At 65.6% G+C, this 49,972-nt stretch carries 44 protein-coding genes and 1 pseudogene; 18 read left to right on the top strand and 27 right to left on the bottom strand.

Going from position 1 to position 49,972, the window contains the following annotated elements:
• Nucleotides 1–81 precede the first annotated feature (81 nt).
• Both WS61_RS17330 and WS61_RS17325 read left to right on the top strand, forming a co-directional pair.
• Nucleotides 82–1,473 (top strand): MFS transporter, encoded by a 1,392-nt coding sequence (locus WS61_RS17330; protein WP_059501802.1) that lies wholly within the window; start codon nt 82–84, stop codon nt 1,471–1,473.
• Between the two features lie 550 nt (nt 1,474–2,023).
• Complete coding sequence (locus WS61_RS17325) at nt 2,024–2,929, top strand: helix-turn-helix transcriptional regulator (protein WP_059501800.1); 906 nt, start codon at nt 2,024–2,026, stop codon at nt 2,927–2,929.
• On the opposite strand, the gene WS61_RS17320 is transcribed toward WS61_RS17325, so the two are convergent.
• The 3 genes from WS61_RS17320 to WS61_RS17310 form a co-directional block, all read right to left on the bottom strand.
• Nucleotides 2,916–3,350, bottom strand: coding sequence for a GNAT family N-acetyltransferase (locus tag WS61_RS17320; protein WP_034205594.1), 435 nt, complete (start codon nt 3,348–3,350; stop codon nt 2,916–2,918). The genes WS61_RS17325 and WS61_RS17320 overlap by 14 nt on opposite strands.
• A 195-nt stretch (nt 3,351–3,545) precedes the next feature.
• Complete coding sequence (locus WS61_RS17315) at nt 3,546–3,746, bottom strand: hypothetical protein (RefSeq protein ID WP_059501798.1); 201 nt, start codon at nt 3,744–3,746, stop codon at nt 3,546–3,548.
• Between the two features lie 32 nt (nt 3,747–3,778).
• On the bottom strand, nt 3,779–5,098 hold the full coding sequence (locus WS61_RS17310; RefSeq protein WP_059501797.1) for a DUF3422 family protein: 1,320 nt from the start codon (nt 5,096–5,098) through the stop codon (nt 3,779–3,781).
• 161 nt (nt 5,099–5,259) lie between these two features.
• Between WS61_RS17310 and WS61_RS17305 the strand changes: the two genes are divergently transcribed.
• A complete protein-coding gene (locus tag WS61_RS17305) occupies nt 5,260–6,135 on the top strand; it encodes a LysR family transcriptional regulator (RefSeq protein WP_034205597.1) in 876 nt (291 codons plus the stop codon).
• Nucleotides 6,136–6,162: 27 nt separating this feature from the next.
• Here the strand turns inward: WS61_RS17305 and WS61_RS17300 are convergent, their stop codons facing one another.
• Entirely contained in the window at nt 6,163–6,729 is a 567-nt protein-coding gene (locus tag WS61_RS17300; RefSeq protein WP_034205598.1) for a hypothetical protein, read from the bottom strand.
• Between the two features lie 378 nt (nt 6,730–7,107).
• Nucleotides 7,108–8,121 carry a LysR family transcriptional regulator gene (locus WS61_RS17295; RefSeq protein ID WP_257127283.1) on the bottom strand — a complete coding sequence of 338 codons (1,014 nt, stop codon included), beginning with the start codon at nt 8,119–8,121 and terminating at the stop codon, nt 7,108–7,110.
• Between the two features lie 326 nt (nt 8,122–8,447).
• On the opposite strand from WS61_RS17295, the gene fae reads away from it, so the two are divergent.
• The 4 genes from fae (at nt 8,448) to WS61_RS17275 (ending at nt 13,003) form a co-directional block, all read left to right on the top strand.
• A complete protein-coding gene (gene fae, locus WS61_RS17290) occupies nt 8,448–8,972 on the top strand; it encodes a formaldehyde-activating enzyme (RefSeq protein WP_059501795.1) in 525 nt (174 codons plus the stop codon).
• A 51-nt stretch (nt 8,973–9,023) separates the two neighbouring features.
• Nucleotides 9,024–10,046, top strand: a complete 1,023-nt coding sequence (locus tag WS61_RS17285; protein WP_059501793.1) for an aldo/keto reductase — start codon at nt 9,024–9,026, stop codon at nt 10,044–10,046.
• A gap of 22 nt (nt 10,047–10,068) precedes the next feature.
• A complete protein-coding gene (locus WS61_RS17280) occupies nt 10,069–11,520 on the top strand; it encodes an NAD-dependent succinate-semialdehyde dehydrogenase (protein ID WP_059501791.1) in 1,452 nt (483 codons plus the stop codon).
• Nucleotides 11,521–11,629: 109 nt separating this feature from the next.
• Complete coding sequence (locus WS61_RS17275) at nt 11,630–13,003, top strand: MFS transporter (protein WP_059501789.1); 1,374 nt, start codon at nt 11,630–11,632, stop codon at nt 13,001–13,003.
• 131 nt (nt 13,004–13,134) lie between these two features.
• Here the strand turns inward: WS61_RS17275 and WS61_RS35680 are convergent, their stop codons facing one another.
• Together WS61_RS35680 and WS61_RS17265 are read right to left on the bottom strand one after the other, a co-directional pair.
• A complete protein-coding gene (locus WS61_RS35680; protein ID WP_257127282.1) occupies nt 13,135–13,341 on the bottom strand; it encodes a hypothetical protein in 207 nt (68 codons plus the stop codon).
• A gap of 58 nt (nt 13,342–13,399) precedes the next feature.
• On the bottom strand, nt 13,400–14,305 hold the full coding sequence (locus WS61_RS17265) for a LysR substrate-binding domain-containing protein (RefSeq protein WP_059501787.1): 906 nt from the start codon (nt 14,303–14,305) through the stop codon (nt 13,400–13,402).
• A 220-nt stretch (nt 14,306–14,525) separates the two neighbouring features.
• On the opposite strand from WS61_RS17265, the gene WS61_RS17260 reads away from it, so the two are divergent.
• The 7 genes from WS61_RS17260 (at nt 14,526) to WS61_RS17235 (ending at nt 22,259) form a co-directional block, all read left to right on the top strand.
• Nucleotides 14,526–15,464: a LysR substrate-binding domain-containing protein gene (locus WS61_RS17260; protein WP_059501785.1), complete on the top strand. Its 939-nt coding sequence runs from the start codon at nt 14,526–14,528 to the stop codon at nt 15,462–15,464.
• Between the two features lie 344 nt (nt 15,465–15,808).
• Entirely contained in the window at nt 15,809–17,233 is a 1,425-nt protein-coding gene (gene aldA, locus WS61_RS17255; protein ID WP_059501783.1) for an aldehyde dehydrogenase, read from the top strand.
• Nucleotides 17,234–17,344: 111 nt separating this feature from the next.
• Nucleotides 17,345–18,670, top strand: coding sequence for an MFS transporter (locus WS61_RS17250; RefSeq protein WP_179949685.1), 1,326 nt, complete (start codon nt 17,345–17,347; stop codon nt 18,668–18,670).
• Nucleotides 18,667–19,884, top strand: coding sequence for a mandelate racemase/muconate lactonizing enzyme family protein (locus WS61_RS17245; RefSeq protein WP_059501781.1), 1,218 nt, complete (start codon nt 18,667–18,669; stop codon nt 19,882–19,884). Before WS61_RS17250 ends, WS61_RS17245 begins: the two co-directional genes overlap by 4 nt.
• A 16-nt stretch (nt 19,885–19,900) precedes the next feature.
• The gene (locus tag WS61_RS17240; RefSeq protein WP_059501779.1) at nt 19,901–21,568 is read left to right on the top strand and encodes a GMC family oxidoreductase; all 1,668 of its coding nucleotides are present in this window, start codon (nt 19,901–19,903) and stop codon (nt 21,566–21,568) included.
• A 104-nt stretch (nt 21,569–21,672) separates the two neighbouring features.
• Nucleotides 21,673–21,900, top strand: coding sequence for a hypothetical protein (locus tag WS61_RS35675; RefSeq protein ID WP_257127286.1), 228 nt, complete (start codon nt 21,673–21,675; stop codon nt 21,898–21,900).
• Nucleotides 21,840–22,259: a class I SAM-dependent methyltransferase gene (locus tag WS61_RS17235; protein ID WP_257127284.1), complete on the top strand. Its 420-nt coding sequence runs from the start codon at nt 21,840–21,842 to the stop codon at nt 22,257–22,259. The genes WS61_RS35675 and WS61_RS17235 overlap by 61 nt, the downstream gene beginning before the upstream one ends.
• Nucleotides 22,260–22,418: 159 nt before the next feature.
• Here WS61_RS17235 and WS61_RS17230 read toward each other — a convergent pair whose 3' ends face one another.
• From WS61_RS17230 to WS61_RS17220, 3 genes are all read right to left on the bottom strand, one after another.
• Nucleotides 22,419–23,240: a glycine betaine/L-proline ABC transporter ATP-binding protein gene (locus WS61_RS17230; RefSeq protein WP_059501775.1), complete on the bottom strand. Its 822-nt coding sequence runs from the start codon at nt 23,238–23,240 to the stop codon at nt 22,419–22,421.
• A 14-nt stretch (nt 23,241–23,254) separates the two neighbouring features.
• The gene (locus WS61_RS17225; protein ID WP_059501772.1) at nt 23,255–24,220 is read right to left on the bottom strand and encodes a proline/glycine betaine ABC transporter permease; all 966 of its coding nucleotides are present in this window, start codon (nt 24,218–24,220) and stop codon (nt 23,255–23,257) included.
• Between the two features lie 70 nt (nt 24,221–24,290).
• Nucleotides 24,291–25,328, bottom strand: coding sequence for an ABC transporter substrate-binding protein (locus WS61_RS17220; protein WP_059501770.1), 1,038 nt, complete (start codon nt 25,326–25,328; stop codon nt 24,291–24,293).
• Between the two features lie 571 nt (nt 25,329–25,899).
• Here WS61_RS17220 and WS61_RS17215 point away from each other — a divergent pair.
• From WS61_RS17215 to WS61_RS17205, 3 genes are all read left to right on the top strand, one after another.
• Nucleotides 25,900–27,051: a porin gene (locus WS61_RS17215; protein WP_059501768.1), complete on the top strand. Its 1,152-nt coding sequence runs from the start codon at nt 25,900–25,902 to the stop codon at nt 27,049–27,051.
• Between the two features lie 334 nt (nt 27,052–27,385).
• A complete protein-coding gene (blaOXA, locus tag WS61_RS17210) occupies nt 27,386–28,192 on the top strand; it encodes an OXA-1043 family class D beta-lactamase (protein WP_095211764.1) in 807 nt (268 codons plus the stop codon).
• Nucleotides 28,189–29,328, top strand: a complete 1,140-nt coding sequence (locus WS61_RS17205) for an acyltransferase (protein ID WP_059501766.1) — start codon at nt 28,189–28,191, stop codon at nt 29,326–29,328. The genes blaOXA and WS61_RS17205 overlap by 4 nt, the downstream gene beginning before the upstream one ends.
• 1,049 nt (nt 29,329–30,377) lie before the next feature.
• Here WS61_RS17205 and WS61_RS35670 read toward each other — a convergent pair.
• The 16 genes and pseudogenes from WS61_RS35670 to WS61_RS17125 form a co-directional block, all read right to left on the bottom strand.
• Nucleotides 30,378–31,496: pseudogene (locus tag WS61_RS35670) on the bottom strand (peptidase S1); the annotation flags it as partial.
• A 177-nt stretch (nt 31,497–31,673) separates the two neighbouring features.
• The gene (locus WS61_RS17195; RefSeq protein WP_157692748.1) at nt 31,674–32,084 is read right to left on the bottom strand and encodes a hypothetical protein; all 411 of its coding nucleotides are present in this window, start codon (nt 32,082–32,084) and stop codon (nt 31,674–31,676) included.
• A gap of 60 nt (nt 32,085–32,144) precedes the next feature.
• Nucleotides 32,145–32,774: a hypothetical protein gene (locus tag WS61_RS17190; protein WP_059501762.1), complete on the bottom strand. Its 630-nt coding sequence runs from the start codon at nt 32,772–32,774 to the stop codon at nt 32,145–32,147.
• A gap of 150 nt (nt 32,775–32,924) precedes the next feature.
• Nucleotides 32,925–33,656, bottom strand: a complete 732-nt coding sequence (locus tag WS61_RS17185; RefSeq protein WP_157692747.1) for a hypothetical protein — start codon at nt 33,654–33,656, stop codon at nt 32,925–32,927.
• Between the two features lie 3 nt (nt 33,657–33,659).
• Entirely contained in the window at nt 33,660–36,059 is a 2,400-nt protein-coding gene (locus WS61_RS17180) for a fimbria/pilus outer membrane usher protein (RefSeq protein ID WP_059501758.1), read from the bottom strand.
• A 23-nt stretch (nt 36,060–36,082) separates the two neighbouring features.
• The gene (locus WS61_RS17175) at nt 36,083–36,844 is read right to left on the bottom strand and encodes a fimbria/pilus chaperone family protein (protein ID WP_157692746.1); all 762 of its coding nucleotides are present in this window, start codon (nt 36,842–36,844) and stop codon (nt 36,083–36,085) included.
• Nucleotides 36,845–36,905: 61 nt separating this feature from the next.
• Nucleotides 36,906–37,625, bottom strand: coding sequence for a DUF1120 domain-containing protein (locus WS61_RS17170; protein ID WP_059501755.1), 720 nt, complete (start codon nt 37,623–37,625; stop codon nt 36,906–36,908).
• A gap of 33 nt (nt 37,626–37,658) precedes the next feature.
• On the bottom strand, nt 37,659–38,429 hold the full coding sequence (locus tag WS61_RS17165) for a DUF1120 domain-containing protein (protein ID WP_059501752.1): 771 nt from the start codon (nt 38,427–38,429) through the stop codon (nt 37,659–37,661).
• Between the two features lie 89 nt (nt 38,430–38,518).
• Complete coding sequence (locus WS61_RS34905; protein ID WP_060354180.1) at nt 38,519–38,749, bottom strand: hypothetical protein; 231 nt, start codon at nt 38,747–38,749, stop codon at nt 38,519–38,521.
• A gap of 196 nt (nt 38,750–38,945) precedes the next feature.
• Complete coding sequence (locus WS61_RS17160; protein ID WP_059501750.1) at nt 38,946–39,227, bottom strand: H-NS histone family protein; 282 nt, start codon at nt 39,225–39,227, stop codon at nt 38,946–38,948.
• 501 nt (nt 39,228–39,728) lie between these two features.
• Complete coding sequence (locus tag WS61_RS17155; RefSeq protein WP_179949684.1) at nt 39,729–41,999, bottom strand: TonB-dependent receptor; 2,271 nt, start codon at nt 41,997–41,999, stop codon at nt 39,729–39,731.
• Nucleotides 42,000–42,216: 217 nt separating this feature from the next.
• Nucleotides 42,217–43,227, bottom strand: coding sequence for a FecR family protein (locus WS61_RS17150; RefSeq protein WP_095211760.1), 1,011 nt, complete (start codon nt 43,225–43,227; stop codon nt 42,217–42,219).
• Between the two features lie 45 nt (nt 43,228–43,272).
• Nucleotides 43,273–43,767 carry an RNA polymerase sigma factor gene (locus tag WS61_RS17140; protein ID WP_059501742.1) on the bottom strand — a complete coding sequence of 165 codons (495 nt, stop codon included), beginning with the start codon at nt 43,765–43,767 and terminating at the stop codon, nt 43,273–43,275.
• Nucleotides 43,768–44,284: 517 nt separating this feature from the next.
• Nucleotides 44,285–44,887, bottom strand: a complete 603-nt coding sequence (locus WS61_RS17135) for a class I SAM-dependent methyltransferase (protein WP_059501740.1) — start codon at nt 44,885–44,887, stop codon at nt 44,285–44,287.
• Between the two features lie 243 nt (nt 44,888–45,130).
• Nucleotides 45,131–46,852 carry a ubiquinone-dependent pyruvate dehydrogenase gene (gene poxB / locus WS61_RS17130; RefSeq protein ID WP_059501738.1) on the bottom strand — a complete coding sequence of 574 codons (1,722 nt, stop codon included), beginning with the start codon at nt 46,850–46,852 and terminating at the stop codon, nt 45,131–45,133.
• A gap of 147 nt (nt 46,853–46,999) precedes the next feature.
• A complete protein-coding gene (locus WS61_RS17125) occupies nt 47,000–47,500 on the bottom strand; it encodes an Lrp/AsnC family transcriptional regulator (RefSeq protein ID WP_059501736.1) in 501 nt (166 codons plus the stop codon).
• 197 nt (nt 47,501–47,697) lie between these two features.
• Here WS61_RS17125 and WS61_RS17120 point away from each other — a divergent pair, with 197 nt between their 5' ends.
• Nucleotides 47,698–48,714, top strand: a complete 1,017-nt coding sequence (locus WS61_RS17120; protein ID WP_059501734.1) for a 1-aminocyclopropane-1-carboxylate deaminase — start codon at nt 47,698–47,700, stop codon at nt 48,712–48,714.
• 197 nt (nt 48,715–48,911) lie between these two features.
• On the opposite strand, the gene WS61_RS17115 is transcribed toward WS61_RS17120, so the two are convergent.
• Entirely contained in the window at nt 48,912–49,928 is a 1,017-nt protein-coding gene (locus tag WS61_RS17115; RefSeq protein WP_059501732.1) for a hypothetical protein, read from the bottom strand.
• Nucleotides 49,929–49,972: the final 44 nt, after the last annotated feature.

Here is a 49,972-nt window from a genome sequence, read left to right as displayed (position 1 = left end):
GCCGCCAACCGGCAAAGCAGCGCGCCAAACGGCGCGCCACCACTGAAGTTTGAAGCAAATCGAAGATATAAGGAGACGACCGTGGCCCAATCCGCGTCACGCACCCATGCCACCCCGAACGCGCGGCCGTCCGCGCACACCGGTTCCTCATCGGAATCCGCCGCCCGCGCGACCGTGGCCGCGGCCCCCGCCGCGCCGCCGAGCCGCAAGCGGCTGCTGATCCTCGCGCTGCTGTTCGTCACCGTCGTGATCAACTATCTCGACCGCAGCAACCTGTCGATCGCGGCGCCCGAGCTGTTCAAGGCGCTGAACATCGATCCGGTCCGCGCGGGCCTCGTGTTCTCCGCGTTCGGCTGGACCTATGCGCTGATGCAGATTCCGGGCGGCTGGCTCGTCGACAAGGTGTCGCCGCGCGTACTGTATGCGGGTGCGCTCGCGCTGTGGTCCGCCGCGACGCTGCTGCTCGGTTTCGCCGGTTCGTTCGTCGGGCTGATCGTGCTGCGTCTTGCGGTCGGCGCGCTGGAAGCGCCGGCCTACCCGATCAACAACCGCGTGGTGACGACGTGGTTCCCGACCCGCGAGCGCGCAAGCGCGATCGGCGGCTACACGTCGGGGCAATTCGTCGGCCTCGCGTTCCTCACACCGGTGCTCGCATGGCTGCAAGCGCGTCTCGGCTGGCACATGGTGTTCGTCGCGACCGGCCTCGCCGGCATCGCGTGGGCCGCGATCTGGTACGCGGTGTATCGCGAGCCGCGCGCGTTTCGCGGCGTCAATGCGGCCGAAATCGCGCTGATCCGCGACGGCGGCGGGCTCGTCGATCTCGAGGACCGCGTCGCGGCGCGCAGCGAACGCAGCCCGTCGACGTGGCGCGACCTCGGCGTCGTGCTCGGCCGGCGCAAGCTGTGGGGCATCTACGTCGGCCAGTTCGCGCTGAATTCGACGCTGTGGTTCTTCCTCACGTGGTTTCCGACCTATCTCGTCAAGTATCGCGGGATGGACTTCATCAAGTCGGGCTTCCTCGCGTCGCTGCCGTTCCTCGCCGCGTTCGTCGGCGTGCTCTGCTCGGGCGTGCTGTCGGACTGGCTGATGCGGCGTGGCGCCTCGCAAGGCTTCGCGCGCAAGCTGCCGATCATCTCGGGGCTGCTGATCTCGACCTGCATCATCGGCGCGAACTACGTGAGCTCCACCGGCTGGGTGATCGCGTTCATGACGATCGCCTTTTTCGGCAACGGCTTCGCGTCGATCACGTGGTCGCTCGTGTCGGGGCTCGCGCCCGCGCGGCTGCTCGGCCTCACGGGCGGCGTATTCAACCTGATCGGCAACCTGTCCGCGATCGCGACGCCGATCGTGATCGGGCTGCTGGTCGACGGCGCTGACTTCTCGCGCGCGATCACCTACATCGCCGCGATGGCGCTCGCGGGCAGCCTGTCGTACGGGCTGCTCGTCGGCAAGGTGGAGCGCATCGACGCATGAACGCACGAGGGCGGCGCATGTGCGCCGCCCTGCTCGATCGCTGCTTCCGTGCGGCGCTGCAACCGCCGAAACCCATCGCGTGCGATGGTCGTGAGGATAGCCGACTGCACAGTCGGCGACGCGCATGTATCGGTATCGATGCCGACGATCCGCACGTTGCCCGCCGGCCGCTTGCGCTCCTCCGAAGTCGCGCGTCTTGACTTGGCCCATGCATGCGCGCGGCGGCAGGTCGTCCGTGCTCGGGGAAGTCGTCGGAACCGTATGTCGCTCGATTGAAAACGGTAGGGGCACGGTTCCTCGCTTACACTGCTCCCGCATGCCCGCTTCGGAATGACCCGCGACGTTTTACGGGGCGAGCGGATCGGCAGACGCCTGCCGGTATTTCCCCCTGATGACGTCCGTCGCGGCAAGCGCTAGAATCCAGCCGCTTCAAGGCCCGCTTCCGCTGACGACGGGCTTGCGGGCGGCCGTTCCGATGCCCGGCCCCACACAGGCTTTTTTCGTATCGGCGGAACGTGCATCATGGGCGGAACAGGCCCTCGTTAACCGCATGCTGCTCAACGTGAACGCCTCCCACCGCGACGACGATCGCTTCAACGTATCGTTCAAGACATTGGGCGAGCTGATCGAGACGGTCGGCACGCCGCATTTCGTGCCGCGCCTTACGCAACTGCTGAACGACATCGTGCCGCTCGACGTCGCGCACGTCGAACGTTCGCGCGTCGACGGCACGATGCCCACCGGCTACCGTTGCGAATGGATCGGCAGCAGCGGCATCGGCGCCGCGTCCGCCGACATCTCCGACGTGATGACGCTCTACTACGAGCGCTTTCTCGACAGCGACCCGCTGTTCGCGGGGCTGCGCGGCAAGACGGGCACGATGCTCGTCGTGCGCGACATCGCGGCGATTCCGCCCGGCGAATTCCGCCAGCGGCTGTTCGACGACGTGCATATCGGGCATGAATGCGTGCTCGCGCGCGGCACGCGTTATTCGCAGCATTCGATCGCACTGGAGCGCGGCCGCGATCGGCCGCCGTTCACGCTCGCCGAGATGAACCGCTTCCGCAGCATCAGCGACATGCTGTTTCCGCTGCTCGAACTGCATGCGTCGACCACCGCCGCGCGGCGCATCGCGCACGCGACGCCCGACGTCCATCCGCTCGCGCAATTCGATGCGCGGCTCGCGGCCGACGGCGTGAAGCTGTCGAAACGTGAATACGAAACCTGCAAGCACCTGCTCTCCGGCAAGACCGTGCCGGAAACCGCCGGGATTCTCGGCGTGCGCGTCGCGTCGGCCGAGTCGTACGTGAAGCGCGCATTCGCGAAGCTCGGCGTGCGCACGAAGCGCGAACTCGCCGCGTGGGGCTCGGCTACCGCCGCACTCCCCGTCGCCGGCGCGCGTACCGGGTCGCATAGCGATCGGGCGGGCTGCCCGCTGCCGCTCAAAGCACCTTGACCATGAACACGCGCGCCGCGCCTTCCGGCTCGCACGGCACTTCGCCGAACGTCTCGTAACCGTGCTTCCGGTAGAAATCCGGCGCCTGGAACGAGATCGTGTACAGCACCGCACGCGCGCAACCGCGCCGCTTCGCTTCCGCTTCCGCCTCGCGCAGCAGCCGGCTGCCGAAGCCGCCGCCGCGCAGCGAGTCGGGCAGATAGAACAGGTCGATGAAGAACAGGCCAAGCGACGTCCGGCCGGTGAGGCCGCCCAATACCTCGCCGGTCGCGGAGTCGGTCACGTAGATGTCGAGCGCGGATGCATCGGCGCGCCCCGTCATCGCATGGTTGAATTCGCCGAGCTTGCGGCTGATGAAGTCTCGGGCGGCCGGTTGACCGGTATCGGTCAATTGCAGGGTGACGTCGGGATGGGGTGTCATCGGGCGAACGCGTGAGTGAATGGATCGCCGGGCGTGCGGCACCCGCGGCGGGCATCGCACGACTATAGCGCGACGTCATGCGCTCACGCCACCGCGAACGCCATCGCCAGCGCCGTCGTCAGGCCGGGACGACCACACCGTTTCACTCGAACGCAACGCCCGCGCTACGTCGATACGACGCGCAGGAAACGCGCGTCAGTTGTACCCGAGGATCGCCACCGCCGCGACCTCCGGCCGATCGATCGTCCCGCCGACGAGCGACGTCGTCGGCTCCTGCAGCACGGCCTGATACGAGCTCACGCGCACGTCTTCCGGTGCGCCGGTTTCATCCTGGGCCGGTTCATCGAAGGCATCGATACCGCTGAAGCATGCGTGTTGCGTTTGCACGAAAGTCATCTCCACTCCTTTGCTTTGATATGTCGTCTGTTCTAGCCGGCCCGCTTCAACGCGACCGCATGCACGGGCTCCCCACCATGCGCCGCCTCGGACCGCGCAAGCTGCGCGCGCGTGCGCCGCGTGATGTGGATCACCGCGAACACGACCGGCGCGATCAGCAGCCCTTCCGCCAGCTCCGGATCGACCGGCAGGTTCATCACGTGCAGTGCCTTGAACGCCGCCGTCGCGAGCGACAGCACGTAGTACGAAATGGCGGCCACCGACAGCCCTTCGACCGCGTGCTGCAAATGAAGCTGGTTGCGCGCGGTGCGCTCCATGCCGGCCAGCAGCCGCGTGACGTCCTTTTCCTGTGCGAGATTCACGCGGGTGCGCAGCAGGTCGACCGCACGCGCGATCCGCGCGGCGATCTGTTCGTGGCGCGCCCATACGCTGCGGCACGTTTCCATCGCCGGCGCGAAGCGCCGTTCCATGAATTCGGCGATCGTCGGCATCCCTTCGATACGCTCCTCGCGCAACTCCTGGATGCGCGCCAGCACGAGCTTTTCGTATGCGCGCGACGCGCTGAAGCGCGCCCCCGATCCCGACAACGATTCGACCCGCACCGCGAGATGCGTGAGCTTGACCAGCAGCGCCGCGTCGTCGCCGTCGGCGCCGCTCGCGTCCATCCGCTGCATCAACGCATGCAGCGCCGCGTGAATCTCGTCGAGCTCGCGGCTCATCCGGCGCGCGACCGGCAGCGCAAGCAGCGCCATCATCCGGTACGTCTCGATTTCGTACAGACGCTGCAACAGCCGGCCGCCCTGCTCCTCGCGGAAATCCTCGTCGACGACGAGAAAGCGCATGAAGCCGTCGTCGCGCACGTGCCAGTCGCAGAACACCTTGCCGCCACCGAGCACGCGACTGCCGACGAGCACAGGCCCGTCGATCCAGCGCCGCAGATCGCCGCACGCGAGCCGCGCGGCGTCGCCCGACAGCAGCTCCATCCGCACCGCGACGAAGCGGATGCCGGCCAGCCGCGCGAACCACGCGGCCGGGATGCCGGCGATCGCGACATCGTCGAAATAGCCGGTGTCGCGACGCGGCGCGACGAACGTGAAGGTCGAGAATTCGGTATGGCGCTCCCACTTCAGGTGCCAGCCGCACGGCGAGCGCACCGCGTAGTGCGTCGCGCCTTCATGCGGCGCGTCGATGCCCGTGTCGCGGCACAGCGCGTGCAGCAGCGTCTCGTGGATGTCGGGCTGGCCGTCAGCATAGATCGCGTAATGCGTGAGCGACACCGCTTCGGCGAGCCGCAGGAACGGCCGGGCATGCAATTCCGCGGCCAGTGCGGCGCGCAACGGATGGTCCATCATCGATTCACCACGCTTTCCTGTTCAGTCCCGCACGCCGGATCGTCCGGCCCGAGCGCCGCGCCATGCTCGGGCGATGCGCAAACGTGATGGCACTATGGCAGACACGCAGCAACAATAAAAACGCATAATGCTGATCGTTACGTTCAGTTTTCCTGATACCCATGAAGATGCTCGATCACGACGTACTGGCCACCGTCGTCGCCGTCGCGGAAACCGGCAACATGACCCGCGCGGCCGAGGCCGTGAACCGCTCGCAGTCGGCGGTGAGCATGCAGATCAAGAGCCTGGAAGATGCAATCGGCCGACCGCTGTTCGTGCGCAAGCCGCGCAGCATCGTGCTGACGCGCGAGGGCGAGGTGCTGCTGGGATTCGCCAGACGAATGCTGGCGCTACGTGACGAGGCATGGGCGGCCGTGGTGCGGCCGGAGGTGACCGGCAAGGTCGTGATCGGCGTGCCGGACGACTATGCCTCGTCGCTGCTGCCGTCGGTGCTGAAGAAATTCTCCGCGACCTATCCGAAGGTCGAGATCCAGGTGATGGGGCTGCCGAGCAGCGCGCTTGCGCCGCTGATCAAGGAGGGCACCGTCGATCTCGTATGCGGGACGCGCATCAAGGGGCTCACCGGCGACTTCATCCGCCACGAGCCGATGGCATGGGCGGCGATGACGAACGGGCCGCGCGTCTGGGAGGAACGGCCGTTGCCGATCGCGGTGTTCATGCCGGGCAGCGTCGCGCGCGAGAACGCGATCCGCAGCCTCGAACGCGCGAAAGTGCCGTACCGCACGTCGTATGAAAGCCCGAGCCTGCTCGGGCTGCTCAGCATGGTCGAAGCCGGCCTCGCGGTCGCACCGCTCGCGCGCTGCGCGATTCCCGCGCAACTGTCGATGCTCGGCCGCTCGCACGGGTTGCCCGACCTGCCGCCGCTCGAGCTGATCCTCGCGCGCAGCACCAAGTCGAAACGGCCGCCGTGCGACTTCCTCGCGGAACAATTGATGGAAGACCTGCAACGGCAGACCGGACAGGCCGGCGACGCCTGAGCCTGGCGGCGCCCGCTCGCCGCGGCGTCACCCGTGGGCACTCGCGCCATGCGCGGCCACGCCCAGCGCCGCATTGACGATGCCGGCCACCGTATCGACGAGCGCTTCCAGCGTGTCGCCGTGCACGTGCCGCCCTGCCGGCGGAACGCGCTCGCTGCGCCGGCCGCCCCACTGCGAACCGGCCGTGACCGACAGCGTCGCGCTGAAGCGTTGGCCGTGCCGCCGGCCGAAGATGCCGATGCGCCGCTCGGCGACGTAAGCCTGTTCGGGAAGAAACAATCGGATTTCGACCGCCACTTGATCGGGGTCGGCCGCGCACGCGTGCGCATCGAGCGCCGGCGCGAATACTTTGACGATGCGGAACGTCACGTGGGAATCCCACGCGGCGAGCGGCCCGCCGGCCGCATCGACGCGCTCGGCGTCGACCGACCATTGATGGCGATCGGGCACGCGAATCGCTTGGCGCAGCAGCACGTCCGCCGCGCGAACCGTCACCATCAACTGCCGGGCAAGCTGCCTGCCCGACGGCAACGCCGCGGCATGCGCGCGACGGGCAGCCGGGCGCGCAATACGCACTTCTTCCGTAAGGTACATGGGCCCTCCCTGTTCGGGGTAGCGCCGCGTTCGACGCAGCGCACAAACGGCCGCCGTCGCCGGCCGGGGGACAGCACGGCGGCCGGCAAATCGGCGGCGGATTAACCGAGCAATCGCCGTTCCCGGCTCGGCGAGCGCGAGCCGCGACCCGCAACCGGCGCGCGAACGGCCATCGGCGACATCGGGCGGGGAAAGGGATAAACGAAGGTCATCGGCACCGACGGAAGCCGTCCCCGCTGTTCGACACGTCCCCAGCTTAGAAAAGACCGTATCAACGCCGTGCAAAAAAACGGGGTAGCCGTGCAAAAAACGGCATGCGCGCCGGGATGGCGCCCCGCGCGCCATGCCGGCGGCATCGCCCGCGTCGCGGGCGCCGCGTTACGCGAACGCCGCGAGCGACGCGCGCCGCCGCTCGTCGACCATCGATTCGATCAGCGAGACGAGATCGTCGGTCAGCGGATCGCAGATGCCGGGCGAGCGATGCAGTTCGAGATCGGCCGCCGGCAGCGGCGGCAGCCCGTCCGCCTCGTCGAGCACGCGCCAGTTCTCGGGCAGCGTGCAGCGATCGATCATCGTCACGGCCGCGCCGTGGTTCACCGCGATCTTGATGCCGGTCGGGCTCTGGCTCGTATAGACGACGTGATACGTCCGCTCGGCCGTCGCGAGCGCCTGCAGCCCGTGTTGCCGGTAGCAGCACGTCTCGGGAAACAGCGCGAGCGGCACTGACGCATCCGGCTCGAGCGCGAAATCGCGATGCGCGGCCCACACGACGTCGTGACGGCCGAGCAGCCGCCCACCGGCGTTCGGTCCGTGCCGCACGACGAGCGCGACGTCGAGCTCGCCGGCCTGCAGCCGCTCGATCAGTTCGAGCGACGTGCGGCAATGCACGTGCATGCGTGCGCCCGGCCGCAGCGCATAGAACGACTTCAGCAGGTCGGGCAGCCACAGCTCCGCGTAGTCCTCCGGCAGCCCGAAGCGCACGATGCCGCGATCGCTGCTCGCCTGCTTCAGCGCACGGATCGCGTCGTTCTGCACCTGGATGATCCGCCGCGCGTGGATCAGGAAATTCTCGCCGTCGCGCGACAGCTCGAGCCGCCGGCTGTTGCGCATGAACAGGTGCGTGTCGAGCCGCTCCTCCAGCGTGCGGATGCGCAGGCTGATCGTCGACTGCGTGCGATGCAGTTGCCGGGCCGCCGAGGTGAAGCCGCCGCTTTCGACGACCGCGACGAACGCGCGGATCAGCTCCGGGTCGAGCGACGTCAGTTTCGACCAGTCGGGCTTCGAGAAAACGCCGGGCCGCCCCGGGCTCTCCACTCCGGACGAGGCGCCCAGGAGCGCGGGCTCCACCCGGGGGGGCTGGCGCAGCGCGCCAGATTTCTCAATGGCAGCCATCGGAATTACTCGCTTTCGAAAATGGAAGGGAACACGAAAGATAGGGCTCGGAGTACGCCGATTGTTGTCCGGATGCACGCGGCCCTCCAACCCCTGCCCGGGTATGACAAACCCGGAGCCGGTACGCGGGCGCCCCTTCGCCGCCGGTGCGCCGCCGCTCGTCGCGACGGCCGCCGCGGGCCGCCCGGCGGGCGGCCGCGTGCCGGGCTCGGGGCTTTCCCGGAGACGACGAAAACTCATACCTCGATCAGGAAACATCGATTCACCGGCCGCATCGCGGCCCACCACAATCGCCTCACACCCAACCTCATGGACGAGACATTGCAATGACCGCATCCCAATCCAGGCAGCTTTACATCGGCGAAGGCTTCGAAGGCCCCGGCGTCAACCTCGCGCACATCAACGTGCTGGTCGGCCCGCGCAACGGCCCGGCGGGCCAGGCGTTCGCGACCGCGCTCGCGACGCCGTCGGCCGGCCATGCGCCGTTCGTCGTGATCGCGCAGCCGGGCGTACCGACCAAGCCGCTCACGCTGTACGTGAACAAGGCGCAGATCGCCGGCGACTTCCACGGCAATGCCACGTGGGGCGCGTCGCAGGCCGGCATCGCGAAGGCCGTGGCCGAAGCGCTCGAGAACGGCACGCTGCCGCCCGAAGCGGAGAACGACTGGGTCGTCGTGTCGGCGAACTGGGTGAACCCGCAGACCGACGATCTCGATGCCGTGTTCGAGAACAACTACCGCGCATGCCGCAACGCGATCGTCGCGGCGATGGAAGGACTGCCGCATCGCGACGCGGTGTTCGCCGCCGCACGCGACGTGTCGAATCCGTTCTACACGCCGAAAAAGAACTGACGGAACCGACAACGACAACGCGCGGCCGGCCAGGCCGCATCAGGAGGAAGCATGGAATACGTCCGCCTCGGCCAGTCCGGCCTGAAGGTGTCCCGCCTGTGTCTGGGCACGATGAACATGGGCACGCCCGAGTGGAAGCCGTGGATCTTCGACGAAGCGCAGAGCGAGCCGATCGTGCGCCGCGCGCTCGATGCCGGCGTCAACTTCATCGATCTCGCGGATTTCTATTCGACGGGCGTCGGCGAGGAAGTGGTGGGCCGCATCCTGAAGCGCAACGCGCGCCGCGAGGAGCTCGTCGTGACGACCAAGGTCGGCTACGACATGGGTAGCGACCCGAATGCCGGCGGCCATTCGCGCAAGCACGTGCTCGACGGCATCGACGGGTCGCTCAAGCGTCTCGGGATGGATTACGTCGACATCTTCATGCTGCATTTCTTCGACGTGAACACGCCCGTCGAGGAAACGATGAGCACGCTGCACGACATCGTGCGCGCGGGCAAGGCACGCTACATCGGCGTGTCGACGATGTACACGTGGCAGTTCGCGAAGATCATGCAGGCCTGCGAACGAAACGGCTGGGACAAGCCGATCAACATGCAGCTGCAGCTCAATCTCGCGTATCGCGAGGAAGAGCGCGAGATGGTGCCGTACTGCATCGACCAAGGTGTCGGCGTCTCGGTGTTCAGCCCGCTTGCGCGCGGCCTGCTGACCTGCGAGCCGCAATCGACGCGCAACCAGACCGACTTCTTCACCGCGCAGATGTACGGCGACGCGTCGTCGCTCGCGATCGCCGCGTCGGTCGCGAAGGTCGCGAAGCGGCGCGGCGTGCCGCCCGCGCAGATCGCGCAGGCGTGGGTGCTGAGCCGTCCCGGCGTCGCGAGCATGCTGGTCGGCGCGGATTCCGTCGCGCAGTTCGACAGCGCGCTCGGTGCGCTCGAAACACGGCTCACCGAAGAGGAACTGCACGAACTGGAACGCAACTACACGCCGTGCGACCTGATCAACGACTACACGGCCGGCAAGCGCATCGCGCGCGAGCCGCGCCCGGCGCAGGGCAGTTTCGCGGCAGACTGAAGCACTGAAGGAACGACATACGATGAACGAATTTCTGAGGACCGGCCATTACATCGGCGGCGAATGGCACGAATCGCATGGCGCGAGCGACGCGACCTATCCGGTGCTGAACCCGGCGACCGGCGAGATGATCGCGAAGGTCGCGAAAGGCGGCGCCGACGACACGCAGCGTGCGATCGACGCGGCCGCCCGCGCGTTTCCCGCATGGCGCGCACTGACCGCGAAGGAGCGCGGCGCACGCGTGAAGCGCTGGGGCGAGCTGATGCTCGAACACCGCGATGCGCTCGCCGAGCTGCTGACGCGCGAACAGGGCAAGCCGCTCGCGGAAGCGCGCGGCGAAGTGGCCTACGCGGCCAGCTTTCTCGAATGGTTCGCGGAAGAGGCGAAGCGCATGTACGGCGACGTGATCCCGAGCCCGAAGCCGAATGCGCAGATCGTCGTCACGCGCGAGCCGGTCGGCGTCGTCGCGGCGATCACGCCGTGGAATTTCCCGCTCGCGATGATCACGCGCAAGGCCGGCCCGGCGCTCGCGGCCGGCTGCACGATGGTGCTCAAGCCGTCCGAGGAAACGCCGCTGTCGGCGTTCGCGCTCGCGGTGCTCGCCGAGCGGGCGGGCGTGCCGGCCGGCGTGTTCAACGTGGTGTCGGGCGACGCGGTCGCGATCGGCGAGACGCTGACGAGCTCACCCGTCGTACGCAAGCTGTCGTTCACGGGCTCGACGCGGGTCGGCAAGCTGCTCGCGAAGCAGTCGGCCGACACGCTGAAGAAGCTGTCGCTCGAACTCGGCGGCAACGCGCCGTTCATCGTGTTCGACGACGCCGATCTCGATGCGGCGGTCGACGGCGCGATCGCGTCGAAGTTCCGCAACACCGGCCAGACCTGCGTGTGCGTGAACCGCTTCCTCGTGCAGGACGGCGTGTACGACGCGTTCACGCACAAGCTCGCGGACGCCGTGCGCAAGCTGCGGGTCGGCAACGCGCTCGCGGGCGAAGTCGACCAGGGCCCGCTGATCAACGAAGCGGCGCTCGGCAAGGTCGAGCAGCACGTCGCCGACGCCACCGCGAAAGGCGCGAACGTGCTCACCGGCGGCAAGCGCCACGCGCTCGGCGGCACTTTCTACGAGCCCACCGTGCTGACCGGCATGACGCCCGACATGCTGATCGCCGAAGAGGAAACCTTCGGCCCCGTCGCCGGCTGCTTCCGCTTCACGACCGAGGATGAAGCCGTCGCCGCGGCCAACGACACGCCGTTCGGGCTGTCCGCGTATTTCTACACGCGCGACCTCGGCCGTGCATGGCGTGTGGCGGGCGCGCTGGAAAGCGGGATGGTCGGCGTCAACGACGGGATCATCTCGACCGAAGTCGCGCCGTTCGGCGGCGTCAAGCAATCGGGGCTCGGTCGCGAAGGCTCGAAGTACGGCCTCGACGAATACGTGGAGCTCAAGTACACGCTGATGGCCGGCCTCGGCCGCTGAGCGCTGCCCGGCCGCCGCCCGGCGGACGGCTCGCGCCGCACGGTCGCGCGACGACGTCGGTTCGTCGCGCACCGCTTGCGACGACACACATAACAATCCAGGAGGCTGCTTGAATCAAGCCAACGTTCAATCCGGCACCGCACGCGCGCTGCCACTGTCGCGCGGCGCCGATGTGCCGCACCGCCCCATCGCGCTCGACGACGTGCCGCTCAACCGCTTCCACGTGAAGATCGCCGGCCTGACGTTCGGCGCGCATTTCACCGAGGGCTACACGCTCGGCACGATCGGCTATGCGCTCGCCGCGCTCGGCAAGCAGATGCCGATCGACGCGTTCTGGATGGGGATGATCGGCAGCTCCGCACTGATCGGCATCTTCTTCGGCAGCCTCGTATTCGGCTGGCTGTCCGACCGGATGGGCCGGCAGAAGATCTTCCTGACGAGCTTCGTGATCATCACCGCGGCTGCGTTTGCGCAGTTCTTCGTGAGCTCGCCGCTCGAACTGTGCGTGCTGCGCGTGCTGATCGGCTTCGGGATGGGCGGCGACTTCACGGTCGGCCACGCGATTCTCGCCGAATTTTCGCCGCGCAAGCATCGCGGTGCGTTGCTCGGTTCGTTCAGCGTGATCTGGACGATCGGCTATGTCGCCGCGAACGTGCTCGGCCTCGCGTACAGCGATGCCGCGCCCGATGCATGGCGCTGGCTGCTCGCGTCGGCCGCGCTGCCTGCGCTGGTCGTGCTGGTGTTGCGCATCGGCACACCCGAATCGCCGCGCTGGCTGCTCGGCAAGGGCCGCGAGCGCGAGGCGCGCGCGATCGTCGCGAAGCATTTCGGGCCGCACGTGGTGCTCGACGGCTCGGCCGAACCGCATGCGAATACGGGCTTTGCGCGCTTGTTCCGGCGCGACCTGATCCGCCGGACGGTCTTCAACTGCGCGTTCTTCGTGTGTCTCGTGATTCCGTACTTCGCGATCTACACGTTCCTGCCGACGATCCTGAAGACGATCGGTCTCGCCGAAGGTTTCGGCGCCGATCTCCTGCTGAACGGCTTCCTCGTGCTCGGCGCGCTGATCGGGATCTGGCTGACGATCCGGTTGTCGCGCCGCGGCTTCCTGATCGGCTCGTTCGCGGTGACGTGCGCGTCGCTCGTCGCGCTGGCGGTGCTGCCGTCGTCGGCGGCCGTTGCGATGATCGTCGCGTTCGCGATCTTCACGCTGACGATGTCGGCGTTCAGCAATCTCGTCGGCGTGTTTCCGCCCGAATGCTTCCCGACCGAGGTGCGTGCGAGCGGCGTGGGCCTCGCGATCGCATGCAGCCGGCTCGGTTCGGCGATTGGCACGTTCCTTCTGCCGGTCGGCATCGCGACGCTCGGCTTTCACGCGACGATGTTCGCGCTGGCCGGTGTGCTGCTGGTCGGGATGATCGTGTCGATCGCGTGGGCGCCGGAGACCAAGCACCTGACGCTGGAAGAGGCGGCGGGGCATTGAGGCGAGCGACGCGCCGACGGCAGGAGGCACGGCATCGCGATACGCAACGAAGGAACCCGGCCATGGCCGGATTCCTTCGTTTGTAACGCGTACTTTGCCACTGACGAAAAAGCTGGAAACCGCCGCTCGGCTCAGAACAGAATGCTCGTGCAGTCCCGCGCGCCGTGCAGTACGTGAAGCACGTCGATCTGCACGGAGGGATCGCCTTTGACCCGATAGAAGATCTGAAACTTGCCGTATCCGCGATGCCGCACGCCGTGGGCTGTGGCGCACCGGCCGATTCGGATGTTCAGGCTTATCTCGATAGTTCGGGCAGGCTGACCTTCGCCGTCACTCATCCGAGGTTGATTCGATCCGAAAACCGGATATCCGTCGTCAACCTTTCGTACCCGCCCGTCAGCTGCGTCTCAACGGCGACGTCGTCCCCTCCCCCTTCCTCGCCGCCTGCTCCCGCAGCCACGCGGCAAACGCGATCACCGGCTCGACCGCGACGCTCTCCGGCGCGATATCGAGCCAATAGCCGAACGGCCCGATCGGCTGCACCGGCGACAGCCGCACGAGGCTGCCTTCGGCGATCTCCTCCTCGATCATCGTGAGGTCGACCACGGCAAGCCCAGCGCCCTTGCGCGCCGCCCGGATCGCCTGTTCGAGCGTCGAGAACTCGATGCCGTCGCCGATTCGTTCGGGCGCGATGCCGGCCTGCTCGCACCAGTCGGCCCACAGCGTCAGGCGCCGGCCCTCGTGCAGCACGTGCAGCGACGGCAGCCGGCCGAGCAGCGCATCGAGCGTGTCGCCTCGGTAGCGCGGCGCGCCGACCAGCGCATGCCGCTCCATCATCAGCAGCTCCGAATGCATGCCCGGCCGCGCCGCACGCCCGAAGCGGACATGACAATCGCAATCGTCGGCCGGCTCGGTGCGAATCGACAGCTCGACGTCGGGCAGCGCCTCCGCGAGCGTGCCGAGCCGCGGCGAGAACCACTGCGTGGCGAACGTCGGCGGCAGCGATATCGTCAGGCGCCGCTTCGCGCCCGGCCGCGTCGCGGCGATTTCGCCGACGCCGCGCTCGATCGTGTCGAACGCCTGCCCGATGAACGGCAGCAACCGCTGGCCGGCGTCGGTCAGGCGCACGCCCTTGTGATCGCGCTCGAACAGGCGTGCGCCGAGCGCTTCCTCGAGCAGCCGGATCTGCCGGCTCACCGCGCCTTGCGTCACGCACAGCGACACCGCCGCGCGATTGAAGCTCAGGTGACGCGCGGTCTCCTCGAAAAATCGCAGCGCGATCAACGATGGCAGGCGTCGCATGATGTGTGTCCCCTTCGTTCGTATCGTTCGTATGGTTGCCGGCCGGCGCCGCCGGCCATTCCGCGGGCAGCTTTATCGCAGAAAAGCGCGCCGGCCGTCATGCCGTGAAAACCCCGAGGCCCGGCGCCTTTCACCCCGTCATTCATCGCCCCGCCGTGCCAAGCTCCCGCCTACAATAAGCATCCCGCACCAAACACGACATTGCCCCGTGAGACGCAAGATGCCGGCGCTGAATGCGCTGAAAGCCTTCGAGATGGCCGGCCGCACCGGCAGCTTCACGCGCGCGGCCGAACTGCTCAACGTGACGCAGAGCGCGGTGAGCCGGCAGGTCCGCCAGCTCGAAGGCCAGCTCGGCGAAACCCTGCTCGAGCGCCGCCATCACCAGCTCGAACTGACGGCGGCCGGCCGCGTGCTGCTGCGCGCGCTGCAGCAATCGTTCGACAAGATCGAGTTGACGGTGCGCAGCCTGCAGGAAAAAACCCACCTGAACCGTCTGCGCGCGAACGTGCCGCCCACCTTCGCCGCGCGCTGGCTGATGCCGCGCCTCGGCCGGCTGCGCGATGCGCATCCCGAGTTCGAGCTGAGCCTCACGACGCGCATCCACGACAGCCTCGGCGAATCCCGCGTGCTCGACTGCGCGATCCGGTTCGGCGACGGCGAATGGGACGGCTTCGACAACGCGCTGCTGATGCAGGAGCAGCATATCGCCGTCTGTGCGCCCGCGCTGTATGCGCGGCTGCGGCAGGAAGGCGCGCCGATCGACCTGAATCGCTTCACGCTGCTGCACGTGCTCGCGACCGACGACCAGCGCTACCTGACCTGGCAGCACTGGCTGAAGGCCGCCGGCATCGCCGACGTCGACACGCGCGGCGGCTACGAATTCGACCTGCTCGACCATGCGATCCGCGCGGCGATCGACGGCCTCGGGATCACCATCGCCGACCGTCACATGGTCGCGCGCGAACTCGCGGCCGGGCAGTTGATGCAGGTGCTCAACGTGCACGTCGACGGCCACCAGTCGTACTGGTTCGTCACGCGACCCGAGCAGACGAATCTGCCGCACATCGTGCAGTTCCGCGACTGGCTGCAGCAGGAAGTATGGCTCGCGAAACGCCACCTCGAACCGTCGTCGCCGCTGCCGCAAGTGCCGCTGGCCTGAGATCGGCCCGAGCCGCCGTCCGCGGTCCGCCCTCCGCCTCCGCCTCCGCCTCCGCCTCCGCCTCCGGGCGGCGATACCTTACCGGCTCCCGAGCCCGTCCGCACTCGGACCAGTCGGAAAATACCCGAAGGCCCACGCCTGCGCCACGCGCCGCACCAGCCGTCATCGCCTTGCCCGACGGGCGATTCCGGCCGACTCGTCGAGTAACGTGCGTTTTTCTCATGGTCGACGCAAAAATAAGTCGTTTGTCGTGCGCTAAACGCATGAACAGAATGACTCCGTCCCGTGCCACGCGTGTCGCCACCCGAAGCGATCCGCCGGGCATCCATCGGAGGAGTCACTTCATGCGCACCGAACGCAACTACGTGAACGGCCGTTTCGTCGCCCCGGAAAGCGACACGTTCATCGTCGTCCACAATCCCGCCACCGAAGCACCGTTCGCGCGCGTGCCGGCCGCGACGCCGGCCGACACGCTCGCTGCCGTCGACGCCGCAGCCGCCGCGCAAAGGGCGTGGCGCACGCTGCCGAGCGCCGAGCGCGCCGCGTACCTGCACCGCTTCGCCGACGCGCTGACCGCGCGCGCGCCCGAAATCGGCGCGGCGCTCGCACAGGAATCCGGCAAGAGCGTCGAGGACGCATCGAACGAAGCCGTCTACGCCGGGCAGATCACGCGTTACCACGCCGAGTGGGCACGCCGGATCGAGGGCGAGATCATTCCGAGCGATACGCCCGACGAGAACCTGTTCCTGCAGCGCGAGCCGATCGGCGTCGTCGCGTGCCTGATTCCGTTCAACTATCCCGTGTACACGCTGCTGCGCAAGGTCGCGCCCGCGCTGATCGCCGGCAACACCGTGGTCGTGCGGCCGAGCAACCACACGCCGGTGTCGGCGTTCGAGATCGCGAAGGCCGTCGACGAGGCCGGCTTCCCGCCGGGCGTCGTCAACATCCTGACGATGGACCATGCGACGGCCGAAGCGCTGTGCACGCATCCGGCGGTCGGGATGATCACGCTGACCGGCAGCGTGAACGCGGGCCGCAAGGTGCTCGACTACTGCAAGGCGAACATCGCGAAGCCGTCGCTCGAACTCGGCGGCAAGACGCCCGCGATCATCGAGCCCGATGCCGATCTCGAACGCGCGGCCGCCGCGCTCGTCGCATCGAAGACGACGCATTGCGGCCAGCTGTGCACGGCGATCGAACGCGTGTACGTGCACGACAGCGTGCACGACCGCTTCGTCGCGTTGCTGAAGGACAAGATGGCCGCCGTGCGCAGCGGCGACCGCGCGCAAGACGCCACGCGGATGGGCCCGCTCGTCAGTGCGGCCGCGCGCGCACACATCCACGGGATGGTCGAACGCGCGGTCGCGGCAGGTGCGACGCTCGAAACCGGCGGCACGATCCCCGACGGGCCCGGTTTCTTCTACCCGGCCACGCTGCTGACGAACTGCCGGCAGGACATGGAGATCGTGCAGGAGGAAACCTTCGGCCCGGTCATGCCGGTGCTGCGCTACACGACGCTCGACGAGGCCATCGGCTTCGCGAACGATCACCAGTTCGGCCTGTCGTCGGTGCTCTACACCGAGCGCTATCGCACCGCGATGACCGTCGCGAACGCGATCGAGGCGGGCGAGCTGTACGTGAACCGCACGCCGGCCGATCCGTATCAGGGCTTCCATGCCGGCTGGAAGCGCTCGGGCCTCGGCGGCGACGACGGCAAGCACGGCATGCTCGAATTCACGCAGACGCGCCTCGTCGTCATGAAGTATTGACGCCGCCGCGCCGGCGCACCGTCGCCGGCGCGCGCACCGCCCCTGATCCGATCCGACACAAAACAAATCTGCAGACCTCCGAACCGCGGAAGTCTGATGGAGGAAGACATCATGCCGACCCAACCGTCGACGCCCGCCGCGTCGCTCGCGTTGCACGACGACGCCCACGCGTCACAACATTCGCGCTCGCAACGCTACCTGCAACTGCTGCTGCTCGTGATTGCCGCGGGCGCGATCTATCCAATGCTGTATCTGCGGCAGGTGTATCAGCCGACGATGCTGCAGTTCTTCCGGATCGACGACGTGCAGCTCGGCTACCTGTACTCGTCGCTCGGCACGATCTTTCTCGTCAGCTACCTGCCGAGCGGCTGGCTCGCCGACCGGCTGTCGCCGCGCTGGCTGATCTGCTTCTCGCTGCTCGCGACGGGCGCGCTCGGGCTGATCTACGCGACCGGGCCGTCGTTCGACACGCTCGTGGCGATCTTCGCCGGCTGGGGGCTGACGACCGGCCTCACGTTCTGGGCGGCCGTGATCAAGCGCGTGAACATGATCGCGGGCCGCGACGAACAGGGCCGCTTCTTCGGGTTGCTCGACGGCGGCCGCGGGCTCGTCGAGGCGCTGCTCGCGACGATCGCGATCACGCTGTTCGCCTACGTGACGCACACGCACGGCGGCACCGATGCGGCCGGCTTCAAGCTCGTGGTGCACCTGTACGCGTTCTGCTGCATCGGGCTCGGCGTGGTGCTCGCGCTGGTGAAGGATCCGGCGCGCACCGACGACCGTGCGGCCGCCATCAAGCGCGCCGCCAAGGGCAACGTCCTGAGCGACCTGAAAACGCTCGCGGCGATCCCCGAGCTGTGGCTCGTCGCCGCGATCGTGTTCTGCGGCTACCAGGTGTTCTGGGCGACCTACAGCTTCTCGGCGTACCTGCACGAAGGCAATTTCGGGCTCAGCGCGACGGCGGCCGGCTTCATCACGACGCTCAAGCTGTGGATGCGCCCCGTCGGCGGCATCGGCGGCGGCTTCCTTGGCGACCGCGTGTCGAAAGTGTCCGTGCTGTTCTGGGCGCTCGTGCTCGCCGCGCTGTCGCTGGTCGGGCTGATCGCGGCGCCCGCGCACAGCCCGCAGGCGATGCTCGTCGTGCTCGTGCTGTTCATCGGCATCCTCACTTACGCGATCCGAGGCCTGTACTGGTCGCTGCTCGACGACTGCAAGGTGCCGACGCACTGCGCGGGCCTCGCGATCGGCCTGATCTCGGTACTCGGCTATTCGCCCGACGTGTTCGTGCCGCTGATCAATGGCTACGTGACGCAGACCTGGCCGGGCGCGCACGGCTACCAGCTCTATTTCGGCTATATCGCGGCCGTGGCGCTCTGCGGAGCGAGCGCCGCCGCGTTCCTCAAAATCCGCCTCAACCGCATTCAGGAGTCCGCATGAAGATCGTCTCGCTCGAAACCCATATCGTCGCCGTGCCGCCGCCGCACATCGGCGGCATGTACTGGATCTTCGTGAAACTGAAGACCGACGACGGCATCGAAGGCGTCGGCGAGATCTATTCGGCGACGTTCCACCCGAAGGCGATGGGCCCGATCATCGACGACGTGTTCGACCGCTACCTGCTGAACCACGACCCGCACCACGTCGAGCGGCTGTTCCGCCACGCGTATTCGAGCGGCTTCACGCAGCGGCCGGACCTGACGATGATGGGCGTGGTCAGCGGCCTCGAAATGGCGTGCTGGGACATCGTCGGCAAGGCAGCCGGCAAGCCCGTGTACGAACTGCTCGGCGGCAGGATCCACGAACGGCTGCGCTCGTACACGTATCTGTATCCGAAGAACGCGCGCGGCGAATACGACTACGACGATCCCGACCTTGCCGCCGAATGCGCCGCCGAGAACGTGAAGCACGGCTTCACGGCCGTCAAGTTCGATCCGGCCGGCCCGTACACCGCCTATTCCGGCCACCAGCTGTCGCTCGAAGTCCTCGACCGCTGCGAACTGTTCTGCCGGCGCGTACGCGAAGCCGTCGGCAGCAAGGCCGACCTGCTGTTCGGCACGCATGGGCAGATGGTGCCGTCGTCGGCGATCCGGCTCGCGAAGCGGCTCGAAAAGTACGACCCGTTGTGGTTCGAGGAGCCCGTGCCGCCCGGGCAGGAAGAAGCGATCGCCGAAGTCGCGAAGCACACGTCGATTCCGATCGCGACCGGCGAGCGCCTGACGACCAAGTACGAATTCCACAAGCTGCTGCAGGCGGGCGGCGCATCGATCCTGCAACTGAACGTCGCGCGCGTGGGCGGCCTGCTCGAAGCGAAGAAGATCGCGACGCTCGCGGAAGTGCACTACGCGCAGATCGCGCCGCACCTGTACAACGGGCCGGTGGGGGCGGCCGCAAGCATCCAGCTCGCGACCTGCACGCCGAACTTCCTGATCCAGGAAAGCATCATGACGTGGGGCGGTTTCCATTCGGAAGTCGTGAAGACGCCGATCCGCTGGGAAGACGGCTACATCGTTCCGTCGAACGAGCCGGGCCTCGGCATCGAACTGAACATGGACGTCGTGAAGCGCCACACGCCGTACACGGGCGAGCGACTGCACCTGCAGATGGGGGAGAAGCCCGTCGACGTGAAGGACCTCGCCCCGGCGAAGGGCTAAGCGCAGAGGAAACGACATGACCTACGACTACATCATCGTCGGCGCGGGCTCGGCCGGCTGCATCCTCGCGAATCGCCTGAGCGAATCGGGCCGGCACTCGGTGCTGCTGCTCGAAGCGGGCGAGCGCGACGCGTCGTTCTGGTTCAAGGTACCGGTCGGCTTCACGAAGACCTACTACAACCGCCGCTACAACTGGATGTACTACAGCGAGCCCGAAGCGCAGCTCGCCGACCGCAAGCTGTACTGCCCGCGCGGCAAGGTGGTCGGCGGATCGGGCTCGATCAACGCGATGGTCTACGTGCGCGGCCAGCGCAGCGACTACGACGACTGGGCGAGGGCCGGCAATCCGGGCTGGGCGTACGACGACGTGCTGCCGTACTTCCGCAAGCTCGAAACCCACGCGGCCGGCGCGACCGATCCGCAGCATCACGGCGCGACGGGGCCGATCCACATCACGTCGATGAAGGCCGACGTGCATCCGATCGTCCACGAGTTCCTGAAAGGCTGCGGGCAGCTGAACCTGCCGCGCACCGACGATTTCAACGGCGCGCAGTTCGAAGGCGCGGGCATCTACGACCTGAACACGAAGCACGGCGAACGCTGTTCGAGCAGCTTCGCGTACCTGCGGCCCGCGCTGGGTCGTGCGAACCTCACGCTGCGTGCCGGCGTGCTCGTGCGGCGCGTGACGTTCGACGGCACGCGTGCAACCGGCGTGGTCGTCGCCGGCGAGCACGGCGACGAAACGCTCGTCGCCGCGCGCGAGGTGATTCTCGCCGCCGGCGCGGTCGATACGCCGAAGCTGCTGCAACTGTCGGGGGTCGGCGATCCGGCGCTGCTCGCGCGCCGGCGCGTGCCGCTCGTGCATGCGCTGCCGGCCGTCGGCCGCAACCTGCAGGATCACCTGTGCGTGAGCTTCTACTTCAAGGCGAACCGGCCAACGCTGAACGACGAGATGGGCACGCTGCTCGGCAAGATGAGGATCGGGCTGCGCTACCTGCTGACGAAGCGCGGCCCGCTCGCGATGAGCGTGAACCAGGCCGGCGGCTTCTTCCGCGGGTCGGGCGACGCGCACGAACCGAACCTGCAGCTCTACTTCAACCCGCTGTCGTACCGGATCCCGAAGAGCGAGCGCGCGAGCATCAAGCCCGAGCCGTATTCGGGCTTCCTGATCGCGTTCAACCCGTGCCGGCCGACGAGCCGCGGCACGATCGAGATCGCGTCGAACCGCGCGGAGGATGCCGCGAGGATCCACATCAACGCGCTGACCACGCAGAAGGATCTCGACGAAGCCGTGCAGGGCAGCAAGCTGATCCGTGCGCTGATGCGCGCGCCAGCGTTGAAATCGATGACCGTCGAGGAAATCTCGCCGGGCCCGCAAGTCGATTCCGATGAAGCGATGCTGCAATACTTCCGCGAGCAGTCGGGTTCGATCTACCACCTGTGTGGCTCGTGCGCGATGGGTCCCGATGCGGCGACATCCGTCGTCGATGCGTCGCTGCGCGTGCACGGGCTGCAGGCGCTGCGGATCGTCGATGCGTCGGTGTTTCCGAACATCACGTCGGGCAACATCAACGCGCCGACGATGATGGTCGCGGAGAAAGGGGCCGACCTGATTCTGGCCGACGCGCGGCGCGGCGAGACGGCCGGCGCGCGCGAAGGCGAACGGGAAACCGTCGCGCCCTGATCCCGCGAACGGGGCCCGCGCGGTCCCCTGCTCTCCCCGGCCGCCGCGGCGGCCCTGCCGGCGGCACGCCGCTTGCTCGCCCGGGCCGGAAAGGAGAGCACATCATGGCGACTCATCTCGGGCAACCCGGACGGCCGCGCGGCCTCGCCGGGCGCATCGCCGGCCGCATCATGCGCCAGCACAACCGGCTGGACAACGTGTGGACCCTGTCGTTGCTGGCAATCGGCGACAGCGACCGGGTACTCGAAGTCGGGTTCGGCCCGGCGACGCGATCCGGCTCGCGACCGAAGCGGCGCCGTCCTGCCACGTCGCCGGCGTCGATCACTCGCTGACCATGCTGGCCGCCGCGAAACGCTTGAACCGCGTACCCATCGAACAAGGGCGCGTGAACCTCGCGCTCGGCTCCGTCGACGCGCTGCCATTCCCGGACGACGCGTTCGACAAGGCGTTCTCGATCAACTGCATCTACTTCTGGCCCGCGCCCGCACACGGCCTGCGCGAATTGCGGCGCGTCGTCTGGCGCGGCGGAATCGTCGCGATCACCGTCCGCGACATCGACCGCGCACCCTACGATGCCCATCGGCCCGACAAGCTCGCGCGGCTGATGAGCGACGCGGGTTTCGTGTCGGTCGCCGTGCAGCGCAACGGCACGGCGTCGCATCCGCTTGCCTGTGTACTCGGCACCAAATAGGCGGGCGTGGCATGAAGACAACTGCCGACGAGTCCACTGCATCGGCAACTGACCGGAAACGCCCGCTCGTCGCACGGATCCCGTCGGCGGAACCCTGTAAAAAACGGCGCACCGCTCGTCGCGATGCGCCGTTTTTCATTCGCGCAGCAATCCGGCCGCTCAAGCCACGCTCGTGCGCTTCTCCACGAACCGTCTCACATAGTCGTCCGCCGGCCGCGACAGGATGTCGTCCGGCGTCCCGACCTGCACCAGCGTGCCGTCGCGCAGGATCGCGATCCGGTCGCCGATGCGCAACGCCTCGTCGAGATCGTGCGTGATGAACACGATGGTCTTCGCGAGCGTCGCCTGCAGTTCGAGCAACTGATCCTGCATCTCGGTGCGGATCAGCGGATCGAGCGCGGAAAACGCCTCGTCCATCAGCAGCACGTCGGTGTCGGCCGCCAGCGCGCGCGCCAGCCCGACGCGCTGCCGCATTCCGCCCGACAGCTCGTCCGGATAATGGTCGCCGTAGCCGTCCAGCCCGACCTTCGTCAGCCAGTTGCGCGCCGCGTCGGCCGCGTCGTGCCGCTTCTCGCCGCGCGTGCGCAGCGCATACGCGGCGTTGTCGAGCACCGTCTGGTGCGGCAGCAGCCCGAAGTTCTGGAACACCATGCTGACCTTGTAGCGGCGCAACTCGCGCAGCCCGTGCGCGTCGAGCTTGATCACGTCGCGGCCGTCGATGACGATCTCGCCGGCGGTCGGCTCGATCAGCCGGTTGAAGTGCCGCACGAGCGTCGACTTCCCGGATCCCGACAACCCCATGATCACGAAGATCTCGCCCGACTCGATACCGAGGCTCACGTCGTTGAGCCCGACGTTGCAGCCCGTTTCGGCCAGCACCTCGGCCTTGCGCTTGCCGGCCCGCAGCAGGTCGAGCACGCGCGCATGCGCGGCCGGCGGCCCGAACAGCTTGTACACGTGTTTGACGTCGATGGTCGCCATGTTCGCCTCCGTTCCTATGCGCGCGACGATTGCGCCGCCTGATTCGAATCGACGCCCGCGGCCGGCGCCTTGCCCGGCAGCCGGTACGGCACGCGCGACGCGCCCCTCTGCCGGCGCTGCTGCGCGAGCCGCCGCCGGGCGCGACGCTCCTGGCCGAAGCCCTGGCTGATCCGGTCGATCACGATCGCGAGAATCACGATCGCGAGACCGGCTTGCGTGCCCTTGCCGACGTCGAGCGTCTGGATGCCGGCGAGCACGTCCTCGCCGAGCCCGCGCGAGCCGATCATCGATGCGATCACGACCATCGACAGCGCCATCATCGTCGTCTGGTTGATGCCGGCCATGATGCTCGGCCGCGCCAGCGGCAACTGCACGTTCACGAGCAGTTGCCAGCGCGTGGTGCCGAACGCGCGCGCGGCTTCCGTCACGTCCGGATCGACCTGGCGGATGCCGAGATCGGTCAGGCGAATCAGCGGCGGCAGCGCGTAGATGATCGTCGCGAGGATCGCGGGCACCTTGCCGAGACCGAACAGCATCAGCACCGGAATCAGGTACACGAAGCTCGGCAGCGTCTGCATCACGTCGAGCACCGGCAGCAGCATCCGGCGCAGCCACGCGCTGCGCGACGCGACGATGCCGGCCGGCACGCCGACCGCGACCGACAGCACCGTCGCGACGAGCATCAACGCGAGCGTCTGCATCAGCTTGTCCCACAGGCCGAAGCAGCCGATCGCATAGAGCAGCAGCATGAAGAGTGCGCCGAGCCCGATGCGGCGCGTGGCGTTCCACGCGATCGCGCCGACGACCAGCAGCACGAGCCACGGCGGCGCCGCGCGCAACGCGCCTTCGAGCGGCACGAGCAGGTAGCGCAGGACCAGCGCGCTGAAACGATGGAAGCCGTCGCCGTATTGCGCGACGAACGTCTCGAGCGCGCTGTTGACCCAGTCGGCGATCGACAGGTGCAGAAAGAAACCGTCCATGTTGATTCTCCGTCGCGCCGCGAAGGCGCGTGACGGCGGCGGCAGGCGCGAGCCCGCCGCCGCGCGCAGGTTACGCGCCCTTCAGGCTGCCGGCGATCTTCTGCGCGACGTCGGCCGGCACCCACTGCTTCCACATGTCCGGGCGGGTCTTCAGGAACTGCGTGGCCATCGCCGCGCCGTCGATCTTCTTCGTCGTCATCTCGAGGATCGTCTGGTTCAGGAAGTCCATCGGAAAACGCACCTTGCCGAATACGCCGACGAGATCGGGGTTCGCATCGGCGAACGGCTTCGACACGCCGACCGTCAGCCGCGACACCATGTACGACGACGCGCACTGGTGCGTGCTGCTCTCGTCGCGCAACGTCTTCCAGCATGCTTCGTTATAGGCCGGCATCTTCAGCGCGGTGAACTTGTACTTCGCCATCAGCGCGGCCGGGCCCCAGTAATAGAACACGATCGGCGCGCCGCGCTGGTACGCGGACGCGATCGCCGCATCCAGCGCCGCACCCGTGCCCGGATGGAAGTTCGTATAGGACTGGTCGAGCTTCAGCACACGCAGCAGGCGCGTGTTCACGCGCTCGCAATCCCAGCCGGTCGGGCAATTCAGGAAGCGGCCCTTGTCCGGCTCCTCCTCGTCGGCGAATACCTGCTTGTACTTCGGCAGATCGTCGACCGACACGAGCCCCGGCGCAACCGGCTTGATGTGGCGCGCCGGATCGCCCTTCACCACGTAGTCGGGCACGAACCAGCCTTCCGTCGTGCCGCCCGGCAGCGTGTCGCCAATCAGCTTCACGGCGCCCGACGCGACCGCCTTCGCGGTGATTTCGCTGCGGCCCGTCCACTGCTCGGCCCAGATCTGCAGGTCGTTGCGCGCGAGCGCCGTTTCGGTGGCGGCCGTGCTGCCCGGCACGACGTCCGTCTTGCAGCCGTACCCCTTCTCCATGATCTGCCGCAGCACCTCGGTCGCGAACGATCCGCTCTCCCACGTGATGCCCGCGAAATGGACCGTCTTGCCGTCGGTGCACGCGCCGCCGGCCGCATGGGCCGCGGGCGCGGACAGGATCGCCGCGGCGGCGAGAAGGGCCGTTTTCAGTCGTCGAATCTGCATGGTGGGTCGTCTCCAAATCTGATCTGATTGTTTGTGCGTCGCGGCAGGCGCGGCGACCGGCGCATCGCGAACGCATCCACGCCCGGTCAGCCTGCATGTTTGAGCCGCCAATTTGTTTAGGGAAACGAGTAATTCCGATCATTGCAATCGGCAGCGCCAATCGATCGCCCGACGCGCTGCGAGGCCCGTGCGGCGGGCCTCCCAACGTTTTCCGGTGGTGCGGCCACGGCCCGGCGCGGGCGGCATTGCGCGCCGCTCGCCGTTGCCCGGCCGACATCGAATCGTGACGCCGCGCCGCCCGTTTCCACGGTCGAAACCGCCCGTCGCCCCCCCATTGGCGAACCCGATCCCATCCATCGAAATTACTCGCTTTCGATTCCGTTTCGGCTTCGGAAGAATGCGCGGTGTCATCGGAGGAGACACGACCCGACGTTGCCGGGTGCCGCGCCGCCGCGCGTTGCGCGATCCGGCGCCGCACGCGCTGCGCCGGATCGCCCCGGATGACGGGGCGCGCCTTGCCGGACGCGCTCACGACAACCGATACAAGCTGGATATCCCGGAGATCTCATCAATGAAAAAGACCCTGACGGCGCTCGCCGTAACGGCAACCTTCGCCGTGCCCGCGTTCGCGCAAAGCAGCGTCACGCTGTATGGCGTGATCGACGAAGGCCTGAACTACACGAACAACGTCGGCACCGGCCACGTCTACGAAATGGCCAGCGGCTACGCGCAGGGCAGCCGCTGGGGCCTGAAGGGCAGCGAGGATCTCGGCGGCGGCATGAAGGCGATCTTCCAGCTCGAAAACGGCTTCGACGTGAACAGCGGCCGGCTCGGCCAGGGCGGCCGCATGTTCGGCCGCCAGGCGTACGTCGGCCTGAGCCAGGCGCAGTACGGCACGCTGACGTTCGGCCGCCAGTACGATTCCGTCGTCGACTATCTCGCGCCGACCACCGCCAACGGCAACTGGGGCGGCTACCTGCTCGCGCACCCGTTCGACAACGACAACACCGACAACTCGTTCCGCCTCGACAACACGGTGAAATACGCGAGCCCGAATTTTGGCGGCTTCCAGTTCGGCGGCGCATACAGCTTCAGCAACAGCACCGGTTTCTCCGACAACCGCGCGTACAGCTTCGGCGCGCAGTACCAGAACAGCGGGCTGCTGATCGGCGCCGCGTACCTGCAGGCGAACCATCCGGGCAACGGCTCGGCCGGCGCGATCACCGCGAACGACGCGAGCTACATCGCCGAGCGCATGCGCGTGTTCGGCGCGGGCATCAACTACACGTTCGGGCCGGCGACGGTCGGCTTCGCGTACACGAACTCGAACTACAAGAACCCGACCGGCAACGGCTACCTGGGCACGCCGGGCGCGATCATCGCGCCGGGGGCGACGGTCAGCGCGATCAAGTACCAGAACTTCGAGGTAAACGGTTCGTACCAGATCACACCGGCGTTCATGGTCGGCGCGCAGTACGTGCTGTCGCTCGAGAAGTACGACGCATCGAGCGGCGACGCGAAGCCGAAGATCCATTCGGTCGGACTGATGGCCGACTACAACCTGTCGAAGCGCACCGACGTGTACGTGCAGGCCGCGTACCAGCACATCGCCGGCGACCGGACGAACTCGATCCTCGACAACGCATTCATCCCCGGCACGGACGCGCCGTCGTCGACGTCGAACCAGGTGGCCGTACGGCTCGCGCTGCGCCACAAGTTCTGACGCCAGCCCGTTCTCCGTTCTTCACGCGACACCCGCGTCGGTCCGGCGCGAGGTGTCTTCGCCCGCCCGCAGGCACAGGTCTGCCGGCGGGCTTTTTCATCGGCCCGGCAACGGGTGCGTGAACGACATGAACCGCCGGAACCGGTGAAAGCCGCACGCGTGCCCCCGTCAACCATGACAGGTCGACAGCCGGCGATCCGCCGATACACTGTGAGCCACCCCGACGGCGGCGATCGACCTCGTCATCGAATGCCGGCCGTCGCTTCGATTGCGCACGGCCTTCCGCTCCCCGACCGCCCCGCACCCCTTCCGCACGCTTTCCAAGGAGCTGCACTTGAAGCATTGGCGTCATGCGCTGTTCGCCTTCGCCGGCCTCGTGGCCGCCGCGTCCTCTCGCGCCCATCCCGTTTGCACCGTCGTCGCCGACGCCGCCACCGGCAACGTGCTCGTGCAGCAGGGCGATTGCACGACCCGCGTGACGCCCGCATCGACGTTCAAGGTCGCAATCGGCCTGATGGGCTTCGACGCCGGCGTGCTGAAGGACGAGCACACGCCCACGCTCGACTTCCACGCCGGCTACCCCGACTGGGGCGGTGCGCCGTGGCGCGAGCCGACCGATCCGGCGCGCTGGATGAAGCTGTCGATCTTCTGGTATTCGGAGCAGGTCACGCAGGCGCTCGGGCAGGCACGCTTCCAGCAGTACACGAGCGCGTTCGGCTACGGCAATGCCGACGTCACCAGCAAGCAGGGCGAACTTCCCGGCGTGATGGGCGCGTGGGTCAACTCGTCGCTGCGGATCTCGCCGCTCGAACAGGTCGCGTTCATGCGCAAGATCGTCCGCCGCACGCTGCCCGTCAGCGCGCACGCGTACGACATGACCGAACGCATCACGCTGCTCGACGTGCAGCCGGGCGGCTGGACCGTGCACGGCAAGACGGGCACCGGATCGCCGGGCCTCGAGTACGACGCCGCGCACGCGTACGGCTGGTTCGTCGGCTGGGCGACGAAGGGGCCGCGCACGCTGGTGTTCGCGAACCTGATCCAGGATGAGCAGGCGCTCACGCCGAATGCCGGCCTGCGCTCGCGCGACACGTTTCTCGCGACACTGCCGGCGCTCGCCGAACTGGCCCGGCCACAATGAGCGCCGCCCCGCGCAACGCCCGCATCGACCTGCTGCGCGGCGTATCGATCCTACTCGTCCTGCTGCATCACTTCAACATCGCGTATCCGCTGCGCGACACCACGCTCGCACGCGTGCTCGGCTGGGACACGGCCCATGCGATCGTGCGCAACGGCAATTACGGCGTGACGATGTTCTTCGCGATCTCGGGCTACCTGATCACGTCGAACGCGCGCCGCCGCTGGGGCAGCCTCGGCACGCTCGACGTGCGCGCGTTCTACGTGTCGCGCATCGCGCGGATCGTCCCGTGCCTGCTTCTGCTGCTCGCGCTCGTCAACGGGCTGGCCGCGGCCGGCGTGCCGATCTTCGCGAACCATGCGCCGCGGGGCGTCGCCGTGTCGTACTGGCTCGTGAACCTGGCGTCGCTCACGTTCTGGATGAACGTGCTGATCGGCGCGTACGGATGGGTCAACTACGCGCTCGGCGTACTGTGGTCGCTGTCGGTCGAAGAAGTGTTCTACCTGTCGTTCCCGTTGCTGTGCATCGCACTGCGCCGCGACACGTTGCTGTTCGCGTTCTGGCTGCTGGTTGCCGCGATCGGCCCCGTGTACCGCTATACGCATCCGGGCGACGAAGGCGGCTTCCTGTACGCGTACTTCGCCTGCTTCGACGGCATCGCAATCGGCTGCTGCACCGCGCTGCTGGCCGAACGCGCGCGCTGGCAGGCGCTCGCGGCCGCGCCCGTGCAATGGCTCACGGCAACGGCGATGACGGCGCTCTATCTCGCGTGGCCGATCGCCGAAAGCCATGTGTTCGGCGTGTCCGCGATGGCACTCGGCACGGCCGTGTTGCTGATCGGCGCGCATGCGCAACGCACGCCCGCTCACGGCCATATGCTCGCGCCGCTGCGCTGGAGCGGCCGGCTCAGTTACGAGCTGTACCTGTTCCATCTGATCGTGCTCGGCACGCTGCGCACGTTCTGGGCGCCGTCTGCCACGCATGGCGACGGCAAGCTGGCGCTGCTCGTCGCGTATCTCGTGCTTTCAGCAGGACTCAGTGCAGTCATCGCGCGAGCCTATGCGACGCCGCTCGATCGCTTCATCAAGCGCATCGCGTCGCGGCCTGCGGTGCAGATGGCGAACAGCACGCGAGTCTAGCTTTCCGCGTGCGTCGCCGGGCACCGAGGAACCCGGCCGCGGCTCTGCCGTATCGCCAATACGATACCGGCCGAACGGACCGCAAGCGCCGCTTACGACGCGTCGATCACGCCAGATAGTCGACGCGTTCCTTGCACGAATCGCCGCGGTTTCATCGCGGTTTCATCGCGGTTTCCCGGCGATCCGTTCGTGACGACGCGTCGCGGGACTAGCCGACGCAACGATCCGGAAGCGCCTCGAAGGCGCACTGCGCAGTTTGCCGGCCCGCGATCGCACGACAGGCCTCGTCGTACCGACGTCCGTTCCGACGCGCGTCAGGTCCCGCGACCTGCCTTCTGCAACCGCAGGATCCGCGTCATCGCCGCCCGATCAGAACCGACCGCCTGGAAGAACTTCAGCAGGTCGCCGCGCAACGCGGTGCGCGATTCGGGATCGAGATAAATCATGTGCCCGGACGGATATTCGTTGATCTGCAGATTCTTGCGCAGTGCAGGGTCGATCTGCATGTTCTGCAAGTCGATCCGGGTCTGGTACCACGGCGTCACGTCATCGAAATAGCCGCTCGCCTGGAACACCTTCAGGTCCGGATTGATCCCCATGATCGCGGCCAGATCGGTGACCGTGTTCAGATTGCCGCGGCCGTGCGACGTCTTGCCTGTCGGGTCCTTGTGCGTCCAGTCCCACGACACGTTGGTGATACCGGTGAACGCGGAGTTCGACGTGTATTTCAGCTCCTGATTCAAATAGACGTTCCAGGCAGCGATGTATACGCCGTTCGTTGCGCGATCGAATGCGTCGTTGTTGATCAGGCTCACGTCGGCCGCCACCCCCAGGTTGGTCGTCGTCACGCGGCCATCATATGCGCCGACGCTGCGTCCCGGCACGAGGTTGCGCTGGAACGTGTCGGTATCGACGAGCAGTTTTGCCTTCCGCACCAGCGTCTCGTCGATGCCGATGTACTGCGCAACGCGTTGCACGGCAGCATCGCTCGGCGCCGGGAGACTGGACGCCGCGTCGGCAGCATCGAAATACGCCAGCGTTTTCTGTAGCAGCGCGCTTGCGTTGGGTTGCGTCTCGAAGTACGCGATGATGTCCGTCCATTTCATCGACGACGGGCTGCCTGCCGCCGCGAAAGCCGCATCGACACCGGCAGACAGGATCGGGTCGTAGCGCGTTGCCGTCACCGCCGCATTCGCGGCGATCGCGTCTTTCGCCAGCGTCGCGAAGTCACCCGACGCGAACTGCGCGGCCTCCGACATCACACCCGCAAGCGTCGTCGCCTGGGTCGGCGCGGTGAACTTCTTGTGATACCACGCATCGGCGACGTAAGTCGGTAGCAGGCCAACCGGATCGTCGCCATGGCGGAAATCGAGAATCGACGATTGCAGCACGATCCCGTTCAGATCGACGCCGTCGCTGTGCAGTGCATTCGCAAGTACGGCGGTACGCGGTGTACCGTACGACTCGCCGTAAAGAAATTTCGGCGAGTTCCAGCGCTGGTTCGCGGTCAGGTAGCGCTTGATGAACTGCTTCAGCGAAGACGAATCCTGGTCGACACCCCAGAAGTTCCTGTTTTTCGCCGGTGCGATCGCCGTCGAATAACCGGTCCCCACCGGATTGATGAACACGAGATCGGTCTTGTCGAGCAGGCTGTCGGGATTTGTCTCGATTGTGTATGGCGCCGGCGGCGTGTAGTCGGGCATCGAGGTCTTGATTCGCTTCGGCGCATATGAGCCGAGCAACAGCCAGACCGCAGCGGAACCCGGCCCGCCGTTGTAGAAGAATGTGACCGGACGCGTATTCGCATCCTTGCCATCGGCGGTGTATGCGACGTAGAAGATTTTCGCGTTTGGCTGCGAGCTATCGGGATCGGTCGTCACGAGATGGCCCGCCGTCGCAGTGTATTGGATTGGCGTCCCGTTGAGTGTCACGACGTGATGAGTTATCGCGCCGTCTTCGTTGGTATCGTCGATCGAATCGTCGGCTCGGTTGCCGTAGGCGACCGGATCGAAGTACGGCTTGTCGGCCGCGAGCGTAGGCGTGCCGGTCGGCGTTTCGACCGGCGCAGCCGACGAGGCCGACGGACCGTCGTCGCCACCGCATGCGCTCGACAGCACAGCGCTCAACACGAGCGCGGCCGGCAAACGCCACGCGCGACCGTTCGACATTAAATCATCCGATCGCGATTTGATTTGCGCATATTTTTTCATAGCCATCCTGATCTTCATGTTTAAAAAAACAACGAACATCGAACACACAACTACAAAATAAGTATTGCGAAACACATCAACGACCACCAATGCCAGAAAATGCCTCTCCCGGCGGAATTCGCTCTGGCCCGCCAGCTACCCGGAAGCCTGCGCACCGGCTTCGCGCCCATTCTCGTGGCGCGCAAGTGCCTGTTTTATCTGCGGGACCGTGAACGTCAGAACCGGATCAAGATATATCGAGATTTCATCTGCACCATAAATCCCGGCCGCAAATGCGTCGAAAACCGCCCAGCAAAATGGAGACAAGTGCGTATTCGAAACGACGATCAGATTTCCCATCGCACGAAGCCCGGCGTCACAGGCGACCTCGCCCTTGAGAAACGCGACGGCCAGCCGGCTGGCCAGCATGTCGCACATCAGGCTTCGTTCGTTGGCCGTACTTCCACCCGCTTTCTCGATATCGCCGTTGAAGAGCCCCGCAGCGATCCAGCGATTGAACAGATGCTCGCCCATACGTCTTCCGTGGCGCTGTTGAATTCGGCTCATTCGTTTCCTCGCGACACGCGTGCTCACATGAACGATTACATTCGTCTCTCGACGAACCGGCTACGATCGACCACGGTTCGCCGTGCAGATGTCGCGCAGCGATCGCAGCGCGCGGGCATATTCGGCGTCGTACGCAGGTTGACTGGACAACGGTGCCGTCGCGTGCGTATGTGCCGGTGCAGGCGTTGCCGCGACCCGCGTGACGGAATCGGGCTCGGTGCCCGCGACGTAGTACAGGTCGTACCGGCGGTGAGTTCCGCCCCCCGTTTTCCTGATCACCCGCCCATCCCGGAGCAACAGGGAGAGCAGCGCCGTCGCCCGGTGTAGCGGCAGCACGTGCCGCGTCGCGATTTCCCGGACACGATGGCCGACACCCGGTTTCATCGCCTCGAGTACGTCATGCGCACGCACCTCGACCACACGCCGAGCTTCGTCGTGAGCGCACAACGGCGTGTTGCCCGAAGGAAGAAAGAAACACACCCTGCGGCCGCCGTCGGCGTTCTGAAACATGCCTTGTTCAAGCTTGCCGGCAGCGACCCAGTGTTCCAGCCACGCCCGAACCGCCGAGGTTCTCAAGCCGAGTTGACTGGCCAATCTGGCCGGCTCGTAGGCTCGGCCCGGCTCGATGACGTCGAGAATGCGTTGTCCGTCCGACATGATCGCCGCCGAATAGTGCTGCGTATTGGTCACCGATTTTCTCCTCGATTCCGATCGATCATTACCTCGGGGATGCCGTTCCAGTACGGCTGACAGGCATCGACACATGGCTTCATACCCGTTCTTCCAATACGCTCGATGCACCCGTTGCCGTCCGTCGAAACCTGCGTCGCCGTCGCGTCGCTACTTTTCCCAGCGGAACAGACTGAACTGAAGCGAATTCGTCAGCGACAACGCACCGGTCGGATGCGCCTTGGTCGAGTCGAGATTCGCTTCGACGGTCAGTTGAACGCTCGCCTGGCTGAACGGCGTAACGTTCGGCTCGCCCAGCACCAGCGTCTTCCCCGGCAGCCACTTCACTTCGTCCTGCCAGATCTGCGGAACCTGTCCGGGCGTGTCGACCAGCCCGACGCGAATCGTCCGCCCGTCGGCTTGTGCCGAACGTGCGGTAACGGTCACGTCACCCGACTGCCCGAACGCATATCGAGCCCCGTCCGGACGCGTCTGCCCGTGCAACGTGATCGCGACATACCCGGGCTGCGGGCAGGCAACCTGCAGATTCGTCCCCCGGGTGCCGATCGGGATCTGCGCGCCGGGTGCCGCATTTGCCGCTGCTCCGCTGTTGTAGCGCCCGAAATCGATCTTCGCGCTGCTCAGCGTCAGCACACATTCGGACGATGCGTTCCCCCGCGTGCCGATCGCTTGCCCGATACGCCCGAACGGCCCCTTGTTGAGTGACGTGATATTCCTGCCCGGCGCTACAACCTGGCCTGGCGAGAGCGCCTGACCCGGCGCGACGGGCATACCCTGATTGAACGGCTGGCCCGGCAACGGCAAACCGGCGTGCGCCGGCGTCATGCAACACGCGATGACTGTCGCGACCAGCGTTCGACTCGTACTCGATGGATTCGACATGAATCAGTTCCCCGCGCACACGGTCGACGCGGTCTCGTAGATCGCGTTGTCATCCGGATGCGCATTCGGCTTGAAGTGAATGAAGCACGCCGGCCCGGACTCGGGCTTGAGCTGAAGCGCGCCGTTTGCGAACTGCTCGGCGTCGACGAACAATTTGCTTTCGGGGCCGACGATCGTCAGGAACCGGCCGTCCGGCGCCAGCACGCTCGCCCCTTCGAGCGACTTGCCTTGGGCATCGTGCACCGTCAGCAGAAGGCGACGGATGCGTACCGCCTTGAACGCCACACGGCCGACCGAACCGCGCCCCGCGTCGAGCACGTTGACGGCATCCTTCACCTCCACGTTTCGCGGCAGCCCGTCGACGCCAAGCTCGAGACGGCTGTTGCGATACGGCGTCAGGTTGGGCGCGACGGCGCGGCCCGAATAGTCCGTCCATACCGGGCCCGCCGGCGTGACGATGCGCGCACCCGACAGGTCGCCCGCCTGCATGACCGCATAGGTATCGCCGATCGCATACGGCGAGAACAGCGGATGCACGCCGTCGAACGCAACGCCGCCGGTCAGGCTTGCCGAATAGGACTGCGCGCTGTTGCTCGTCGCGGTGGCCGTTGCGCCGAACTGCGTGTACTTGGGCAACACCCGAACGCTTGCGCTGTAGTTCTGATGCCCGCCGGGGGCCTGCGTCGCCGCGGCCACGTTGTAGCCGAAGTAGTCGTTGACCTGCTGGTCGTAGGTGACGCCGGCCTGGGTCTGGTCGCCGGTGCGGAATACGTTGGCCGACACGTATCCGGCGTTGTCGCCGATCGGGAAGCTGATGTTCGCGTAGTACAGGTTCGACATGCCGCGCCCGGAACCGATATCCGCGCTCACCGACACCGATACCTTCTTGAAATTCTTGTTCCAGCTCAGCAGCGCGCGGTTGCTGTTCGAACCGTCGAAACTGGCAATGCGCGTGTAGCCGGCACTGAAGCCACCGAAATTCCGTGTCGAATAGGACACCGTGGTATTGAACGTGTCTTTCGTGTTCGCGTAGTACAGGTCGAGATAGCTCGGCGAGTCGGCCAGCTCGCGGTAACCGCGAGTCTGATGCGTCACCGATGCGCTGAGCGCCATCGCTTCGGTCAGGATCGCACTGATCCCCGACTGTCCCTTGAAGCCCTTGTGGTCGATGCGCGCGTCGTCTGCGAATACCGAGCGCACATACGCGCGAACGCGCCGCGTCGGCGAACCGTCCACCGCCAGCCCGATCGACCGATAGTCTTGCCCCACCAGCAGACCCGTGGTCAGGTTCGCGTGGAGGTGCGGCAGCGGCATCACGTCCGTCGCGGTCACGAACCAGTTGCTCCGCAGATACGAGACGTCGCCGCCGATCGTTCGCGGCTTGCCCATCGCGAACGACACGCCCTTCTCCGGCGAGACGAAATTGTTCGCGAACGACGCGGCAGGCACCATGAACCCGTGCCGAGAGCCGTTGGCCTCGATCACGGTGACCTGCAGGTCCGAACTGCCGTTGATCAGCGGCAGCCGGTTCAGCGTAAACGGCCCGGACGGAACCAGCGTCGAATAGATCAGCACGCCGGCTTGCCGCACTTCGACTCGGGAAGGTGTCTGCGCGATTCCCGAGACGCTCGTGCTGCTGTCTTCGCCGAGCTGCATTTCCGGGAAAATCTGCACACCGGTAAACAGCGGCGCGGAAAACAGATTGCTGCGCAGACTCAGTTGGCCTGCCTGAAACGTCGACTTGTATTGCGTGAACGTGCGCTGGATATAGGCTTCCTGATGCTGGAACTGACTTTTGCCGTCCTGCCCCGAGTAGATTTCGTGGCTTCGAAACAGCCAGTCGCCCGCGTTGAAGCCGAACGTCGTGTCTGCGTAATACGTGTTGCTATGCGAGCCGGGCGCCTGCGTGCGAACCGTGAACAAGTTGTAGTTCAGCATCGCACCCCGGCCGCCTTGCCCGTAGACGGGCGCGGGATCCCGCGAGCGCACCGCTTCCGGCGGCACGAGCAATTCGAGCGTGTTCTGCGACGGCTTCGGCGTCGTGACCGCATCCGGATAAACCGATTTGAGGTTCACGCAGGCCGTCGCCGCTTCGCGCCCCGGCCATTCGACGTTGGCGCGATCGAGCACGTCGTGCGTCAGGCACGGTGCGCCGTTCCGATCGAACTGCACCGTTGTCGTCGCCATCCGCGTCCCGTTGACGATCAGCGTCACCGCGTTCGCGCCGGATGGAAACCGCGGCTCGGCGCTGTAGTAATCCGCCACCGCCGGCGAGATACCCATCGACTTGAGCGTCTCCACGTCGAATTTCGTGTCGGCCGCATGCGCTGCCGATACGGCGCCGAGACCAAGCAGGATGCAGTGCGTCAGCGTCCGCGTCGGGAAGCATTCTGGGTATTGCATGTAGGTGATGGGCCGCCGATTTGTTATTGAGGATTGCTCGTGGCCGTGGCGGAGGCCGCGCCGGTCGACGCGGTTGCCGCGTCAGCGGTGGACGAGCCGATCTTCGCGGGATACTTGCCGACGATGTAGCCGTACAGCGAAGCCGGACTGATTTCGATGTCCGTATCCGACGCGCTCGGGGCTTTCGTCTTGATATCGAGCGTCTCTCCCGGCAGGATGTAGGTCCGGGGCAATGCAACCGCGGTCTTGCTTGGCAGAAGCGTCGCCGCTTGCGCCATGCGCACGACGTACGGGCCGTGATTCTTCACCGAGAATCCGGACGCGTTGCGGGCCCATGTCAGCAGCTTCCACGGCTCGTCGTTCCGGGCCAGATTCTTCGGCCGGATGATCACGGGAATGTTCTGCCTGATCGAGATGTGAACGGAGTTGTCGTCTTTCGGCGGGACGCCTTCGAAACTGACGCGCTCCAGATGCTCGACCTTGATGTCGTCCTTGCTGACCAGGAAGAATCGTACGACCTGCGTATCGCCCGGCTCGACCCGTGCGACCGGTGGGGTGACGGTCAGACGCTGCACCGGTTCTTCCGGGATCTTCTCCAGGCGCGTCACCATCAGCAACGGGCCTTTGTCGTTGTTGAGTACGCCAAGCGACGCCTCCCCCTTTCCTGCATCGACCAGTACCACCGAGGACTCGAGCTTGAGGTTGTCTGCATGGCTTGTCGTGCTTAACAGCGCGAGGCTGGCGATAATCGGCACGCCATATTTATTAGCAATCCTGTTTTTCATGATAAGCACGAGAGAAAACGTCTTGAAGACGAGGCGCCGGCGAGACGGCGCCTCGAGGCCCTTACAGGTAATACACCGTGAACGTCGCGTTGCCGTCGAACGTGATGTTGCCGCTCGTCGGCAGTGCGCTCGACTGATTCACCGTCGGCGTCACGACAATGTTGGCTGTGAAGGTCTGGCCGGTCGATGCGGCCGTCGACGACGAGCTGTCCGCCCACGTGATCAGGTTGGTGGCGTCGCTCGGGTTCACGACCAGGCCTGCCGACGTCGACGCCGCCGGCGCCAGCGTCTCGTTCGTCAACGTGATCGTGGCCGGGGTCTTGGCCGTACCACCCACCGCGAACGTGTTGGCCGTCAGCGTGTAAGCGCCGATGTTCTTCGAGCTCGACTGGCCGAGGCCGAACGCATTCGTCGCGCTCGTCGTCCCTGATGCGATACCCGACGCCCAGTTGGCCGTCAGCCCGCTCACCACGCTGGCTGCGCGGTTGTCCTTGACGCCGAATGCCACCTGCGTATTGCCGGTGCAGGTGATCGTCAGCGGGACCGTCTGCGGATTCGTCAGCACGGTGCCGGTCGCATTGTTGGAAATGCTGCTCAGCGGCGTCGTGCCGAATGCTGCATTACCGTTTGCGCCGAGCGACAGCGTGCACGACGGCGGCGTGATCGTGCCCGTCACCGTCAGCGTCGCGGTCGGGCCGGGAACGGGCGGGCCAGCAAACGAAGCGCCGGCCAGACTCAGTGCGGCGCCAGCAAGCGCCGCTTCGATGATTCGTTTTTTCATGTCGTCCTCAAGCTAATGTGTCACGCTCGAACATCAGATATAGAAAATCGTGACGGTCGCGTTGCCGTCGAGCTTGATATTCGTGTTCAACGGAAGCGCGCTGGTGTTGTTGATCGTCGGTGTGACATACAGATTCGTCGTAAACACCTGACCCATTACCGGTGCGGTGGCGGTGACGCTCGAAACCCAGGTCCAGTACCCGCTCGGTTGCGAATACGCCTGAACTGCGGTCGCGTGCGAGTAAGGACCGAAGCTGCCCTTGCTGTCCGCGCCGTAGGTCGCGGCAGCCGCACCCGCGGTTCCATCGACCGCAAACGTGTCCGCGGTGATCGAATAAACGCCCACGGCAGTGTTGTTCGTGCTGCTGACCGTACCGAGACCGTAGGCCAGATAGCCCGGGCACGAGGACGCGCATTTCGCAACGGTGCCGCTGTTCAGTTGCAACGTCACATTGCTGCCGGACTTGATGCTTGTCAGGCTGGCAGCGCGATTGTCCAGAATCCGGAAGGCGATCTGCGTGGGAGCCGAACAGGACACGGTCATCGGAATCGGCGCCGAGGTAGGCAGTGCGGTACCGGTCGTCGACGAAGCATTCAGCGATGCGCTGCTGATGGTGCCGTAATCGGCTTTGCCGCCACCTTGCAACGTGACGTTGCAGGTGCCGGGAACGAGCGCCCCGGTCACGGCGAGCGTGCCCGTTGCCGACGATGCAACCGGCGTCCCCGAAGATGCGGCGAAAGCCGTCGATGCGCTTGCGAGCAGCGAAATGGCCGCAAGCAGGGTGAATTTCTTGTTGAGTTTCATTTCAACCTTCCACATGTCGATCAAATTTGTTCATCCAGAAAAAACCATCAATGAAATCCGTCCACCTCCTTGAAATAATCAGTTTCATGTCACGACGACGAGTTCGACGCGTCGCCATTTAGATCAAGCCGATTCTGCAATTCGTCTCTCTCCGTGGATGCCGATCTCCGATTGACAATCGATATCCTTGCGGCTAGCGTCACGTTGTCGAGTTTGGCGATCACGCTTTCCGCCACTTCGTTGTCGATCCAAAATCCACGTGCTTCGTCCATCAACGCCTGCTGCAACGCCTGGATTCTGACTTCCCGAAATGTACTCACGTCTCATTCCTCAATAGCGTCCGCCACCAATCTCCGTCTTTCAGAATAAAAAGTGCGCATGAGGGGTGATGATGCGCAAAGTGTCCGGTTACGAGGATTACCGGACACGGCCAAAGCTGTATGAACCTCGACGTCTCGATTCACCGGGAACTGCGGCGGCATTATTCGCAGCCGCCTCCTGCTACGCCGTTTCGCGTCACTCCGTCGACTCGAGTTCGAAATCTCGCCTATTCTTGCCTTTCAACCAGAGCGGCTCACGCCCTCTTCCACTCCACACCGCCCCGCTTTGCGGATCAAAGTATTTCGGCTTGATTTTTCGCTTCTTTCCGCCAGGAAAAAGCTCGCTTGAATCGAAGTTGAATTCTTCGATCGCAAGCATGATTTCAATGAGGATCTCGTCACGGACCAGCTCACGGTCCCTGGCGATCTGCGCCTCCAGCTCACATTTCCTTTGTATATATCTGGTGAATTTATCCATCGCACGCCCGACCCTATGCCTCTGCTCCGGACTTCAGTACTTGACCAAGTCCTTAACAGAATGACGATCCGCATCACCGACATGTCATCGCCGCCCCCATACAATCAGGAATCCATATCGATTGCCATGGAGTTTCACGCTTCGAATCGATGCCAACACCACCTCACTGCCTTGCCGAGTTCGTCGACGGGGACGCTCCGCTCTCGATCGGCCATACGCTGATGCCGTACGAACGCCCAGCCGGCGTGACGAGCCAACTATCGATTGCCAGACGAAGTCGTTTCGACGTCTCTATATGCAAAGGCGAATGACGCAGGAAAACGGACCAGTCGATTTTTTGCAAAAATCTCTATCGGGCCTCCGACATTGATTATGCTTTTATATTCAATGACTGCCGTCTGCCTCGGTCCGAGCCGGGACTGCTGCTCCCGGCGGCATTCGGCATCGATACCGCGCGGCACGATACCGTTGCGGCCGGTTGCCGGTAGGAAGGCGCCGAGGCTAGATGTCGCGGCGTGCCGTCAGATAGACCAGCCTGCCGGGCTGCAGAAACGCTTGATTGTTGGTTGCACCGGACTGGTAGAGCACACGATCAAATACGTTCTTGACGCTGAGCGTGGTGGACCAGTGCTTCGCCCGATACCAGATGCCGAAGTCGGTTTGGACCTGCCCCGGCAAGCGATTGCCACTGCCTTCCCCGACGAATGTTTCGGTACGCGCCAGCACGCCGATGCCGCCGCCCCAGCCCTTCAACCGTTCTCCCTGAAGATCGTAGGTCAGCCACAACGAACCCGCGTGACGCGGCAGACCCGGGCCGCTTTGCACGGCATTGTAGGCGTAGCTCGCATTGAGGTTGAGGCCGGGCAACAATCGCCCGGTTGCGCTGGCCTCGACACCGCGGGTCACCTGTCCACCTTGCAGATCGACGAGGCCGGTACCCGGGATTGGCTGAACGACGGTTGCCGACTCGGTTCGAAACACGTCCGCGGTCAACGCCAGGCGATCGTCGAGCAGATTCAGCTTCACGCCTGCCTCGACGGAGCGTCCCGAATACGGCGGCGGTGTCCCGCCTGCCGTCAACGTATAACCGTGTCGCGGATAGAAGCTGCGCATCGAGCTCGCGTAGACGGACAAGGTGTCCGTCAGCTCGTAAAGCACGCCGAAATTGGGCAGCCACGCATGCTGGGATGCCGCGCCGGGCGACTGCGACTTCCCATAGGCGACACTCGCCGTCACATGCAGCCGCCCCCAGGACAATTGATCTTGCAGATACGTGTTGCTGAAGTAATTTTTCCCGGGATCGTTATAGACGAACGACCCGTTATAGGGAGGCAATACAGGGCTCGGAAATGGCGCCGCCAGCAAACTGTCGCCACCGGCCGGGAGACTTGAACTTTCCCAGCTCACCGAATACTGGAACCCGGCAAGTACCACGTGCTTGACGGGGCCGGTCGAGAATCGGGCATTCAGGTTGTTGTCGGTCAATACGTTGAGTACATGATGATCGCCGGCCAGTGCATTGAAGTAGGTCGAGTCGGGAGTCGAAGCAAAAGATACCGGCCAGTATCCGGTATTCGAATATTTCTCGATATAGCGCGAATAAACGGTGCGACTTTCGATCGAGAAGATCTCGTTGAATCGATGCTTGAAATCGACGTCGACGTCGTCCGACTGGACGAGCGTCCCGCCAGGCTGGGCCGTCGGCAAGGACACTTTCGCCGGCGACCCGTCAGGGCCGAACAGCGTCGTCGCATTGAGCGGCACGTCCTGCACCTGATGACGGTAGCCGACGACGATCGATGTGCCGGCCGATTTCCAGCTCACCGACGGTGCGACGTAGAGAGATTTGGAACCGTCGTATCCATACGTGCTCTCGCCGGTTCTCTCGGCCGACAGGACAAAACGATAAGTCAGGCGCTTGTCGCCGCCGAACGGGCCACCCAGGTCGATCGCCTGTTTCCAGTCCCCGAACGAGCCGACCTGCATCGCCACCTCGCGCACCGGCTTCTCGGTCGGCTGCTTGGTGACGACGTTGACGATCCCGCCCGGATCCATTGCGCCGGCCAGAATGGAGTCCGCCCCCCTGAGCACCTCGACCTTCTCGATGCCGTCGATCGGGATGCTCAACGCGCCGGCGACCTGCGAACTCAGCCCGAGCGCCGTCGGCAGACCGTTGACCGTCACCGGCGCATTGAATCCGCGGACGGTCGCCTGGGCCTGGACGCCGCCGTAATTGCTCGTCGTCACGCCGCCGAGATAAGCGAGCGCATCGGATACCGACTGCGTACCCTGACTCTCGAGCAACTTCCGGTTCAGAATCTGAATCGACTGCGGGAGTAGCACGACGGGTGTGTCGGTGCGAGTCGCCGCGCTCGACGATTCGCTCACGAAGCCCAGCGCATCGGAAATTGCGCTCGCGTTGACCTCGATCGTCGGCAACACGGATTCAGCCGACTCCGGCAGCGCCGATTGCGGCACCGAAGACGACGCCTCGATCACATAAGTCTTGTCGCCGCGTGCCACGGCTTTCAGTCCGGTGCCGGCCAACAGGCGATCGAGCGCGTCGCGCAACGACATGTGCCCCGATACGGCCGGCGCTTGCCGGCCCGCAACGAGCTTGTCGGGCGCGAGAATGTTGACGCCCATGGCGCTCGCCAGACGTACCAGTGCACTGCCCAGCGGCTGGACGGGCAACTCGACGGCCGATTGAGCATGGAGTGGCGAACTGAACAGTATCCACAGGGCGGCAGCGGCGCGCGCCAGCCCCTTCATCCTGTTGCCCGCCCGTGCTTTTCCCATGCTCGCCCGCCCCACTTCGTCCCTTTGTACCTGATCGACGCGACACACGCGCCACGCACCTCTTTGTCAACGAGGCGAACGAGACGCAGGAAGGGACCAGTCGGCAGCCTGCAATTATTTTTACCAACAGCCGCCTTCGATAGCGGCAGTCCGCACCCAGACGGTCAGGCGACGCATGCCGTCGAGCGTATCAACGACGCGGCGCAATCACGGCCGTACCCGCCGGCTGAATGTCGACGGTCACCGGCACGACGCTCGATAACGTCTTCAACAGCAAGTCGGGGTCCGCACTGGAAAACCCGCCCGTCACGCGATAGTCGCCCACCCGTGCATCGGCGAGCACGATCGGCTGCTTGCGATAGCGCTGCACTTCGTGGACGACGTCCCGCAACGGCGTCCCGTTGAATTGCAGGCGGTTATCCTTCCAGCCGACCATCGCATCGAACTGCTGTTGGTCCTGCAGTTCGACGTTCCCCACGCGATCGGCGCGCGCGGCCTGGCCGGCCTGCAACGGTACCGGCGCAGCGCCTGCGGACGCGGTCAGCTCGACCCGGCCTTCCAGCACGGCAACGTCCACGCCCTCGGTCATTTTCCGCACCGTGAAGCGCGTGCCGATATCCCGGACGTTGGCCGTGCCCACCGACACGTCGAACGACCGCACCAGGCTATGGGCAACCGAGAACAGCGCCTCGCCCCGTTGAATCGTCGCATCGCGCGAGCGGAGCCGGTTCACGAAGATCACTTCCGTATCGGTATTGAGCGTAACGTGGCTGCCGTCGGCGAGTGCGACATCGACGTGCTCGCCGATCGAGGTTCGCAGGTGCTGGCTCGTCAGGATCGGGTTGACGATCCAGAGCGTCGAAATTGCGCCGAACAATGCGAGCGCTGCGCCATAGGTCGCTACGCGAACACCCGTACGCCGGCCGCTCGGCACGGGCTGGGAAATTCGCTCTTCGGTACGAGCTGGAGGGTGAACGGCGGGACCTACGTGCCGCTTGTACCGTCGGCCGAGGTCGTCGCTCAGTGCATCGACGACACGCTCCGCCGCATGATGATCAGCCAGGTACTGGCGCCGCTCCGGGATATTGCCCGCCCACGATTCAAGCTCGATTTGCGCGCGCGACTTCTCCGCGTCGCTACCGAACATCAGCGAAACGAGCAAGTCATCGGCTTTGTCTATCTCGGCCTGGGTAAGTGGCATGTCGACTGTCAACGGCGGCCCCGTGCAATGCGCGCGGTTGCGCAGTTATAGCACAGCGTCCCGACACGCTTTCATTGCCTGAACCAGGTACTTCTTGATGACGGTCGGACTGATGTCCATTTCCTGCGCTGCCTCTTCGTACGAAAGGCCATGCAACTTGCAAAGCACGAATGCTTCGCGGCACCGGGGCGGCAACCCGTCCAGCGCCCGCGTCACCTGATCGAGAGACTCGCGCGCGATGCATTCGCGCTCCGGCGTCACATCGGAACGCACGAGCCGGTCAATGCCTTCGTCGCCGACGTCTTCGCACAATTGCTGGGGGAAAAATCGGCGGCGTCGCGCCGCATCGATCTGCAAGTTATTCGAAACATGGAACATCAGCGCAGCCGGCGACCGCACTTCGTTCTGCTGAGCATAGCGAAGCGCCACCTCGAACGAAGCCTGCGCAAGATCGGCAGCGTCGTCGCTGCTCAGCCGCCTGGAAAGATAGCGGCGCAGGTCGCTGTAGCCTCGCAGAAGCTCGTCCAGCACGCCAGACATTTATCGCCCCGTTCGTCAGTCGAATGTCATGGGGCGCCGAAAATCCCCAGCGACCCCGCCCCTTTTTAACCGCGCGTCCATCACTCCGTTCACGGTGCCTGTACCTGAACGCGCCGATCAGCGCACGCCAACAGAATCGTCCCTGCACGGAAATCGACGATCCGATGTCTCGTATGGAGAATATCGCGTCAAAACCTTACGCCATGCATACTGAATTCTCGCACAAGACTCATCCATCACTGTCAACAATTGAAAATTGACTTTGACGATTCGTGTCGAGGCAGTGCGGTCAATTCAGAGAACATTTAAATCGACATCGGATCTGGCCGCGCACAATCGAACGCACGACATCGCAATATTGAAAACTGGAGCTGTCGGCACCGCCGCGGAAAGCATCGTACGCACTCGAAATCCAGGCCGACGGAGCCATGGACGTAGAAACGCATGCCGCAAAGCCACGACCGGGGCGTTCGCTACGCAACGCGTCGTCAGCGCGTTCCAACACGGTCGCATGATGTCAATACTCGACGAGTCGCGGCGTTTCGGCAGCAGCATTGCGCACGGTCACGATGCGCGCAGGTGGAAAATTTGCCCAGACGATCCGGCTACTGCAGGCAGTAAATGCCGAATCACCTAGCGGATGGCGGCCAGGCGGCCGCAAATCGTACGTAAACTGAATCATCACACCGTCGGCGCCCAGCACGCGACGACATTGACCGACGATCGCCGCCACGTCGTCACGCGGCAGCGTGCGCAGCGGCAGGCACGAGACGATCGCGTCGACCGTGGCCCCCGGCGGCAGCAGCCGCTCGAGTTGCCGCGCGTCGCCCGACACGATCGAGATCCTGGGAAAGCGTCGCCGCAGATGCCGCACGAACGCCGGCGAGCGTTCGACCACCACGAGACGCCGGGGCGCGACGCCGCGTTCGAGCAGCGCCGCGGTGATCGCGCCGGTGCCGCCGCCGAGTTCGACGACCAGCCCGTCGCCGTCCGGCACCGCATCGGCCATCTCGCGCGCCAGATGCCGCGAACTCGGGCACAACGCGCCCACCGCGGCCGGCCGGCCGACCCACTCGCGCACGAACAGTGCCGAGACACGCCACGCGTTCGGCCACGTCATAGGCGGGTCTCCGGCGCTTGCGCGGTCGGCGGCGGGGTGCCGATGACTGCGCGGGACAGGGCTACGGCGACACGGGCAAGGTTCATGCGCATCCTCCTGGGCGAATCGGTCCGCCGCGGGACACGCGACGATCAATCGATTCTAGGAAACGCAAACTTAAGGTGACGTGAAGATTGTCCCTGATTTACCCGATCAATTCGTGCCGGATCAGCGGCCGGCGCCCGTCCCGCTTGCGCCGCCCTCTCACCGCAAATTCGTTCTCGCCAGCTCGACGATCTCGTCGCCGCGCCCACTGAGGATCGCGCGCAGCATGAACAGGCTGAAGCCCTTCGCATGCGCAAGCTCGATCTTCGGCGGCATCGCGAGCTCGTACTTCGACGTGACGACGTCGACCACGGCCGGCCCGTCATGCTCGAACGCCGTGCGCAACGCGTGCTCGACGTTCTCCGAATGCTCGACGCGCACGCTGAAAATACCCGCGCCCTTCGCGATCGCCGCGAAGTCGGTCGGGCTCAGGTCGACGTTCGTGTCGAGATAGCCGGCCGCCTTCAGTTCCATCGACACGAAGCCGAGCAGGCTGTTGTTGTACACGACGATCTTGATCGGCAGCTTCAGTTGGCGTGCGCTCAACAGATCGCCGAGCAGCATCGACAGGCCGCCGTCGCCCGACAGCGACACGACCTGCCGGCCCGGATGCGCGCCCTGCGCGCCGAGCGCCTGCGGCATCGCATTCGCCATCGACCCGTGGTTGAACGAGCCGTGCAGTTGCCGCTTGCCGTTCATCGTCAGGTAGCGCGCGGCCCAGAGTGTCGGCGTGCCGACGTCGGCCGTGAAGATCGCGTCGTCGGCCGCGACTTCGTCGACGATCTTCGTCAGGTACTGCGGATGAATCGCGCGGCCCGGCGGCTCAGCCACCGCAAGATCGTCGAGCCCCTTGCGCGCGGCCGCGTAGTGCTTCAGCGCATTCTCGAGGAAGCGCCGCTGCGTCTTGCGCGTGAGCCGCGGCAGCAACGCCGCGATCGTTTCCTTCACGGTGCCGACGAGCCCGAGCGCGAGCGGCGCGCGATGGCCGAGTTGCGAGCCCTTCCAGTCGATCTGTGCGACCTTCGCATGGGTCGGATAAAACGGCCGATACGGGAAATCGGTGCCGAGCATCAGCAGCGTGTCGCACGATTCCATCGCGTGATAGCCGGAGCTGAAACCGATCAGCCCGGTCATTCCGACGTCGAACGGGTTGTCCCATTCGACGAACTGCTTGCCGCGCAGCGCGTGCACGACCGGCGCGCCGAGCGTGTCGGCCAGCGCGACCACTTCGTCGTGCGCGCCCTGCGTGCCGCTGCCGCACAGCAGCGTGACCGCGTCGGACCCGTTGAGCAGCGCCGCGAGCCGGTCGAGATCGGCATCGGCCGGCAGGATCGACGGCGGCGCCGATTCGCTCCACGCCGGCGCCTCGTCCGGACCGTCGCCGAGCGCGATATCGCCCGGCAGCACGATCACCGCCACGCCGCGCTCGTCGATCGCGGTGCGCATCGCGCGCGCCAGCACGCGCGGGAACTGCGATGCGTTCGTCACGAGTTCGGCGAAGTGGCTGCACTCGCGGAACAGCTCCTGCGGATGGGTTTCCTGGAAGTAACCGAGGCCGATCTCCGTGGACGGAATGTGCGCGGCGATCGCGAGCACCGGCTGGTGGTTGCGGTGGCAGTCGTACAACCCGTTGATCAGGTGCAGGTTGCCGGGGCCGCAACTGCCCGCGCACACCGCGAGCCGCCCGGTAGACGCCGCATCGGCGCCGGCCGCGAACGCCGCGCTTTCCTCGTGCCGCGTGTGCATCCAGCGAATCGAGCTGATCTGGCTCAAGCTGAACGACAGGCCGTTCAGGCTGTCGCCCGTCACGCCCCAGATGCGCTCGACGCCCGCTGCTGCAAGCGTCTTCGCCAGATATTCCGCCATCGTCTGTCTTGCCATGATGCCCTCACAGTTGGGTTGTCGCGACATGCAGCATCTGCCCTGCATCGGCGCATGATAGTCAAGGCCGCGAATCGGCGTATGAACGGTGCAATCGCGATTCGTTCCGCGCGGACGCCCGACGCGAAAACCCGCTGCCCTGCCGCGCTACAGCGGCAGCGCATGCGTCGACAGGATTTCCTTGAGCACCATGAACGAGCGCACTTGCCGCACGCCCGGCAAGTAAAGCAACTGCTCGGCATGCAGCCGGTTGAAGCTGTCGTTGTCGCGCGTGCGCACGAGCATGAAGTAGTCGAACTCTCCCGTCACGACGTGGCATTCGACACACCCCGACACTTTCTGCGCCGCCTTCTCGAACGCGGCGAACGCTTCCGGCGTCGAGCGATCGAGTACGAAGCCGATCACGACCAGCATCCCGGCGCCGAGCGGCTTCGGTTCGAGCAACGCGACGATGCCGCGGATCAGCCCCATTTCCTTGAGCCGCTCGACGCGCCGCAGGCACGCCGGCGCGCTCAGCTTCACTTTCGCCGCGAGGCTCACGTTCGAGATCGACGCATCCTGCTGCAATTGCCGCAGGATCGCGCGGTCGATGCGATCGAGCGTCGGTGCGGCGTCGGCTCGCGATGTACTGCCGCCATCTAATTTCATTGCGTCAACTCCCATCTCAACGAATTGAAATTGCTTAACCTGCATTCATATCGTCGATAACGTAGGTCTACACAATTCATTTCGCAAGCTCATTTCCCGAGCTTCTGCCTATCATCTTTTGCATCGGAGCCCGGCCTGCCGGCAGCGCCCGAACGATCCGCTTTCCCGTCTTGTTTCCCTTTCCGGAGCCCCCGCCGATGAACCTGCAACGCTTCCCCCGCTATCCGCTGACGTTCGGCCCCACACCCATCCAGCCACTCGAGCGCCTGAGCGCGCATCTCGGCGGCAAGGTCGAGCTGTATGCGAAGCGCGAGGACTGCAACAGCGGCCTCGCATTCGGCGGCAACAAGACCCGCAAGCTCGAATATCTCGTTCCGGACGCGCTCGCGCAGGGCGCCGATACGCTCGTGTCGATCGGCGGCGTGCAGTCGAACCAGACGCGCCAGGTGGCGGCCGTCGCCGCGCATCTCGGGATGAGGTGCGTGCTCGTGCAGGAACACTGGGTCAACTATGAAGATCCGGTGTACGACCGGGTCGGCAACATTCAGTTGTCCCGGATGATGGGCGCCGACGTGCGGCTCGTCTCCGACGGCTTCGACATCGGCATTCGCCGCAGTTGGGAAGAAGCGATGGAGAGCGTGCGGCAGGCGGGCGGCAAGCCGTATCCGATTCCGGCAGGGTGTTCCGAGCATCCACTCGGCGGGCTCGGATTCGTCGGCTTCGCGGAGGAGGTGCGTGCGCAAGAAGCGGCACTCGGGTTCAAGTTCGATTACGTCGTCGTCTGCTCGGTGACGGGCAGCACGCAGGCTGGCATGGTCGTCGGCTTCGCGGCCGACGGGCGCGCGGATCGCGTGATCGGGATCGATGCGTCGGCGAAGCCCGAGCAGACGCGCGAACAGATCACGCGGATCGCGCGGCATACGGCCGAGCTGGTCGGGCTCGGCCGCGATATCGTCGAACAGGATGTCGTGCTCGATACGCGGTACGGCGGCCCCGAGTATGGCTTGCCGAGCGACGGCACGCTGGAAGCGATTCGCCTGTGCGCCCGGCTGGAAGGCATGTTGACCGATCCCGTCTATGAAGGGAAATCGATGCACGCGATGATCGACAAGGTACGGCTCGGGGAATTCGAGCCGGGATCGAAGGTGCTGTACGCGCATCTTGGCGGGGCGCCGGCGTTGAGCGCGTACAACGAGATCTTTCGCAACGGCTGACGGCGCCGGTCGAGACAGTGCGCGCTCGGCGTTTCCGGCGCGCCCGATCGACACACGTACAAAGTGAAATGTCGCCGGCAAGCCGGCGACAAACGATGCGGCCACGGATGTAGCGCACCTGAGGCACTCGATTCAATGCGCGCGGGGCATGTTCGACGGAACGCGCCGTGCGATGCAGCCGCCCCGGACGCGCCGGCTCAGTTCTGCGTGAGCGGATTCAGCGTCGTGCACAGGAAGCCCGTGCAGTTGGTCGGTTTGAAATAGAACGACGCGCTGCCGCCTCCCGTCACGATGTCGCTGAGATACGCGTATCCCTGAGCCGCCAGGTTATTCGACTGCTGAACAAAGGCGGCGCCGGCCGTCTGGATTGCGGTTGACTGATAAGCGAAAGTGGGCGACTGCGTCTGGTCCTTCACATAGACCCATGCGACATCGCTCCCGAACATGTTTGCCCCCTTCGCACGAAAGCCCTTCGCCCCCTCGCTGTTGGCCTGCGCAACCAGATCAGCCACATTCGACGCTTGCGGCAGCGCTTCGTAGGTGTAGGTCGCGCTCGACGCGTTGTCCTTCATGTACAGATTGCCGGAGCCCGATGCCACCATCATCGGACTGACGAACCAGTAACCCGACTGCCCCTGGCCATTTGCCTGCGCAAGAAACGCGGCTTGGCTGGTCGGCAGCGCCGCACTCACGTACGAATAGGTGGACGACGAGCCGCCGTCCTTCCGATAGAGGTAGCCGTACGATAGCGGGCCGTCGTAACGGTAACCGCTCGCGCCCTGCGCGTTGGCTTGAGCAACAAAGCTCGCGACATCGGCCGGTGCGTCCTGAAGCTGATATGTGTAGGTCGGCGCCGTCCCGTCGTTCACGAAGATCGAAACCGTCGCATTGTCGGCCGAGTAAAAGTAGTCGCCCAGATAGCGATAGCCCTTTGCACCTTCGCCGTTGACGAGCGTCACGAAACTCGCCTTGTCCGATGCGATAGGCTTCGTCTCGTAGCGCAGCGTCACCGTGCTGCCGCCGGACCCGCCGCTGCCGCCGCTTCCCGTGCCGCCCGAACCCGTCCCGCCTGAACCCGTGCCGGCTGCACCCGTGCCGCCGCCACCGTTGTTGCTCGTCCCCGATCCGCCGGACGCCGCGGGCGAGGAATTGTCGTCGCCGCCGCAAGCGGTCAGCGCAACGCAGGTCAATGCAATCAGTACAGCGGCTTTCATCGGGGTCCCCTTTCAAACGAACTGGACGAACGAAGCCGGCACGC

Source organism: Burkholderia sp. ABCPW 11 (assembly GCF_001523445.1).
GTDB lineage: Bacteria > Pseudomonadota > Gammaproteobacteria > Burkholderiales > Burkholderiaceae > Burkholderia.
The sequence above is the reverse complement of the archived record's forward strand: the minus strand, read 5'-3'. Positions and strand labels throughout refer to the sequence as shown.

What these genes read in the sequence shown, in the direction of transcription:
- WS61_RS17140 (WP_059501742.1), bottom strand. Translation starts at nt 43,767, where the DNA reads ATGTCTGGCGTGCTGGACGAGCTTCTGCGAGGCTACAGCGACCTGCGC.
- WS61_RS17115 (WP_059501732.1), bottom strand. Translation starts at nt 49,928, where the DNA reads ATGAAAGCCGCTGTACTGATTGCATTGACCTGCGTTGCGCTGACCGCT.
- WS61_RS17315 (WP_059501798.1), bottom strand. Translation starts at nt 3,746, where the DNA reads ATGACTTTCGTGCAAACGCAACACGCATGCTTCAGCGGTATCGATGCC.
- WS61_RS17150 (WP_095211760.1), bottom strand. Translation starts at nt 43,227, where the DNA reads ATGCCACTTACCCAGGCCGAGATAGACAAAGCCGATGACTTGCTCGTT.
- WS61_RS17155 (WP_179949684.1), bottom strand. Translation starts at nt 41,999, where the DNA reads ATGAAGGGGCTGGCGCGCGCCGCTGCCGCCCTGTGGATACTGTTCAGT.
- WS61_RS17125 (WP_059501736.1), bottom strand. Translation starts at nt 47,500, where the DNA reads ATGAAATTAGATGGCGGCAGTACATCGCGAGCCGACGCCGCACCGACG.
- WS61_RS35680 (WP_257127282.1), bottom strand. Translation starts at nt 13,341, where the DNA reads ATGAGTGACGGCGAAGGTCAGCCTGCCCGAACTATCGAGATAAGCCTG.
- poxB (WP_059501738.1), bottom strand. Translation starts at nt 46,852, where the DNA reads ATGGCAAGACAGACGATGGCGGAATATCTGGCGAAGACGCTTGCAGCA.
- WS61_RS17175 (WP_157692746.1), bottom strand. Translation starts at nt 36,844, where the DNA reads ATGAAAAACAGGATTGCTAATAAATATGGCGTGCCGATTATCGCCAGC.
- fae (WP_059501795.1), top strand. Translation starts at nt 8,448, where the DNA reads ATGACCGCATCCCAATCCAGGCAGCTTTACATCGGCGAAGGCTTCGAA.
- WS61_RS17230 (WP_059501775.1), bottom strand. Translation starts at nt 23,240, where the DNA reads ATGGCGACCATCGACGTCAAACACGTGTACAAGCTGTTCGGGCCGCCG.
- WS61_RS17185 (WP_157692747.1), bottom strand. Translation starts at nt 33,656, where the DNA reads ATGTCGAATCCATCGAGTACGAGTCGAACGCTGGTCGCGACAGTCATC.
- WS61_RS17305 (WP_034205597.1), top strand. Translation starts at nt 5,260, where the DNA reads ATGAAGATGCTCGATCACGACGTACTGGCCACCGTCGTCGCCGTCGCG.
- WS61_RS35675 (WP_257127286.1), top strand. Translation starts at nt 21,673, where the DNA reads ATGGCGACTCATCTCGGGCAACCCGGACGGCCGCGCGGCCTCGCCGGG.
- WS61_RS17320 (WP_034205594.1), bottom strand. Translation starts at nt 3,350, where the DNA reads ATGACACCCCATCCCGACGTCACCCTGCAATTGACCGATACCGGTCAA.
- WS61_RS17300 (WP_034205598.1), bottom strand. Translation starts at nt 6,729, where the DNA reads ATGTACCTTACGGAAGAAGTGCGTATTGCGCGCCCGGCTGCCCGTCGC.
- WS61_RS17135 (WP_059501740.1), bottom strand. Translation starts at nt 44,887, where the DNA reads ATGACGTGGCCGAACGCGTGGCGTGTCTCGGCACTGTTCGTGCGCGAG.
- WS61_RS17205 (WP_059501766.1), top strand. Translation starts at nt 28,189, where the DNA reads ATGAGCGCCGCCCCGCGCAACGCCCGCATCGACCTGCTGCGCGGCGTA.
- WS61_RS17220 (WP_059501770.1), bottom strand. Translation starts at nt 25,328, where the DNA reads ATGCAGATTCGACGACTGAAAACGGCCCTTCTCGCCGCCGCGGCGATC.
- WS61_RS17325 (WP_059501800.1), top strand. Translation starts at nt 2,024, where the DNA reads ATGCTGCTCAACGTGAACGCCTCCCACCGCGACGACGATCGCTTCAAC.
- WS61_RS17265 (WP_059501787.1), bottom strand. Translation starts at nt 14,305, where the DNA reads ATGCGACGCCTGCCATCGTTGATCGCGCTGCGATTTTTCGAGGAGACC.
- WS61_RS17285 (WP_059501793.1), top strand. Translation starts at nt 9,024, where the DNA reads ATGGAATACGTCCGCCTCGGCCAGTCCGGCCTGAAGGTGTCCCGCCTG.
- WS61_RS17225 (WP_059501772.1), bottom strand. Translation starts at nt 24,220, where the DNA reads ATGGACGGTTTCTTTCTGCACCTGTCGATCGCCGACTGGGTCAACAGC.
- WS61_RS17245 (WP_059501781.1), top strand. Translation starts at nt 18,667, where the DNA reads ATGAAGATCGTCTCGCTCGAAACCCATATCGTCGCCGTGCCGCCGCCG.
- WS61_RS17165 (WP_059501752.1), bottom strand. Translation starts at nt 38,429, where the DNA reads ATGAAACTCAACAAGAAATTCACCCTGCTTGCGGCCATTTCGCTGCTC.
- WS61_RS17280 (WP_059501791.1), top strand. Translation starts at nt 10,069, where the DNA reads ATGAACGAATTTCTGAGGACCGGCCATTACATCGGCGGCGAATGGCAC.
- WS61_RS17180 (WP_059501758.1), bottom strand. Translation starts at nt 36,059, where the DNA reads ATGCAATACCCAGAATGCTTCCCGACGCGGACGCTGACGCACTGCATC.
- WS61_RS17215 (WP_059501768.1), top strand. Translation starts at nt 25,900, where the DNA reads ATGAAAAAGACCCTGACGGCGCTCGCCGTAACGGCAACCTTCGCCGTG.
- WS61_RS17120 (WP_059501734.1), top strand. Translation starts at nt 47,698, where the DNA reads ATGAACCTGCAACGCTTCCCCCGCTATCCGCTGACGTTCGGCCCCACA.
- WS61_RS17260 (WP_059501785.1), top strand. Translation starts at nt 14,526, where the DNA reads ATGCCGGCGCTGAATGCGCTGAAAGCCTTCGAGATGGCCGGCCGCACC.
- WS61_RS17295 (WP_257127283.1), bottom strand. Translation starts at nt 8,121, where the DNA reads ATGGCTGCCATTGAGAAATCTGGCGCGCTGCGCCAGCCCCCCCGGGTG.
- WS61_RS17160 (WP_059501750.1), bottom strand. Translation starts at nt 39,227, where the DNA reads ATGGATAAATTCACCAGATATATACAAAGGAAATGTGAGCTGGAGGCG.
- aldA (WP_059501783.1), top strand. Translation starts at nt 15,809, where the DNA reads ATGCGCACCGAACGCAACTACGTGAACGGCCGTTTCGTCGCCCCGGAA.
- WS61_RS17310 (WP_059501797.1), bottom strand. Translation starts at nt 5,098, where the DNA reads ATGATGGACCATCCGTTGCGCGCCGCACTGGCCGCGGAATTGCATGCC.
- WS61_RS17170 (WP_059501755.1), bottom strand. Translation starts at nt 37,625, where the DNA reads ATGAAAAAACGAATCATCGAAGCGGCGCTTGCTGGCGCCGCACTGAGT.
- WS61_RS17240 (WP_059501779.1), top strand. Translation starts at nt 19,901, where the DNA reads ATGACCTACGACTACATCATCGTCGGCGCGGGCTCGGCCGGCTGCATC.
- WS61_RS17250 (WP_179949685.1), top strand. Translation starts at nt 17,345, where the DNA reads ATGCCGACCCAACCGTCGACGCCCGCCGCGTCGCTCGCGTTGCACGAC.
- WS61_RS17195 (WP_157692748.1), bottom strand. Translation starts at nt 32,084, where the DNA reads ATGAGCCGAATTCAACAGCGCCACGGAAGACGTATGGGCGAGCATCTG.